Origin of the sequence: Streptomyces sp. NPDC048192 (genome assembly GCF_043202415.1) — a bacterium.
Taxonomy (GTDB): Bacteria; Actinomycetota; Actinomycetes; order Streptomycetales; family Streptomycetaceae; genus Streptomyces.
This window is the reverse complement of sequence record NZ_JBIDAL010000016.1, coordinates 169128-218058: the sequence shown is the minus strand read 5'-3', so window position 1 is coordinate 218058 and position 48931 is coordinate 169128. Positions and strand designations below refer to the sequence as shown.

At 67.9% G+C, this 48931-nt stretch carries 38 protein-coding genes and 1 pseudogene; 21 read left to right on the top strand and 18 right to left on the bottom strand.

The features are described from left to right. Window positions 1-213: 213 nt before the first annotated feature. On the top strand, window positions 214-963 hold the full coding sequence (locus tag ACGFZN_RS31100; RefSeq protein ID WP_393861772.1) for a transposase family protein: 750 nt from the start codon (window positions 214-216) through the stop codon (window positions 961-963). A gap of 14 nt (window positions 964-977) precedes the next feature. Here ACGFZN_RS31100 and ACGFZN_RS31095 read toward each other — a convergent pair whose 3' ends face one another. Further along, window positions 978-3362 (bottom strand): SpoIIE family protein phosphatase, encoded by a 2385-nt coding sequence (locus tag ACGFZN_RS31095; protein ID WP_393861771.1) that lies wholly within the window; start codon window positions 3360-3362, stop codon window positions 978-980. 621 nt (window positions 3363-3983) lie between these two features. Continuing rightward, on the bottom strand, window positions 3984-4763 hold the full coding sequence (locus ACGFZN_RS31090; RefSeq protein ID WP_393861770.1) for an MFS transporter: 780 nt from the start codon (window positions 4761-4763) through the stop codon (window positions 3984-3986). On the opposite strand from ACGFZN_RS31090, the gene ACGFZN_RS31085 reads away from it, so the two are divergent. Then, entirely contained in the window at window positions 4695-5231 is a 537-nt protein-coding gene (locus tag ACGFZN_RS31085; RefSeq protein WP_393861780.1) for a cytidylyltransferase domain-containing protein, read from the top strand. The genes ACGFZN_RS31090 and ACGFZN_RS31085 overlap by 69 nt on opposite strands. Before the next feature lie 317 nt (window positions 5232-5548). Here ACGFZN_RS31085 and ACGFZN_RS31080 read toward each other — a convergent pair whose 3' ends face one another. The 8 genes from ACGFZN_RS31080 to ACGFZN_RS31045 form a co-directional block, all read right to left on the bottom strand. Then, on the bottom strand, window positions 5549-6145 hold the full coding sequence (locus ACGFZN_RS31080; RefSeq protein WP_393861769.1) for a TetR/AcrR family transcriptional regulator: 597 nt from the start codon (window positions 6143-6145) through the stop codon (window positions 5549-5551). A gap of 18 nt (window positions 6146-6163) precedes the next feature. Continuing rightward, window positions 6164-8530 (bottom strand): ATP-dependent Clp protease ATP-binding subunit, encoded by a 2367-nt coding sequence (locus ACGFZN_RS31075; protein WP_393861768.1) that lies wholly within the window; start codon window positions 8528-8530, stop codon window positions 6164-6166. Window positions 8531-8552: 22 nt separating this feature from the next. Continuing rightward, on the bottom strand, window positions 8553-9965 hold the full coding sequence (locus ACGFZN_RS31070; protein WP_393861767.1) for a flavin monoamine oxidase family protein: 1413 nt from the start codon (window positions 9963-9965) through the stop codon (window positions 8553-8555). Between the two features lie 519 nt (window positions 9966-10484). Beyond that, on the bottom strand, window positions 10485-12032 hold the full coding sequence (locus tag ACGFZN_RS31065) for a long-chain fatty acid--CoA ligase (protein ID WP_362131727.1): 1548 nt from the start codon (window positions 12030-12032) through the stop codon (window positions 10485-10487). A 138-nt stretch (window positions 12033-12170) separates the two neighbouring features. Continuing rightward, window positions 12171-13424: a nitrate/nitrite transporter gene (locus tag ACGFZN_RS31060; protein ID WP_393861766.1), complete on the bottom strand. Its 1254-nt coding sequence runs from the start codon at window positions 13422-13424 to the stop codon at window positions 12171-12173. A gap of 421 nt (window positions 13425-13845) precedes the next feature. Then, complete coding sequence (locus ACGFZN_RS31055) at window positions 13846-14706, bottom strand: phytanoyl-CoA dioxygenase family protein (protein WP_362122360.1); 861 nt, start codon at window positions 14704-14706, stop codon at window positions 13846-13848. 367 nt (window positions 14707-15073) lie between these two features. Continuing rightward, window positions 15074-16690 carry a cation acetate symporter gene (locus tag ACGFZN_RS31050; RefSeq protein ID WP_362122361.1) on the bottom strand — a complete coding sequence of 539 codons (1617 nt, stop codon included), beginning with the start codon at window positions 16688-16690 and terminating at the stop codon, window positions 15074-15076. Between the two features lie 4 nt (window positions 16691-16694). Next, window positions 16695-17081: a hypothetical protein gene (locus ACGFZN_RS31045; protein ID WP_362122362.1), complete on the bottom strand. Its 387-nt coding sequence runs from the start codon at window positions 17079-17081 to the stop codon at window positions 16695-16697. Between the two features lie 617 nt (window positions 17082-17698). On the opposite strand from ACGFZN_RS31045, the gene ACGFZN_RS31040 reads away from it, so the two are divergent. The 19 genes from ACGFZN_RS31040 to ACGFZN_RS30950 all read left to right on the top strand — a co-directional run bounded on the left by ACGFZN_RS31040 (window position 17699) and on the right by ACGFZN_RS30950 (window position 41036). After that, window positions 17699-18940: a helix-turn-helix domain-containing protein gene (locus tag ACGFZN_RS31040; RefSeq protein ID WP_362122364.1), complete on the top strand. Its 1242-nt coding sequence runs from the start codon at window positions 17699-17701 to the stop codon at window positions 18938-18940. Window positions 18941-19172: 232 nt separating this feature from the next. Further along, window positions 19173-20732, top strand: coding sequence for an NAD(P)/FAD-dependent oxidoreductase (locus tag ACGFZN_RS31035; protein WP_362122366.1), 1560 nt, complete (start codon window positions 19173-19175; stop codon window positions 20730-20732). Beyond that, complete coding sequence (locus ACGFZN_RS31030; RefSeq protein WP_393861765.1) at window positions 20729-21805, top strand: alpha/beta hydrolase; 1077 nt, start codon at window positions 20729-20731, stop codon at window positions 21803-21805. Before ACGFZN_RS31035 ends, ACGFZN_RS31030 begins: the two co-directional genes overlap by 4 nt. 146 nt (window positions 21806-21951) lie before the next feature. After that, entirely contained in the window at window positions 21952-23112 is a 1161-nt protein-coding gene (locus ACGFZN_RS31025) for an NAD(P)/FAD-dependent oxidoreductase (protein WP_393861764.1), read from the top strand. A 185-nt stretch (window positions 23113-23297) separates the two neighbouring features. After that, window positions 23298-24749: an APC family permease gene (locus ACGFZN_RS31020; RefSeq protein ID WP_393861763.1), complete on the top strand. Its 1452-nt coding sequence runs from the start codon at window positions 23298-23300 to the stop codon at window positions 24747-24749. Window positions 24750-24761: 12 nt separating this feature from the next. Continuing rightward, window positions 24762-26252, top strand: coding sequence for an aldehyde dehydrogenase family protein (locus ACGFZN_RS31015; protein ID WP_362122374.1), 1491 nt, complete (start codon window positions 24762-24764; stop codon window positions 26250-26252). A 61-nt stretch (window positions 26253-26313) separates the two neighbouring features. After that, window positions 26314-27417: a Zn-dependent alcohol dehydrogenase gene (locus tag ACGFZN_RS31010; protein ID WP_362122376.1), complete on the top strand. Its 1104-nt coding sequence runs from the start codon at window positions 26314-26316 to the stop codon at window positions 27415-27417. A 129-nt stretch (window positions 27418-27546) separates the two neighbouring features. Continuing rightward, on the top strand, window positions 27547-29556 hold the full coding sequence (locus tag ACGFZN_RS31005; protein ID WP_362122378.1) for an FAD-dependent oxidoreductase: 2010 nt from the start codon (window positions 27547-27549) through the stop codon (window positions 29554-29556). A 69-nt stretch (window positions 29557-29625) separates the two neighbouring features. Further along, a complete protein-coding gene (locus ACGFZN_RS31000; RefSeq protein ID WP_362122380.1) occupies window positions 29626-31140 on the top strand; it encodes an AMP-binding protein in 1515 nt (504 codons plus the stop codon). A gap of 48 nt (window positions 31141-31188) precedes the next feature. Continuing rightward, window positions 31189-32376 (top strand): ABC transporter substrate-binding protein, encoded by a 1188-nt coding sequence (locus ACGFZN_RS30995; RefSeq protein WP_362122382.1) that lies wholly within the window; start codon window positions 31189-31191, stop codon window positions 32374-32376. Between the two features lie 18 nt (window positions 32377-32394). Next, window positions 32395-33249 carry a branched-chain amino acid ABC transporter permease gene (locus ACGFZN_RS30990; protein ID WP_393861762.1) on the top strand — a complete coding sequence of 285 codons (855 nt, stop codon included), beginning with the start codon at window positions 32395-32397 and terminating at the stop codon, window positions 33247-33249. 58 nt (window positions 33250-33307) lie between these two features. After that, window positions 33308-35053 carry an ATP-binding cassette domain-containing protein gene (locus ACGFZN_RS30985; protein ID WP_393861761.1) on the top strand — a complete coding sequence of 582 codons (1746 nt, stop codon included), beginning with the start codon at window positions 33308-33310 and terminating at the stop codon, window positions 35051-35053. Continuing rightward, window positions 35043-35780: an ABC transporter ATP-binding protein gene (locus ACGFZN_RS30980; protein ID WP_393861760.1), complete on the top strand. Its 738-nt coding sequence runs from the start codon at window positions 35043-35045 to the stop codon at window positions 35778-35780. The genes ACGFZN_RS30985 and ACGFZN_RS30980 overlap by 11 nt, the downstream gene beginning before the upstream one ends. After that, complete coding sequence (locus tag ACGFZN_RS30975) at window positions 35777-36664, top strand: amidohydrolase family protein (protein ID WP_393861759.1); 888 nt, start codon at window positions 35777-35779, stop codon at window positions 36662-36664. The genes ACGFZN_RS30980 and ACGFZN_RS30975 overlap by 4 nt, the downstream gene beginning before the upstream one ends. A 35-nt stretch (window positions 36665-36699) precedes the next feature. Further along, window positions 36700-37419, top strand: coding sequence for an enoyl-CoA hydratase/isomerase family protein (locus ACGFZN_RS30970; protein WP_393861758.1), 720 nt, complete (start codon window positions 36700-36702; stop codon window positions 37417-37419). Window positions 37420-37451: 32 nt separating this feature from the next. Beyond that, the gene (locus tag ACGFZN_RS30965) at window positions 37452-38252 is read left to right on the top strand and encodes an SDR family oxidoreductase (RefSeq protein WP_362122394.1); all 801 of its coding nucleotides are present in this window, start codon (window positions 37452-37454) and stop codon (window positions 38250-38252) included. 30 nt (window positions 38253-38282) lie between these two features. Further along, on the top strand, window positions 38283-38645 hold the full coding sequence (locus ACGFZN_RS30960) for a cupin domain-containing protein (RefSeq protein ID WP_362122396.1): 363 nt from the start codon (window positions 38283-38285) through the stop codon (window positions 38643-38645). Window positions 38646-38787: 142 nt separating this feature from the next. Further along, window positions 38788-40005, top strand: coding sequence for an acyl-CoA dehydrogenase family protein (locus ACGFZN_RS30955; RefSeq protein WP_393861757.1), 1218 nt, complete (start codon window positions 38788-38790; stop codon window positions 40003-40005). Next, entirely contained in the window at window positions 40002-41036 is a 1035-nt protein-coding gene (locus tag ACGFZN_RS30950; protein ID WP_393861756.1) for a phosphotransferase family protein, read from the top strand. The genes ACGFZN_RS30955 and ACGFZN_RS30950 overlap by 4 nt, the downstream gene beginning before the upstream one ends. Window positions 41037-41076: 40 nt before the next feature. Here ACGFZN_RS30950 and ACGFZN_RS30945 read toward each other — a convergent pair whose 3' ends face one another. The 8 genes and pseudogenes from ACGFZN_RS30945 to ACGFZN_RS30910 all read right to left on the bottom strand — a co-directional run bounded on the left by ACGFZN_RS30945 (window position 41077) and on the right by ACGFZN_RS30910 (window position 48334). Then, a complete protein-coding gene (locus tag ACGFZN_RS30945; protein WP_393861755.1) occupies window positions 41077-41901 on the bottom strand; it encodes a hypothetical protein in 825 nt (274 codons plus the stop codon). Window positions 41902-42072: 171 nt separating this feature from the next. Then, the gene (locus tag ACGFZN_RS30940; RefSeq protein ID WP_362122403.1) at window positions 42073-42516 is read right to left on the bottom strand and encodes a hypothetical protein; all 444 of its coding nucleotides are present in this window, start codon (window positions 42514-42516) and stop codon (window positions 42073-42075) included. Next, entirely contained in the window at window positions 42461-43072 is a 612-nt protein-coding gene (locus tag ACGFZN_RS30935; protein WP_393861754.1) for a 5'/3'-nucleotidase SurE, read from the bottom strand. Before ACGFZN_RS30935 ends, ACGFZN_RS30940 begins: the two co-directional genes overlap by 56 nt. 102 nt (window positions 43073-43174) lie before the next feature. Continuing rightward, window positions 43175-44074, bottom strand: a pseudogene (locus ACGFZN_RS30930) (SDR family NAD(P)-dependent oxidoreductase). A gap of 278 nt (window positions 44075-44352) precedes the next feature. Beyond that, window positions 44353-44781: a hypothetical protein gene (locus ACGFZN_RS30925; protein ID WP_393861753.1), complete on the bottom strand. Its 429-nt coding sequence runs from the start codon at window positions 44779-44781 to the stop codon at window positions 44353-44355. A 129-nt stretch (window positions 44782-44910) separates the two neighbouring features. Further along, window positions 44911-45210, bottom strand: coding sequence for an NAD(P)-binding domain-containing protein (locus ACGFZN_RS30920; protein ID WP_393861752.1), 300 nt, complete (start codon window positions 45208-45210; stop codon window positions 44911-44913). 563 nt (window positions 45211-45773) lie between these two features. Continuing rightward, window positions 45774-47225 (bottom strand): MFS transporter, encoded by a 1452-nt coding sequence (locus ACGFZN_RS30915; protein ID WP_362122408.1) that lies wholly within the window; start codon window positions 47223-47225, stop codon window positions 45774-45776. A gap of 221 nt (window positions 47226-47446) precedes the next feature. Beyond that, window positions 47447-48334 carry an NAD(P)-binding domain-containing protein gene (locus ACGFZN_RS30910; RefSeq protein WP_362122410.1) on the bottom strand — a complete coding sequence of 296 codons (888 nt, stop codon included), beginning with the start codon at window positions 48332-48334 and terminating at the stop codon, window positions 47447-47449. Window positions 48335-48931: the final 597 nt, after the last annotated feature.

Below are 48931 nucleotides of genomic sequence, written 5' to 3'. Positions count from 1 at the left end.
GTGGAATCACCACGCCAACGACGAGGGGCCCTGCCTCGTCACCACGCCCGCTGACCAGCCCATTTCACCCGCCAGCACAGGATGAAAGACGTTCACTGAGCCTTTTCAGAGTGGCCACCGGTCGGGTGACAGGGTGGCCTCCCGCAACGCACGAGGCTCCTGTGCCGTTGAGAGAGGTGTTCGACGTCTCAACTCATCAGCGCAGGAGCCTCGTTGGTTCCCTATCCTGCCTCACTCGACCTCCCGCACGCCCTGGTCGAGTGGGTAACCATGCTCATCGTCACCCGTGAGGGTGACCGCCGCTGCAAGCTCCCGCCTCACCAGCGTGCTCTCGTCGGCTTGGTCTACCTTCGTAGGCACGAGACGCTCGCGCAGATCGCCGCCGGTTTCGGTATATCCGTCGGCACTGCCCACGCCTACGTCACCGCCGTCGTCGGCCATCTGTCCCGCCGGGCGCCCGGGCTGCTGCGGGTCCTGCGGGAAACGGATCCCGATCACGTCCTGCTCGACGGAACGCTAGCCGAGTGCGACCGGGTCGGGGACAGCCGGGCCGACTTCTCCCAGAAGCACCGCCGCCACGGCGTGAACGTGCAGCTCGTTGCCGACCCTGCGGGCAAGCTGCTGTGGATCTCGCCCGCACCGCCCGGCCGCGCCCACGACCTGACCGCGGCCCGCACCCACCGCATCATCCGAATCTGCGAACGCCAGGGCGTGCCCGTCCTCGCCGACCGCGCATACATCGGGGCCGGCTCCTGGGTGACCACGCCGATCAGACGTCTTCCCCACCGGGACCTCACCGCGACCCAGCGGACGATCAACCGGGCCCTGTCAGCGGCGCGAGCGCCGGTCGAACGAAGCGTCGCGAGACTGAAATCCTGGCGCGTCTTCCGCAGAGCCCGCTGCAGCCCTAACCGCATGACGGTCATCGCCGCTGCCGTCCTCACCCTGGAGCGTCAACGCTGAAAAGGCTCAGTAAGTCAGAGCTGCACCGGAGTCGGCGACACCTCGGTCCAGATGGTCTTGCCTGTCCGCGTGTAGCGGGTTCCCCAGCGTTGGGTCAGTTGCGCGACCAGGAACAGGCCTCGTCCGCCCTCGTCTTCCATCGCGGCGCGCCGAAGGTGTGGCGACGTGTGACCGCCGTCGGAAACCTCGACGATGAGGCCGTGTTCCCGTTCCCGGATGAGCCGCAGAGATACCGGCGCGCCGCCGTAGCGAATGGCGTTGGTGACCAACTCGCTGACGACAAGCTCGACCACGAACGACGCGGCTTCGTCGACTCCCCATGTCACCAGCTGGTCGCAGACGAGTGACCGCGCCCTCGCCACCTCTCCGGCATCGGGCGCGATGTCCCAGGTCGCCACGAGGTTCTCGGCCAGGGCATGGACGCGGAGCAGGAGCAGGGCGGCGTCGTCCTCGGGCGCCGTGGGCAGGAGTGTCCCGAGGACGGTGTCGCCGGTCTCCTCCAGTCGCGCGTGCCGCAGCCCGGAGAGCGTGGCACAAAGCGAGCGGACTCCTGCGTCGACGTCCCTCTCCCGGCTCTGGACCAGTCCGTCGGTGAAGAGGGCGAGCATGGCTCCCTCGGGCAGCTCGATGTCCGCGCTCTCGAACGGCAGGCCGCCTAGTCCGAGAGGTGGTCCGGCCGGAAGGTCTACGAGCTCGGCGTGTCCATCGGGGGTGACGAGCACGGGCGGGAGGTGACCCGCCCGGGCCATGACGCAGTGCCGTGAGACGGGATCGTAGATCGCGTAGAGGCAGGTGACGCCCACTGCCTGGTCCTCGGGCTCGGCTGCCGCTGAAGGCGGGGTGTAGGTCCGTGCCACGCGGTCGTCGAGACGGGCGAGAAGTTCGTCGGGGGCGAGATCGAGCTCTGCCAGGGCCGCGACGGTGGTGCGCAGCCTCCCCATGGTGGCGGCCGCGCCCATGCCGTGTCCGACCACGTCTCCCACCACCAGCCCCACGCGCGCTCCGGAGAGCGGGATGACGTCGTACCAGTCCCCACCGACGCCGGCGGGCCCGACCGCGGGCAGATAGCGGTGAGCCACTTCCACGCCCGTGGGCTCGGGCAGGGACCGGGGCAGCAGATCGCGCTGGAGCATGAGCGCGGTCGCGTGCTCGCGGGTGTAGCGGCGGGCGTTGTCCACGCAGACCCCCGTGCGCGAGACGAGCTCCTCGGCCAGCAGGACCTCCTCGTGTTCGAAGACGCCTGTCGATCCGGAGCGCGCGAAGGTTGCCACACCCATGACAGAGCCACGGGCCTTGAGCGGAAGGGCGAGCGCACCCATGTCTGGGTCGGCAACGGGTGCTTTCTCGGCCAGGCACCGCAGACGGACGGAGTCCAGGGAGTCGCCCGCTGTGTCATCGGTGACGGCGCTGTACGGGCGCTGCGCCATTCGGCGCAGCGGGGAGCGGGTATCGCCGCGAGGGGGTTCCTGTCCGCTCAGGATCGGTTCGAAGATGTCGACCGCGACGGCATCGGCGAATTCGGGGACGACAAGCTCCGCCAGCTCAGCGGCCGTGCGCTGGATGTCCAGGGTCGTGCCGATGGCGCTGGCCCGGCTGAGCAGCGCGAGGCGCTGTCGCGTCACATAACGCTCAGTGATGTCGAGGCTCGCCTCACAGACCCCGATCGGCTGGGCTTCCTCGTCCTGGAGCCGAAAGTAGGAAGCCGACCAGACGCGCTCGTGATGAAGGTCGTCGGGGTTCCGATAGCGCAGATCAACCAGCGGTGCTCCGGTGCGGGCCACCTGTTCGACGATCTCCTCGATGCTCGGGGCCGGCCTTCCGTCCTGACCCAGCACCGCGCCTTCCGGAAGGAGATCCTTCACGAACCTTCCGACGACGTCGTGCAGCGCCACTCCGAACTGCTTCTCGACCGCAGCGTTGATCCAGCGCATCCGGGCATCCGTGTCGTAGACGGTCAGCAAGACAGGCGACTCCCGGTCGAGTCCGGCGAGCATGGACCGGCCCACAGCCTCCTGATGCACCAGCTCCGTGTCCATCGCGACAAGCATCCACCCGGCCCCGCCTTCTCCATGAGCGAGCGGAGTAAGGGACAGGGCTACGGACACCAAACGGCCATCACCACGGCGGACCCGCCGAACGCCGAGCGAGCCCGCCATGCCACTGCCACCGGCAGCCGACACACCGACGCCGGTCTCCGCATCGGCCAGGACTGAGTCGGCGAACCGACCAAGAACGTCATCGGGTGGCCGGCCGAACAACTCCTGGGCTTCCCGGCTCCATCCTGTGAACCGCATGTGAGCGTCCAGCACTGCGGTGGCACGGCCGCGTGTCAGCGCTTCTGAGGAAGTTCTGCCTGGCGGCCATACTCCCGAGTCCTGTGCTTTATGGAGGCCCGTCATCGCGGCTCCTGAGGGTGGTACGGGGTCTCCGTACGTTTAATGTACAGCCGGACCTCTGCGCCCGACGTGCCATGAGGAGCCGGCACAAGTCGTGGACACCCTCTGCCATACGCCCCGGCGTATCCCACGTGGCCTGGTGGAGCACCAGCGCCCCAAGTGAGTCACGATTCAACCGACGCCGACACGGCCGTGAGGGGCATCGCCAGGAACGGTGTCGACGACGCCAGCATTCGCTGCGGCGGTCCGCGCGCCGCAATCGGCGCTGCACTACTGCTTCCAGACCAGAGAGAATCCCTGCTCCGCCGTGTTCACGCATCTCGCAGACCGCCTGCGCGTCGACACCGAGTCTCGCGGGATGCTGCTTCCGTGCCAGATGCTGAGCGCCTTCCTGAAAACGAGAGCACGCTGACGGGCAAGAACCGATCAGCGTGCAGGGTGAGCCGCGATCGGGTCCGGGCGCAGGCGAGACGCGTGGCCCGGATCTGGGCTGGAGTGCGTCTCCGGGGCCGCCGTGGAGTCGGGTCGACGTGCGGCTGGCAGGTGTGCCCTGTCATGCGTGTCGGCGCTGGCAAGTCTCCCCCGGAAGGGCGGCGACTCCACTCACTCATGGCGGGGCAGGGTTCATGCGGCTTCTGCGGCCGGTACTTCTGATCGGACTGCCGCCTCCGGCGACTGCACCTGGGACTTCCCTTCGTCGAACCCGAACAGCGGGGCGACGACACAGAGAAGGAATGTGGAGATCGCGACCGCGAGGAATCCGGCGGTGAAGCTCCCCGTCATGTCTCGGATGGCGCCCACCGCATAGGGGTAGAGGACGCCGCCGACAAGGAGGGCGCAGCCGAGGACGAGACCGTTGACGGCACCGACGTGTTCACCGTCGACCGACTCGTTGGCGGCGGTGAGCGAGAGTGAGGCTCCCGCGTAGGCGGCCAGGCCGATCAGCGGGAGGGAGACCGCCGCCAGGGTGTAGTTTCCCATGGCGACCGAGAAGCAGAGCAGACCGACGAACGCCGCCGTCGTGAATCCGGCGAGGACGATGATGAGCTTGCGGCGGCCGGTGACCCTGTAGGACAACAGGCCGAAGGCGACAGCGGTGATGATGCCGGCAAGGCTGGCCGAGGACGAGAACAGCCCCGCGACGGCCTGCGGCCAGCCGGCCTTCATCAGAATGGTGGGCATCCAGCTCACGACGAGTGAGAAGAGCCCCCAGATTCCCGTGTAGAACGCCATTGCGGAGAGCACGGGCCGCGTGCGGACCGCGCGCAGAATCGCGCCGAACGCCTCGCACAGCTCGGGGACAAGCCCCTTCTCTGGCATGTCCACCAGCGCTGCCTGGAGGCCAAGTGCCTCGACGGCGTGGTGGTCGCCACCGATGACGAGCGCATCGAGAGGGCGTGCCACGAGCTGGGCGTCGAGTGCATGCGCACCGGAGAACACCTCACCGGCACGGACCGCGTCGCGGAGTGCGCTGAACACCTGCCGGCCGACGCGTACATCAACGTCCAGGGCGTCGAGCCGTTCGTCTCCCCTACTGCGATCGACGCGGTCTCGGAAGCCCTGGAGCGCCTAGCGCCCGGATCGCTCGCCGTGAACGCGTACACGGACTTGGACGACGTCGGCGTGGTGCTGGACCACAACGTCGTCAAGGTCGTCGTCGACGCGGAGGCGAACGCCCTGATGTTCTCCCGGGCAGGCGATCCCCTACCCACGAGGAGACCGGCCGAGATACCGACGACAGCTGGGGCTTTACGGCTTTACCGCTTCACGGGAACGGCCCTCAGTCTGTCCGACAGCTCCCCCAAGAGCCTCTGGAGCGAACCGAAGGCGTGGAGATGCTGCGGTTCGTCGAGCATGGTCACGGCGTGCTGATGCTTCCTGTCATCGACGAAGGCCTGGCCGTCGACACACCGGAAGACCTGGCGAGAGCCAGCTCGCTCCTTCGGTCTCAGACGACCCGCTGACCGGCGCCAACAGCCCCAAGGGCGGGGCCCTGAAACCCACCCGTCACACGTGCATCGAGTCACGGCTTGTCGGCCACGTGCGGAACAGTCGGCGCCCAGGCCGAACAAGGTCCGCGCTCCCGCCCCCGCCCCGGCACACCGGCGGCTCTTGGGTGAACGCGGACCGATGACCGTTGTGGTGCGGCACTCGCCGTCCCGTCGTCGTATTGCAGGCCGCGGCGCCGGTCATGCCGACCGGCGAAGCAAGGTTTCCACGAAGGTGGTCAGCATCACGCAGGCGCTCGCCGTGTCGCGCATCGTACGCTCGCGGTCACCATCCGTGAGCAGCTGCATCGACAGGCCGTCGGCCAGGGTGACGACCATGCGGGTCACGGACGCGATCTCCTCGTTCGATGCCGTCTCCTTGGCCGAGCACAGCACGTCCTGCCAGCCCGCGAGGAACATGTCGTACATGCGGACCGCGAGCTCTGGGTTGGTAGTCTGCGCCCACATGGTGATCGCGAACGTAGCCCGGGTCTGGTCGAGATGGTCGACGGCGTACTGCATGGTTCGGGTCAGCAAACGCTCGGCGGTCTGCGCGAGGCCTGCCTCCTCGCCGTTCACACCCTCGGAATCGACCCGCAGACTTTCTGACAGGTGCTCGAAGACCGCGAGGAGCAGATTTTCCTTGGTCTGGAAGCAGTAGTGCAGTGACGTCTGAGAAGCGTTGGCCTCTTCGGCGATCCGTCGCGTGGTTGCGCCAGCCGCCCCGTCTCGGGCGATGACCCGCACAGCCGCATCGATGAACTGCTCGCGACGAGCAGCGGCCGGAATGCGAGCCAAGCGCCCACTCCTGTTGATTCAGTCGGTTGATCCAGTCGGGACTGTAGCACTCGACGGCCGGCTGCCCGGCCCCGCCGCCCGGGCCTCGTCCTCCACGGCACCCCGCACCACCGCGAGCCGGAGCGACGACCCGTCGCGGTCAAACCGGATCGTGTCGCCCGGTCCCGCCCCGCCCCGCAGGATCTCGCGCGACACGGCGGAGACGAGCTGCTTCCGGATCGCTCGCAGCAGTGGACGCGCACCGTCGTTGCCGTCGCCCATTTCGCTGACCAACTCACGTGCCTGGCAGGTGAGTTCGAGCGAGATACCCTTGCCCGACAGGTGGGCTGCGACCACGCCGACATGCAGGTCGACAAGTCGCTCCAGCTCACGGCGGCCCAGCGTCGCGAACTCGACGACGTCGTCGAGCCGGGTCACGAAGTCGGCCCGGAACTGCTGCCGTACGGCGTCCGGACCGGCGAGGCCTGATGTCATCACCAGTACTACGTTGCGGAAGCTGACCAGCCGGCCCTGGCCGTCGGTGAGCGATCCGTGGTCGACCACCTGGCGCAGCAGTCCGTGGATGTCCGGGTGTGCCTGCTCGATGTCGTCCAGGAGGACGACCGCGTACGGGCGGCGCCGAACGGCCTCGGTCAGCTGGCCGCCCTCCTCGTAGCCGACGTAGCCCGGTGGCGCACCGATGAGGCGGGTGACGGACTGCTTTTCGGCGTACTCCGACATGTCGAGCTGGATCAGCGCGTCGTCGCTGTCGAACATGAACTCGGCCAGTGCATGGGCGAGATGGGTCTTTCCCACGCCGCCCGGTCCGCAGAACAGAAGCGCGGCAATCGGCCGGTTCGGATCCCCGAGGCCGGTGCGGGCGTTGTGTAGCGCAGCCGAGACACTGGCGATCGCCTCCCGCTGGCCCACGACGCGGGCACCGAGGCGCGCCTCCATGCGGAGGAGTTTCTCCAGTTCTTCCTCACGTAGCCGGGACACCGGGATGCCGGTCCACTGCGCGACCACGCGTGCGACATCCTCCTCGTCGACGATCGCGGACTCGCCTGCATCGGGCCACCGCGAGCCGGAGTCAAGTTCGATCCGGCGCTGCGAGGCGGCCTCGTCGATGAGGTCGATCGCCTTGTCGGGGAGGTACCGGTCCGCGATGTAGCGCTTGCTGAGTGTCACCGCGGCGGCGAGTGCAGCATCGGTGATCAGCACGTCGTGGTAGCCCTCGTAGCTGGGTCGCAGGCCCCGGAGCATCTCGACGGCGTTGTCGGTCGTGGGTTCCTCGACGTGCACCGGCTGGAAGCGGCGCTCCAGCGCGCCGTCCGACTCGACGTACTTGCGGTACTCGTCGCGCGTGGTGGCGCCGAGCGTGCGCAGCGAGCCGCGGGCCAGCATCGGTTTGAGGAGGTTGCCGGCGTCGACCGCGCCCTCCGCGGCGCCGGCTCCGATGATCGTGTGCAGTTCGTCGATGAACAGGATGATGCCGCCGTCCGCCGCGTCGACGTCCTTGAGCACGGCCTTGACCCGGTCCTCGAACTCCCCCCGGTACGACGCCCCGGCGATCAGGGCACCGACGTCCAGCGCGATCACCCGACGGTTTTGCAGCGCTCCCGGGACCTCGCCCGCAACGATGCGCTGGGCGAGCCCCTCGGCGATGGCGGTCTTGCCCACCCCCGGGTCACCGATCAGCACGGGGTTGTTCTTGCGCCGCCGGGACAGCACCTGTACGACCCGGGCGATCTCGGTGTCGCGGCCGACCACGGCATCGAGTGTGCCGCGGAAGGCGAGCTCGGTCAGGTCGCGGCCGAACCGGAGCACCTGGCTGGACACCCGGGCGGGCCGCCATTGGACGTCCAGGCAGGTGCGCTCGGGTTCGGCGTCGAGAACCTGCCACGGTCCGCGCACGCGTCGTACGGCGTCCAGTACCGCGGTCCGGTCGGCGCCCGTGGCGCGCATCAACTCACCGACCGGGTCGCGTCGGTCGGCCAGGGCGACGACGAGGTGCTCGACCGACACGAACGCGTCGCCCAGCTGACGTGCCTCGTGCTCGGCGGCCCGCAGTAGCGAGAGGAGCTCGGGCTGGGGTCGGGCGGTATCGGCGTCGGCCGGCGGCCGTTCCCCCGCGAAGTCGCCCAGGGGGCCTCCGAAGTCCTCCGGGTCCACGCGCAGCGGACCCCGAAGATCATCCGGGTCCACGCCCAGGTCCGCCAGCACCGGCCCGACGATGGTCGCCTGCTGGTCGAGGACCGCGGCCAGCACTTGGGCCGGGCCGGTGGCCGGACCATTCGGCCCCGGACCACTCGGCGTCGGACCACTCGGTCCCGGCGACCAGGCCCGGTCCAGCGCTTCCAGCGCGCGGCGGGTGTAGTCGGCCTTCAGCTCTTCGCGGGGGAACATCTGCGTCGTCCGCCTATTCGGCTCAGGCCTCGTGCCGCGTCGCAGCGGTGCCGCTGGATCCCTTGGCGCGGGCGCGCACCTTGACCTCGATGGCCTCCCGGGTGAGCCGGCGCTGCACGTCGACCGCCGCCTTCTTGCCCATCTCGACGGCGCCCTCCATCCACGCCATGAAGGTGCTGGCGATGTCCGAGGTCGCGAAGTGGACCCGACCCTCCGGGCGGGAGAGCTCGGAGTGCCACCGGCTGAGGCGCTGCGGCGGGTACGCCGCCATGCCACCGCGGCCGGACCACTGATCGTCCACCCAGTCGTGACACTCGTAGGCGACGAGCTCGGCGTCGGGGCACATCGTCTTCACGAAACGCTCGATACCGGCGAAGCTGGTGCCGAAGCGGTCGTCCCGGTCCGGGTGGTCGATGAAGAAACCGACGATGAGCTGGCCGTCCTCCCCCAGATCGTGCTCGCCGAAGATGACAGCCGCACCATTGGCCTGGGGGGCCTCCGCCAGCATGTAGGGGAATCGCGGCGCGTTCTTGACCTGCGCGTACACCTTGACGGGGTAGGCGACGCTGCGTTCGCTCGAGGTGGTGAACTTGGCCTCGCTCAGCGGCGGTTCGAAACGGATGGTGGACCAGCAGGCCAGCGGGGTCGCCACGACGACCGTAGCCGCCGTGAAGGTGTCGCCGGCCTCGGTCGTCACCCTCACTCCGTCCTCATTCTGCTCGACGCTCGCCACCGGGGTCTCCAGCCGGATGTCGGCCCCGGCGGAGTCGTCGGCCATCGCCTGGATGAGCGCACCGGTGCCCTCGACGATGTAGGCGTCCAGCACGCCCCAGGTACGGATCAGGCTGTGGTCCATCTGCGCGATGAACCCCAGCGGGGGAAGCGCGGAGATCTCCTCCGGATAGCGGCCGGTGAGGATGGTCCCGAAGAAGGTGAAGAAGCCACGGACGGAGTCACTGACCCCCAGGCTGTCGAGGTACTCGTTGAAGGGGATGTCCAGGTCCTCGACGTTCTGGCGGTCCAGCGGCACTCCCCGTTGGATCCGGTGCGCGTCCGTGAGCATCTTGAAGGCGGCCTTCTCGAAGTCGTAGACGTCCTCCAGCGGCACCGGCAGCGGGCCCGGATTGTACTGCCCGGCCAGCAGTGTCGGGTAGCACTCCGGCATCGAGCTGTGCGTCATGGTCAGCCCGTACCGCTCGATCTCGGACATCATGTTGACCTGGCGATCGGGCCACACCCACTGCCCGCCCAGCTCGACGATTCCCTCGTAGTCCCCCACACTCCGCTGCTCGGACCAGGTGCGACCACCCAGCCGGTCGCGCGCCTCCAGCAACAGCACGGAGTAGCCCTGATCCGACAGATCCCGGCACGCGCTCACCCCGGCGAACCCTCCGCCGATGACGATCGTGTCGTAGTCGAACGTCCCGTCCTTCATCTTCTGCTCCCTTGGTTCTGTTCCGATGACTGGATTAAGCGACTGAATCATTTGCTCCAGTCGTTCGCTCAAGATTGTGGTGCGGGTTGCAGCCTGTCAATCCCCGGCGACAGTGCCCCTTCGACAAGGAGTGGGGTGAGCGACCGAGCGGCGCGGCGCCCGCCGAGGCCTTGCGGCATAGGGCTGCTGCGAGGCCTCGACGCGGCATGACGGTGGACCGCTACGTGGCCCTCGGCGGTGCCGGTGCCGCGCGACTCGCGCTCGATGCGCCACGCCACCGCTCAAAAGACATGGCCGGTGATGCCTTGCCGTAGATGGGCGCGTGGCTGCAGCTCTTGTGGTGGCGGTCGCGTGGGCACCGGGCGGATGTCTTTCACCTGCCTGGTCCGTGAAAGCTTGTGAGCGGGCGGCGGCGTTCGATGCCGCGTGAGCCCTGGCGGCCTTCGGCCTCGTCACTCCGTCAGCGCGCTCGGAACGGCGGCCCTCCTCCGGCTGTCCGCTCGGCTGACCCGCCACGGGTCAGCCGAGTTCGCGCTTAAGGATCTTTCCGGTCGCTGTCATCGGGAGCGATTCGACGAACTCGACGATGCGGGGGTACTTGTAGGCGGCCATCTGCTGCCGCGCCCAGTCGACCAGCTTGGCCTCGCTGAGGTCGGCGTCGGTGTTGCGGATCACGAAAGCCTTGATCTCCTCGCCATGGCTGTGGTGAGGTACTCCGATCACCGCCGCGAGCGAGATGTCGGGGTGGGTCATCAGGACCTCCTCGACTTCACGGGGGTACACGTTGAAGCCGCCCCTGATGATCATGTCCTTGGTGCGGTCGACGATGTAGTAGAAGCCGTCCTCGTCCTTCCTGGCCAGATCACCGGAACGGAACCAGCCGTCCCGCATGGCCTCCACGGTGACCTCGGGGCGGTTGTAGTAGCCCTTCATGACGTTGTGGCCCTTTATCGCGATCTCGCCGACCGAGCCGACCTCGGTGACCTCGTTCCAGTCCCGGTCGACCAGCTTGCACTGCACCCCCCAGACCGGGATGCCGATCGAGCCCGGCCGCGGCTCGCGCTGCGGGTCGGAGAACGTCGTGACAGGCGAGGTCTCCGACAGGCCGTAGCCCTCCAGGATTTGGATTCCGAACCGCTTCTTGACCTGGCTGATGATCTCCAGCGGCAGGGCCGCGCCGCCGGACACTCCCGCCCGGAGGTTGCTGGCGATCCGGTCCACGTCGACGTCCTCGGTGAGCGCGCCGAGCAGGCCCCACCACATGGTGGGCACGCCGGCGAAGAAGGTGATGTCCTCCTTCTCCATGAGCGCGACCGCCTGTGCGGCGTCGAAGCGCGGCAACAGTACGAGCGTGGCGGCCATCGAGAAGCCCGCATTCATCTGCACGGTGGCACCGAAGGAGTGGAACAGTGGCAGAGTGAGCAGGTGCCTGTCAGCTGCGGGCCGGTTACCGAAGACCCCGTTGCAGGTGAGCGCGTTGAGCACGAGGTTGGCGTGGCTGAGCTCGGCGCCCTTGGCCTGGCCCGTCGTGCCACTCGTGTACAGGATGACCGCGGTGTCGTCGCTCGAGGTGGCGGCGCTGTCGAAGGTGGGTGCCTTTCCGGCCAGAGCCGCGCCCAGGGTTTCCGCGCCCTCGATCAGACTGGCCGCGGCCCGGTCGGCGGTGATCAGGAAGAAATGCTCGCAACCACTGGCCTGCCGGAAGCCGGCGAAGCCCTCGGCGCCGATCGGCAGTTCAGGAGTGCCCTGAAAGCAGAAATACGCCTTCGCCTCGGAGTCGGCGAGGTGGTACGCGATCTCACGGCCCTTGAGCAGCACATTGAGCGGCACCACGACCGCGCCGGCCTTCAGGATGCCGTAGTAGACGATCGGGAAGTACGGCAAGTTCGGGCAACTGAGGGCCACCTTGTCGCCGGGCCTGACGCCGCGCTCGACGAGCAGGTTCGCGACCTTGTTGGCGGCGCTGTCCACCTGGGCGTAGGTGAGCCGGGTGTTGCCCAGGACCAGTGCGTCACGGGTGGGGTGACAGCGGGCGCTGTCTTCGAGGAGCGAGGCGAGATTGAGCATGATTCCTACTTGCTGGGTGCGGGTGGCCGTGGAGTCGGGTCGACGTGCGGCTGGCAGGTGTGCCCTGTCATGCGTGTCGGCGCTGGCAAGTCTCCCCCGGAAGGGCGGCGACTCCGCTCACCCAGGGCGGGGCAGGGTTCATGCGGCTTCTGCGGCCGGTACTTCTGATCGGACTGCCGCCTCCGGCGACTGCACCTGGGACTTCCCTTCGTCGAACCCGAACAGCGGGGCGACGACACAGAGAAGGAATGTGGAGATCGCGACCGCGAGGAATCCGGCGGTGAAGCTCCCCGTCATGTCTCGGATGGCGCCCACCGCATAGGGGTAGAGGACGCCGCCGACAAGGAGGGCGCAGCCGAGGACGAGACCGTTGACGGCACCGACGTGTTCACCGTCGACCGACTCGTTGGCGGCGGTGAGCGAGAGTGAGGCTCCCGCGTAGGCGGCCAGGCCGATCAGCGGGAGGGAGACCGCCGCCAGGGTGTAGTTTCCCATGGCGACCGAGAAGCAGAGCAGACCGACGAACGCCGCCGTCGTGAATCCGGCGAGGACGATGATGAGCTTGCGGCGGCCGGTGACCCTGTAGGACAACAGGCCGAAGGCGACAGCGGTGATGATGCCGGCAAGGCTGGCCGAGGACGAGAACAGCCCCGCGACGGCCTGCGGCCAGCCGGCCTTCATCAGAATGGTGGGCATCCAGCTCACGACGAGTGAGAAGAGCCCCCAGGTTCCCGTGTAGAACGCCATTGCGGAGAGCACGGGCCGCGTGCGGACCGCGCGCAGAATCGCGCCGAACGCCTTCGTCCGAGTGCCTTCGGCGTCGTGTCCTTGCTCTTCTGCCGTTTCCGGTGCGGGTGCATTCCTCAGGAAGACGAGGGCCGTGAGGAAGAGGAGCGCCAGATAGCCGGCCTGCGCCAGCAGCGCGCCGCGCCAGTCCACGGATCCGAGCACCATGGCGAACACAACGAGTGCGAAGAGGACCCCGATGCCGTCACCCGCCAGCATCACGCCGGCCGCCCGGCCGGCCTGCCCCGACTCGAGGAACCAGCTGATGGCCAGCGTGTAGGGAGCCACGATCAGGAGGCCGACGGCCGCACCGCTGATGGCGCGTGCCACCAGCGCACCGGTGTAGCCGTCCACGTAGGCGAAGAGGATCTGGCCCGCGATGGCGAGGGCCAGCGCCGCGAGGATGACGCTCTTGGGCCCCACTTTGACGACAAGCGCTCCACCCAGAAGCACCGCGATGCCGCCCATGGCGGCGGTCACGGACATGAGCGAAGCGGCCTGCGTGTAGTCGAGGGATAGGTCCGCCGCGATCGCGGTCAGGCTGGGCGTCCAGCCGTAGTACGGCAGAGACATGCCCACGATGATCAGGAAGGAGACCGCAAGCATGCGCCACTTGCTGTTTGATGGTCTTGACTGCACGAATTGCTCCTATAACGCGATGCTCGCGATTCACCGGAAGGCCTGGCGGAGTAGGTCGCACGGCGTGCGGCCTGGCCTCCGGTCCGGGTTCTCGGGGGCGCCTTGGGGACACGAGGCAGCGGACCGTAGGGCGCCTACGGTGCCTTTTCAGACAGCACCGAGCTACGAGAAGAAACCCCGCGGTTACGTCGATGGCGGTGCGCAACGCACCATGACCTCGCGCAGGTCGGCCGGCCCCGCCCGCGCCGGAAGGCGGGGACAGCCGGGTTGCTCCAACGCGACACGACAGGTTGCACTCCGCAGGGCCTCTGATGCCAGAGATGTCCGTCGTCAGGCGGGCTCACCTACGTGTCGCCGTCGTCGATTCAGCGTCTCGGTAGAGCGGGCATCACAGCCCGAGGTGATCTGCGAGCTCGCTGTAGTCGACCTGCCACAGCCCCGGGGAGCCCTTCGGGTACTGCGAGCGGAAGCCGATCAGGCGCTGCACCCGCTGCGAGAGAGTCTTGGCCAGGTCGAGGTCGATCAGGAAGGGATGAGCTTCCTCGCCGACCAGGTAACCGGGATTGAGAGCGAAACCTACCGCCCGCCGGTACTCGTCGGACGTGACGTTGGCACCACCGCCGTGCACCGTCTTCCCGCTGAAGAAGAGCGCGTCGCCCGCACGCAGGAGAGCCGGAATCGTCTGCTCGGGAGTCCCGCGATCTTCGAAGTCCTCCCAGTGGTTGCTTCGCGGGATGACCCGGGTGGCCCCGTTCTCCTCGGAGAAGTCGGTCAGGGCGATCAGGAAGTTGATGGTCACTTCGGGGCCTGCAGGCCCCATACCGATGAACGGGAAGTAGTTCTCCAGGTCCCGGTGGAGAAACTGCGCCGCGTTGCCGGGCCCGATCTCGATGACCTGCGCGGTGGTCATCCAGTAGCTGCCCGACTCCTCCAGGTAGACGGCGTCGGCGAGGGCGTGCACCAGGTCGTGGTCGATGATCTCGCCCCGGAACGTCTCGCTGCGCGTGACCAGGTTCGTGAGCCGCTTGGTGTTCTTCCCGTGGAACTCGGCGACGAACTCGTCCTCGTGCTTGGAGCCGGCGGCCAGTTCTCGCAGCGGCTGCTCGATCTCGCGGTTGAACCGCTCGACCTGATCCGGGCTGAGGAGCCCTTCGATGATGACGCCACCGTCCTCGTGGAAGACGGCCAGGATCTCATCGACCGGTGCGGAGGCCGGGATCCGGCGCAGGGAAACCTCTGAGATGGTCATGCCATACCTTTTCGTTGTCGGGGCGCAGGACGACTGCATTCAGGGAGGACCGCTGGGCCTCTCTCACGGGCGCGACCTCAGTCGAAGGCAGTCCCTCGGTTGGCTGAAACCGGGCTTGCGCGTCCGTCGCCTGTGACCTGGATCTCCAGTGTGTGTCCTGCGGGCCGCGCCGTACCACATCAGTTCACCTCTAGTTCGAACAGATCGTGGTGCACACTGCACACGGGATGGGCCGCAGAGCATCTCTTCGCCCCGTTGTTATGGCTGAAAGCAGCGACGGAGCCGAGCTGAGGCACTCCGGCCATGCCCGCCCGACGTGCGTCGACGAGTCCTGGAGGCCCGGAGCTCGACGCCGCAGCCGACCTTCTCAGTCCGAATTCCTTCCCGTCAGGATCTTGTACTCAAAACACTCGAAGTCGATCTCAGCATTTTCTGGCGAGGTGATGCTGCCGTACCACCCGAGGATGAATGAGACCGGTACGGAAACCACGCCCGGATTGTTCAGCGGAAACCAATGGAAATCCACTTCCGGCAACAGTGCGTATTGGGTTCCGGAGACGACGGGGGAGAAGAAGGTGAGGACGGCGCAGAGCAGAAGTCCCCCGTATACGGACCACAGAAGCCCTCGTCGGCGGAACCCGGACCAGAAGAAGGAGTAGATCAGTGCGGGGAAGACGCATGATGCGGCGACGCCCAGCGAGAAGACGACCAGGAATTCGATCGGATATCGATGGGTCGCAGCGGCGAGTGACAGGCCTCCCGTGCACAGAAGCACCACTGCCAGACGCAGCGTCCGCACTTCTCCGACGTCGGTGTGCCGGCGCTTGCTTCGAGCGAACACATCGTGGGCGATGGAGACGGCGGCGGCGAAGGTCACGCTGGTCACGGTCGTGAGGGCCGCGAGAAAGGCGACGCAAGCCATGATGGTGATGAGCGTGACCTTCGCCGCCGAGCCGTCGTGCAGCAGGGCCGCAGCGAGCAGGATCGGGGACGACTGCCCATTGGCATCGACGGCGCGGATGTCCTTGCTGCCCACCACGGCCACCGCCGCGAAACCCGTCGTGGTCAGGAGGAGGAAGAACGCACCGTTCAGCCCCGCGGCGATGCCCATGGATCGGCGTGCGGTGCGCCCGGTCAGGGAGGTACTGACACGCAGGATGAGGTGAGGCGCCACGGCCGTACCGAGAATCATCACGATGTGGTCGCTGATCGTGCTGAGAGGTCCGAGGCTCCCTGGCTGCGTCCAGAGCCCTGGGCTCATGTATGCGTCCGGTGCCTGGCTGTTGGCCACCGCGGCGTCGAGCAGACTCCCGGGATTCCACCCGAATTTGCTGGCCGCCAGCAACGTGACCACAGCGAGTGTCACCAAGGTGAACGGTACCTTGACGACCTGCATAAAGCTGGTGCCTCTCAGATCCGCCACCCCGGCGAAGGCAGCGACGAGGCAGCCCATCACCACCGTGCAGAGGACCTGAGCCCCGTCGCTCGACATGCCGACCAGGAGAGCCGTGACGATGCCGGCCGCCCTCAGTTGCACAACAAGAAGGGGAATGGCGATGACCAGTGTCACCACGGCCCCGGCCATGCGCAGTCCCGGGCCTGAGACGCGCACGGAGAAGAGATCGCCGAGGGTGTACAGGCCGCTGTTGCGGATCTTCTGGGCAAGGAGCAGCAGTACGCCCAGCGCTACGACGTAGTCGACGGCGACGGTGAACGCGTCGTAGCCGAAAAGGGCAATGCCTCCCGGGATCGCCAACAGGTTGATGACGGTGATCTGCTCGCCCGCCATGGCGATCCCGTTGAAGAGCGGTGACAGCGACCGGTCCGCGGTGTAGAGCCTTTCCGGGTTGTCCTCCTGCGTGGCGAGCGCCAGAACCCACAGGAGGGAAATCCCGATGAAGACCAGAAAGGCAATGATCACAGGGGCCTGGGTGTCCGTACCGAGCGGTTCGACCGGGCCGGAGCTGAGGATGTGCCCGTTCACCGCTTCACCGCCAGGGCTCGTTGACGGGAGGAGTAAGGGGCGTCTCGACCTGAGGAAGGCATGAGCTCAGGGACTGCTCGACGAGGGGATCGCACGAACGCGTGGACCGGTCCTCGTACAGCCAGGCAGTGGCGACGAGGAGGGTGCATTGCAGGAAGCCCCACACCACGCCCAGCGTGAGCTGCCCGTACACAGGTACCGAGGGCACGTCCGTGAACGACGACAGCACGGTACCGGCCGCGAGAGGAACCGCGTTCAGGACAAGGAATGCGCCGTCGGCGCGGTGCACGGCCTCGCGGAGTGTGGAAAGGCGTTCTTGTTGCGGGGCATCGACCGAGAGGTGGGGCGTCGGTGGTCGGTCGGACGGAGCAGGAGCGTGGGAGAAGCGCACGGAAACCTCCGGAGGGTGAGGTGGGTGACTGGGGCGTGGAAGCGGGTGACCTGTCGCCGCACGGACGTTCCGGAGGGACGACGGATGACCGGGCTGACGGCGGGAGACGACGCGTGAAAGACGGCTGGGCGCGCCCTGCCGAGGTCCGAAAGGGGCAGACTGCTGTGCTCACCGCACCGTTGCCGCGGATCGGCGTGAGCGGTGTTCCTCACTCGGTGCGAAGGCGGCCGCTCGCGTCCGCCGCCACTCGAGGCGTGGTGTGATGCGCCGGGTGCCGGGCGAGTGAATGCGGGTGAAAGGGTCGGCACAGACCGCGAGCCCGAACTGGGCCTTGCAACGGCGTGCACTCCAGAGCGGCTGTGGCCGCAACACCATGCTGTGGTCAGGAGGATCACGGATCCTGTTACGGCCTGTCAAATGGCGGTGACGTATCCGGACGGCCGTTTCCTGAGGGTGAGCCGGGCGACCAGGAGCAGGCCGTGGCTAGCCTTCGTCGAGGATCAGGGCGCGGCGCAGGTGTGTGCACCCGCGGACAGCCGCAGGCAGCACCTGCGCGCTGGTTCGCCCCAGCCCGGCGCTTCTCCGCACCAGGCCGCCGGGACTACGCTGTGCATGCTATGGAAGAGTTGTGGCCAGCCCCGTCCGCACGAGTCTCCGAGCTGATCCGGGCAATCGCCGAGCAGAAGCTGCCCCTGTCAGAGGACTTTCTGGACAGGCTGTGGGCCGCGTCGCAGGCCGGTACACGTGAGCGGGAATTTGTGGACGATCCCGTGCTGGCGGAAGCCGACCGGCGCCTCAACAAGTCCAACATGACGCACTGGCTCGTGTCGAACCTGCACCATCCGGGCCGTCGAGTGCCGCCGTCCGGGGACCGGGAGATGTACATCTACGCCCGGGACCTTGTGCTGCGCGGCATGGACATCGACGACCTCGGGTCGTGGAGGGCAGCGCAGCGGGTCGGATGGCAGTGGTGGATCGACGCCTGCTTCGCCGCCACCACGGATCATGACGAGTTGCGTGAACTGGTCGAGGTGTCCGGCAACTCGATGACGACGTTCGTCGACGACTCGATCGCCGCAGTGGCGGCGTACGCGGACGACGTCCGGTCGGAGCTGGGGCGCGATGCCCACACCCCCCAGCGGTTCGCCACAGCGCAGCTCCTGCTGGAAGGCGCACCCATCAGCCGCGTACGAGCGGAGGAGCAGCTCGGCTACGCCTTGACGGGGCATCACGTCGCGGCCATCGTGTGGGCCGATTCCGAAGAGGACGCCCCCCACCTGGAGGCAGCGGCCGAGCACGTCATGCGGGCATGCGGTACCACTCGTCGTCTGACGCTGGTGGTGAGTACCGCCGCCCAATGGCTGTGGATGCCGGCCAGAGTCGTCCCGCCGGTGGCGAGGATCCAGAACATTCTCATGAAGACCCCGGGTATCAGGGTGGCGTTCGGACGACCGGCATCGGACGTCGAGGGATTCCGCACGAGTCATCTGGATGCCGTCGCGGCGCAGCGGCTCCTCGCGCGCCTGCGGTCTCCGCATGTCGTCGTGCGCTACGAGGATGTTCAACTTGTTGATCTGCTGACCGCCGATCTCGCCAAGGCGGAGCAGTTCGTGGCGACCACCCTGGGTGAGCTCGCGACGGCTGACCCGCTCATTCAACGTACGGTCCGCATGTACGTGAGCGAGGGATTCAATATCTCTAGCACGGCGGACCGGATGTTTGCCCACCGGAACACAGTCGACCGCCGGCTGGCCCGCGCAAGGGCCATGCTGCCGCGGCCTCTCGATCAGGATCCCACCGGCGTCGACGCAGCCCTGATGCTCGTTGAGCTCCGGCAGGACCAGCAGCGGAGCGACTGACCCGAGGGCCCTGCCCCCGACCTCACAGGCCCCGTACGCACCGGCCCGCGGGGCCGCTGCGCTGCTCGGCATCGCCGACTCAGAGTTCGCCGCCGTTCGACGCTCGGGCACCGGAAGTGTGCAATGTGCACCATGATCCGTCGGAACTTGCGCGTCCTGTGTGTATAGCGCCACACCAATCCTAGGCACCATGTGTCCAGCCGCTGAACCACAGATGTAAGGGAGTGGTGGCATGGATACCTCTACCGTTTCGGCAGAGTGTTTTGACGTCGTCGTCATCGGGGCGGGTGTTTCCGGAATCGGAGCCGCCTGCTACCTGACGAAGGAGTTCCCGAGCAAGAAGATCGCGGTGCTCGAAGGGCGCGACAACATCGGAGGCACGTGGGACCTCTTCCGGTACCCCGGCATCCGGTCGGATTCCGATCTGCACACTTATGGATACGAGTTCAAGCCGTGGCGCCACGAGTCCGCCATTGCCGACGGCCACCTGATTCGTGACTACCTGCGGGAGACCGTCGAGGAGTACGGCCTGGAAAGGCTCATCCGGCTCCGGCACGAGGTGGTGTCGGCGGACTGGTCGAGCGAGGAGGCTCTGTGGACCTTGAGGGTGCGGACCACTGACGGGCGCGGAGCGGTCACCGAGCTGGCCATGAAGACCCGCTGGGTGTACGGCGCCACCGGCTACTACCGCTACGACGAGGGGTACACGCCCCACTTCGAGGGCCGCGACGAGTTCACCGGTGACATCATTCATCCGCAGCACTGGCCGGAGAACTACGACTACTCCGGTAAGAAGGTGGTTGTCATCGGCAGTGGCGCCACGGCCATCACCCTCTTGCCAGCCATGACTGCGGGCCCCGGCGCGGCGGCACACGTCACAATGCTCCAGCGGACGCCGAGTTACATCATGGAGTTGCCGCGCGTCGACTCGCTGGCGCTGCAGCTGACGAAACTCTTCGGCCCCGAGCGCGGATACGCGCTGACGAGGCGCAAGAACATCTGGCGCGACCAGAGCTTCGTCTGGTTTGTGCAGAAGTTTCCGCGAGCCGGGCGTGCCTTGATCCGTCACTACACCAAGAAGGCTCTCCCGGAAGGCTTCGACGTCGACACCCACTTCAATCCGCCGTACGAGCCGTGGGACCAACGGCTGTGCGCCACCCCGGACGGCGATTTCTTCAGGGCGATCAGCGACGGGAAGGCATCCGTGGTCACGGACCGGGTCGCCCGCTTCACGAAGGAAGGAATTCTGCTGTCCTCGGGACGCGAGCTGAAGGCCGACGTCATCGTGACGGCGACGGGTCTCAATATGCGGTTCTTCGGGGGAGTCCAACAGAGCGTGGACGGAAAGCCCGTCGTCCTCTCGGACACCGTGACGTACCGCGGGATGCTGCTCTCCGGTGTTCCCAACTGGGTCGTGGCGCTCGGATACACGAAGTCGTCGTCGTGGACCCTGAAGGTGGGCCTCACCAGTCGCTACATCTGCGACCTGATTAAGTACATGGACGCCCACGGGCACGAGATCGCCGTCCCGGTTCCGGATCCGGGCATGCCCACGCGGCCGCTGCTCGACCTCACCGCCGGCTATGTCACGAGGGCGATGGACAAGCTCCCGCGCCAGGGCCCCGGACTGCCCTGGCGGATGCTGACCTCGTACAGCCAGGATGCCAAGCTCCTCAAGGGCGCCCTGTTCGACAGGCATCTGCGCTTCAGCACCAGGACCTCGGCGCCGGTGCGGTCCGAGGACGGGAAGCTGCAGACCACCGCTTCCCATCGGCGGGGAGGGACACGATGACCTCGCCTGCCAAGCTCACCCTGGCGGAGCGGATGCAGCGGGCGATGGGCATCCTCGCCTGTCGTCTTCCCCAGCCGATCCTTCGCCGGTTGGCGAACGTGCCCGTCAACACCGACGGCGAGGAGATGGCGCCCGAGATCGCCCTCCTGATGCAGATGACCGAAAAGGCCGACGACTACAGCGATCTCGACCCGGTGCGCGCTCGTGAGGTGATCGCAGCGGAGTGCCGGACGTTCGCCGACCGGATGCCGCCCTTCGCGATCCAGGAAGAACTCCGGCTGCCCGGCGGACTGCAGGCCACCCGATACCGGGCGGGATCCGCGTCGCGTGGTCTCCTCCTGTTCTTCCACGGGGGCGGGTTCGTTGTCCACAGCCGAGCCGACTACGACTCTCCGGCGAAGCTCCTGGCTCTCAAGGCCGGCGTCGACGTGCTCTCCGTCGAGTACCGGCTCGCTCCGGAGCATCCGTTCCCCGCCCCGCATGACGACGCGTTGACCGCGTGGGACTACGCGGTCGAGCACGCCGCGCAGTGGGGTCTCGATCCGCACCGCATCGTCGTCGCCGGCGACAGCGCCGGGGCCAACATCGCCGCTGTGCTGTGCCAGCAACTGCGCGGCCGCGAGGTCCAGCCTTTCCTGCAGGTTCTGATGTACCCGGTCGTGGATTCCGCCCTGACGGTCCAGCGTCCCTCACACCGCGAGTTCGCCGACTGCCCGGCCCTGACCGCCAAGCAGATCAAGTGGTTCAGCAACCACTATCTGCCGGCCGGGACCGATATGACGGACCCTCGGGTCAACCCGCTGCTCGGGAACCTGGACGGCTTGCCCCCTGCCGTGGTGTCGGTCGCCGGATTCGATGGGCTCCGGGACGAGGCGCTCGAATACGCCGCCGGGCTCCTCAAGAACGGGGTACCGGCCCGAGTTCTCCGCGAAGGCGGGCTCGTGCACGGCTACATCCAGTTCACGGCCCTCAGCCGGACCAGCCGTGCGGCCACCGAGCGCATCGCCGCGGCGATCGCGGAGGCGGTGTCCCCGGACGGGCTGGCCTCGACGTCGGGCACGTACCGCGTCTGAGCACCGCGCCCTGATGCGACGGGCGTGGGGTCGAGCCAGGGCCACCTGCGTGAATTCTGTATCAGCGAGAGCCCTCGCGGGGCGAACGGCAAGGAACATACGTTGATTTACCGTCATGCACTTATGGCAGTTCGCGAGGGCGCGTAATGCCGATCTCCCAGAAAGTCGTCATCGTCGGTGCAGGGGTCCTGGGCCTGAGCACCGCATGGCACCTCGTGGAACTCGCCTCGTCGCCGCTCGAGATCACGGTGCTGGACATGGCCCATCCGGGCGAGGGCACCTCGGGTCTATCCGTCGGAATGGTAGAGACTCAGTTCTCGACCGCCGACGCCATCGAGGTCAGGGCGTACGGCCGTCGGTTCTTCGATGCCTTCAGCGAGGAGACAGGTCTTTCTTTCACGCGCTCGGGATATCTCCGGCTGGCGCGGACCGAAGGTGACATGGCCGGCTTCCGTGCGTCGCGCGCGCTCCAGCAGGAGTTCGGGATCGTCGACGCCGAGATTCTGGACCGGGACCAGATCGCTTCCTCATGGCCGGACCTGGTGACGGGCGATGACCTTGTCGGCGGTCTCATCGGCCGCTCCGACGGATACATCGACGGATACGAGTTCTGCGCGACGATGACCGCGCAGCTACGAGCCGCAGGAGTGCGCGTGCTCTCGTCGTCGCCTCTTGTCGCAGCTGACCGGGCCGACTCGGGCGGCTGGACCCTGGTGACGACCACCCATCTTCTGGACGCGGACTGGGTCGTGAACGCGGCGGGGCCGTGGGCACCGGAGGTCGCCGCTTTGCTCGATGCCCCGGTAGCGGTGGCGAACCAGCTCTACGGCGTCGTCGTGGCCAACTTGAAGGAACCGCCCACCCGTTCGCTGCCCTTCGTCATGGACTACATCCCGGGATCGGGCGTGCCGGGGGTGTACTTCCGTCAGGAGGGCGCCACCCAGCTCATCGCCGGTCTGCACAGCGAGGACGGCAACCTCAAGGAAGCGACGCCCAGTCTGCGCCTCAAGCCGCTCGACGAGGACGACATGATGCTGGTCGTCGAACTCCTCTCGCAGCGTGTGAAGGGTGCCGACGAGGCGACGGTCGGCAGAACCTGGTCCGGCGTCTGCGCGATGACCCCGGACGGACTGCCCGTGGTCGGGCGTCACCCGGCGGCCGAGAACGTCATCAACGCTGTCGGCGCGGGCGCCTCCGGGATTCAGCTGGCGCCGGCCATCGGACGGCAGGCAGCGCAGGCGCTGCTCGGGCTTCCGTCGAGCCTGTCGGCGGACCACGAGTGGAACGCGAGCGCGCGCCTGCCGTGACCAGGCACTGACCCTCCTGCCCGCACATGTCCGACGGGCAAGCGCCCGTCACTACGCAGGCGGTGACCGCGGGGCGCACGGCTGAGCCGGCCCCGAACGTTCTGAGGAGACTCATGATGATTCCATCCAAGGACTCGCCCCATCCACCCGAAGGCGGGGGCGATTCGGCGCAGTTCACACGCTCGATGGGTGTTGTGGAGACGCTGTCCCTGGGCTTCACCTACTTGTCACCCCTGGGCGCCGTGGCCGCCTTGATGCCGCTGGGGCTGACCACGGCCGGGCCGCCGTCGATCTGGTGGCTGGTCATCGCCGCCGCCGGCCAGATGCTCGTGGCCCTCGTGTTCGGTGAGGTCGTCTCCCAGTATCCGATCACCGGAGGCATCTACCCGTGGGCGCGTCGGCTGTGGGGGCCGCGCTACGCCTGGCTGGCCGCCTGGATCTACCTGTGCGCGCTGATCGTCACCATCACGTCGCTGTCGTATTTCGCCGCCCCCTTCGTCGGCCGCCTCTTCGGCTTCACGCCGACCACCGTCCAGACCTTCCTGATCGCCGTCGGTCTGCTGCTGCTGGCGATGGTGTTCAACCTCAGCGGCACCCGGACCCTCGGCACGGTCGTCCGCATCGGCTTCTACGCGGAGATCGTGGGCGTGATCTTCTGCGGCCTCTACCTGCTGATCTTCCAGCGCCACAACTCCCCCAGCGTCTTCTTCGACACGATGGGCGCCGGCGGTGACGCGCCGTACTACCAGACCTTCCTGCTGGCCGCGCTCACCGGTCTGTACCTCTTCTACGGGTTCGAGGCCTGCGGGGACGTCGCTGAAGAGGTCAAGAACCCGGGCCGCGCCATCCCGAAGGCGATGATCCTGACCGTCGTGACAGGGCTGTTCTCGGCGGGTCTGGCGTTCATCGGCTTCATCCTGGCGGCCCCGAACCTGCCGGACATCGTCCGCGGCAAGGTCCCCGACCCCGTCTCGGCGATCCTGGAAGCCACGGTCGGACCGGTCGGCACCAAGATCTTCCTGGTGGTGGCGCTGACCGCGTTCATCTCGTGCACGCTGTCGCTGGAGGCCGCACTCAGCCGGCTGATCTTCGCCTTCGCCCGGGACGACATGCTGCCCGGCAGCAGGAAGCTGTCTACGTTGTCCGCACAGGGTGCCCCGCGTGCCGCCATGCTGGTCGGCTGCGCGGCTCCGACGTTGCTCTGTGTCTGGGTGCTCGTGGAACCCGACAGCCTGCCGCGCGTCACCTCCTTCGCGGTCTGCGGTATCTACATGTGCTTCCAGATGGTCGTGTTCGCCGCTCTGCGGATGAGGCTCAAGGGCTGGCGGCCCGGCGGCAGCTGGAGCCTCGGCCGCGCAGGAATCGCCGTCAATGTCGCCGCCCTTGTCTACGGCGTCTCCGCGATGCTCGTCCTGATCCGGCCCGGTGACGCGTCGCTGGCCTTCGTCGACCGCTGGAGTGTGCTGATCGGCCTCGGCGTGGTCCTGGTCAGCGGTGCGCTCTACATGGCCGTGGCGCGCCCCTGGCGACGCTCGACCGCCCCTTCCGGCGACGCGCTCGAAGCCGCCGAACGAGCCCGGGCCGCCCGGGACTCCGTACCGACCGCCCGTACCGAACCTGCATCCGTCGACAGCTAGGAGCCGGACATCGTGATCACCAAGGACACTCTGACCGAGGCCGCTGACCGTATCGCAAGGGTGCCGAGGGCCCACTTCATCGACGGCTCGTTCACCCTCGCCGCGCCCGACGCCGGCACCATCGCACTGATCAACCCGGCCAGTGAGGCCTCGCTGGGCACCATCCCCAGCGGCACTCCCGCCCACGTCGATGCGGCGGTGGCCGCGGCGCGACGGGCTCTGCCCGGCTGGGCCGGCCGTACGCCCGCGGACCGCGCGGAGGTTCTCCACGCGCTGGCCGACGTGGTCGATGCCAACATCGATCTGCTCGCCGGGATCGAAGCGATCAACGGCGGCAAGCCGCTGGCCGCCGCGAGCGACGAGATCCCGGTCGTCTCGGACTCACTGCGCTTCATGGCGGGCGCGGCCCGCACGGCGCAGGCCCCGGCGGCCGGCCAGTACGCCGAGGGGCACCTCTCGTACATCCGGCGTGAACCGGTCGGCGTCGTCGGTGCCATCACCCCGTGGAACTACCCGCTGATGATGGCCGCCTGGAAGATCGCCCCCGTCCTGGCGGCAGGCAACACGATGGTGCTGAAGCCTTCCCAGCTGACGCCTCTGACCACCCTCGTCCTGATGGAGCTGGCCGCCGACATCCTCCCTCACGGCGTGCTCAACGTCGTCCTGGGCACCGGATCGATCGTCGGCGATGCCATGAGCCACCACCCCGGCATCGACATGCTGGCGCTCACCGGAAGCGTCCGCTCCGGCCAGAGCGTCGCGGAGGCCGCGGCTGCCACGGTCAAGCGCGTACACCTGGAGCTGGGCGGCAAGGCCCCGGTCGTCGTCTTCAACGACGCCGACCTCGACGCCGCGGTGGAGACCCTGGCCGTGGCGGGCTACGTCAACGCCGGCCAGGAGTGCGGCGCGGCCACTCGGGTCATCTGTCACGAGGACGTCCACGACGAGTTCGTCGAGAAGCTCGTCCGCGCGGCGGAGGCCCTGACCATGGGTGACCCCGCCGAAGGGGATGCCGTCGAGCTCGGACCGGTGATCAGCGCCGCGCAGCGCGACCGTATCGCCGCCATGGTCGACCGGGCCCGGCGCGACGGCGCCAAGGTTCTCACCGGTGGCCAAGTCCCGGACCGCGCCGGGTTCTTCTACCCGCCGACCGTCATCACCGACGTTGCCGCAGGCTCCGAGATGGCCCGGGAAGAGGTGTTCGGCCCGGTCATCTCCGTGGAGACGTTCGCCACCGAGTCCGAGGCGATCGCGAAGGCCAACGACGTCGTGTACGGGCTCGCCGCTTCCGTGTGGACCGCCGACCCGGGCCGCATGCTCCGCGCTGTCGAGCAGCTCGGCTTCGGCACTGTCTGGGCGAACTCCCACCTCGCGGTGGCCACCGAGATGCCCTGGGTGGGTTTCGGCCACTCCGGATACGGCCGGGACAACGCCACCTACGCCCTCGACGACTACACCCGCACCAAGCACGTGGCGTTGGCCATGGGCGCTGCCCGCGACTGACCCGGTTCCGGCCGTTCACCGGCCGACCACCACTCACCTGATTCTCATGAAAGGACGTGCCATGAAGGTCACCGCCGCAGTGTTCGAATCCGTCGGAAAGCCGATGATGGTCGAGGAACTCGACCTCGACGACCCGAAGGAGGGCGAGGTACTCGTCAAGCTGGCCGCCAGCGGCCTCTGTCACAGCGATTACCACGTGGTCAAGGGTGAGTGGTCGTCCGAGGGACCGGTGGTGCTCGGCCACGAAGGCGCCGGGGTCGTCGAGAAGGTGGGCCCGGGCGTGACCAACGTGGTCGTCGGTGACCATGTCGTGCTGTCGTGGGTGCCGTACTGCGGTGTCTGCACATACTGCAACTCCGGTCGGCCGGCGCTGTGTCCGAAGGTCGTGGAGACCGCCTACCAGAACGTCATGTTCGACGGCACCTCGCGTCTGTCCCGCAATGGCGAGCCCGTGCCCAGCTACCTCGCGACGGGGGCGTTCGCCGACCACGTGGTCGTCCGGGAGTCCAGTGCCATCCCTGTCCGCAAGGACGCACCGCTGGACAAGGCGGCGCTGGTCGGCTGCGCCGTGGCCACCGGCGTCGGCGCCGTCATCAACACCGCGGGCGTCCAGCCGCGCGACACGGTGCTCGTCATCGGCTGCGGCGGCGTCGGCCTCTCGGTCATCATGGGCGCCACCCTGGTCTCGGCCGGTCAGATCATCGCCGTGGATGTCAACGAGGGTTCGCTGGAGCGCGCCCGGTCGCTGGGCGCCACGGCAGTGATCAACCCCCGGCAGACCGACCTCGCCGAGGCGGTCCGCCAACTCGTCGGTGAGGCCGGCGTCGACTGGGCCTTCGAGGCCATCGGCCTGAAGCCGACCATCGAGGCCGCCTACGAGCTCATCCGGCCGGGCGGCACCGCCGTGGTGGTGGGGCAGGCGGCCGAGGGCGTGACGATCGAGATCGACCCCATGGTCATGTCGGACCGCGAGAAGTCGCTGATCGGCAGCAACTACGGAAGCTGCCACCCCGCACTGGACTTCCCGCGCCTGGTGGACCTGTACATGCAGGGCAAGCTCGACCTGGACCAGCTGGTCGGCCGCACCGTGTCGATCCATGAGATCAACGAGTCCTTCGCCGCGATGGGCAAAGGCGAGGGCGGCCGGACCGTCATCACCTACTGACCCGCGCTACTTCACCGTTCCGAGGGTTCCGAGGCCGGCGAGGTGCGGCGCGACGTGTGAGACACACCACCGCGCGCAGCGCGCACCTTCGCCGGTCCGGTGACAGGTCCCCTCAACCATGGAGATCAAGTGAGCATCCGCGAAACCCGCGAGGGGGGCAGCCTCGCCGCGCTGCTACGACCCCTGACACTCGGCAAGCGAACGTTGCGCAACCGGGTCGTGGTGACCGCGCACGCGACGCACAACATCGACGCCGCATCCCTTCCGAACGACGATGACGTCGCCTATCACGCCGAGCGTGCCCGGGGCGGGGCCGCCATGGTCACCATGGGACTGGCCGCGGTCCACCCCAGCTCGCCCACGCCCTACGGGATCTACCACAACTTCGACGACCGGATCGTGCCGCGCTACGAGCGGCTCAGCGCCGCCGTCCACGAGCACGGCGGCCTCATCCTGACGCAGCTGGGGCACATGGGGACGCGCACGGACGGCGCCACCGGGCCGGCCTGGTCACCCTCGCAGGTCTCCCACCACTCGTGGGGGAGCATGCCGCACGCCATGAGCCGTGCCGAAGTGCGCACGATCGTCGAGGCGTTCGGGGCGGCGGCCAGGAGATCTGTGCGTGCCGGCATGGACGGCGTCGAGATCTCGGCCGGGCACGGCCTGCTGATCAACCAGTTCCTCTCCCCGCTGACCAACCGGCGCGAGGACGAGTACGGCGGTGACGACGACCGCAGATTCCGGTTCTGCAGGGAGATCCTGGAGACGGTGCGCGCGGCCATCGGGGACGCGATCCTCGTGGTCCGCGTCAACGGCGCCGACGAGGTGCCCGGTTCACTTGACCAGGAAGCCTGGCTGGACATCGACCAGCGCATCGCAGGGACGGGACTGGTCGACGCGATCAACGTCTCGGCCAACTTCGACGGCTCGGTGGTTCCCACCATGGCTGCCCCGCGCGGCTGTTATCTGCACTACGCGCGGAAGGTGCGGGAGCGGGTGGAGGTGCCGGTGTGCGCGGTCGGCAGGATCACCGATCCGTCGATGGCGGCGCAGGCCATCGAGGACGGCGACGCGGACTTCGTCGGGATGACGCGCGCGCACATCGCCGACCCCCACCTGGTCACCAAGGTGCGGGAGGGTCGGACCGACGAGATCCGGCCATGCATCGGGTGCGTACAGATGTGTCTCGGCGAGCTGGAGCGGCACCGCAACGTGAAGTGCGTCTACAACCCGGTGACGGGGCGGGAGCGCCTGGTGCGCGACCTGGAGACCACTCCGGCGCCGACGAGCCGCCGTGTGGTCGTGGTCGGCGGTGGCCCGGCCGGGCTCGAGACCGCACGCGTCAGCGCCTTGCGGGGGCATCGGGTGACCCTCTTCGACGAGCGTCCGGAGCTGGGCGGGGTCGTACGAGTCGCCGCGAAGACCGACGGACGTGACGGACTGGTCGACGCGGTGGACTGGCTGGGCAACGAGGTGCGCCGGCTCGGGGTCGACGTGCGGTTGCGCAGGACCGCCGAGGCCTCGGACGTCGTCGCCCTGGAGCCCGACGTCGTGGTCCTGGCCACGGGTGCGTCCGAGACGTTGCCGCAGTGGGCACCACGGGACCATCCGCGGCTCCTCGCCGCTGCGGATGTGGTCTCGGGCCGGCCGAAGCTCTCGGGCACGGTCGTGGTGGTCGACGAGTCCGATCGCACCTCGGGCATGTCCGCTGCACTTTCGGCCGCGGCCCGGGGGTGCGATGTCCAACTGCTGACCGCACGCCCCGGGCCCGGGGAACTGGTCGAACCGGAGGTCCGCCACGACTTCCTGACGCGCCTCGAAGCCGCCGGGGTCACCATCCGTTGCTCCACGCAGGTCCACGCCTACGACGTCGCCAAGGGCGTCCTCCACGGTGGAGTCGGCGGACTCGCCACCATGACGTACCGCGATGTGGACGCACATGGCCGGCCGACCGAGCGGGCACGCCAGGACATCACGATCGCCGCCGACTACGTCGTGCACACCTGGACCGAACCACGCGCCGAACTCTTCGAGGACCTGCCCGAGTCGCTCGAAGTGCGTGCGGTCGGCGACGTTCTCCACCCGCATCGCATCGAAGGAGCTGTGCATGCGGCATTTGATCTCGCAGTCGAGCTCTAGCTTCCGCCGTTCACGCGGGCAGAGCGCGATCCATCCGGTCATTGCCGGCACAGGTAAGTGAGGCACCCCTTGAAAAGCGCAACGCACAGGACAATCCACGCCGCCCTTGACCACGCGGTGGCGGCCTGGCCGGATGAGCCAGCACTCGTCTTTGACGGCACGACCCTCACCTTCTGGGAACTCAGGAACGCCGCGCTCAGCCGCCTGGGTGTGCTGCAGGAGGAGGGGCTCCCGGCAGGCGAACCGGTCCTGGTGATGCTCGGCAACTCCGAGCAGTCGGTCATCACCTGGCTCGCGCTCGCTCTGGGCGGCTTCGTGGAAGTCCCCGTGAACACGGCCTACATCGGCGAGACACTCGCCCACATCGTGCGCGACTCCGGCGCTCGTACCGTCATCACCGAGTCCCAGTACACGGACCGGCTCGCCGCGGCCGGCAGCGAGGTCCTGGCATCGATCCTGGTGGTCGATCATGACGCCTCGGCGGGCGCCACGGTGCGCCCGCTGCCGCCCACCGCCGGCCGTGGTGAAGTGGTCCGCCGGGACGAACTGGCCGACACGGCGGTGATGTACACGTCCGGGACAACGGGGCTGTCCAAGGGCGCGGTCATCGCCGAACGGCACGCCTACGAGTACGCGTCGGCGGTGGCCGACCTGCTGGACCTCACCCCCGGGGACGTCTACTACGCTCCGCTGCCGCTCTTCCACATCGCAGGCCGGTGGGGGGTCGTCTACAGCGCCTTGCAGCGGGGCGCCTGCACCGTTCTGGTCAGGCGCTTCAGCATCAACTCCTTCTGGAGCGATGTCCGGGCGCACAGTGTCACCGCGACGTTCCTGCTCGGTGCCATGGCCCAGTTCTTGCTCAACCAGCCCGCGCGGCCCGACGACGCGGCGAACCCGCTCGACCGTGTTCTGATGGTGCCGCTGATCGAGGGTGTCGACGAGTTCCGCTCGCGCTTCGACGTGCGCGTCACCACCTGCTTCGGGTCGACCGAGGCGAACGTCCCCATCGCTTCGTCCTGGGACGCGAGCCTGCGGACCGGCCTCGGCAGACTCCGTCCCGGATACCGGATCCGGCTCATCGACGACCAGGGGCACGACGTCCGGCCGGGCGCACCCGGCGAACTGCTCCTAGCCACCGACGAGGACGGCATGCTCCTGCGCCGCTACCACGGCAACGCGGAAGCCACACAGGCCGCTCTGCGGGACGGCTGGCTGCACACCGGGGACGTCCTCAGACAGGACGCCTGGGGGAACCTCCATTTCGTCGACCGGACCAAGGACGCGCTGCGCAAGCGTGGTGAGAACATCTCGTCCTTCGAGGTGGAGCGCGAAATCCGTTCCCATCCCGCGGTTCTGGAGTGCGCCGTGGTCGGTGTCGCCTCCGATTTCTCCGAGCAGGAGATCGCGGCATTCGTCCAGACCGCTCCCGGACACCGGGTCACGGCGGACGAGATCAGAGCGCACGTGGCCGAGCGCGCGCCAAAGTTCCTGGTGCCCGACCACGTGCACTTCGTCACCGAGTTCCCCGTCACACCCACCGGAAAGATCCAGAAGTTCGAACTGCGCAAGCAGATCAGCTCCTAGAACCCGGCTAAGGCCGCAGCCGGTACGAGAAGAAGGGAACACCAAGCGATGCGGAACACCGGGAAAAGGTGGAAGGCGGCAGCCGTCGGTCTGGCCGCGGCGCTGGCGCTGACCGCCTGCGGAAGCGGCAGCGGAAACGGAAACGGACGTGACGGCAGCCACGAACTCACGATAGGTCTCGTCAGCTCGTTCTCGGGATCGGCCGCCTCCTACGGCGAGGCCGAGCGGGCCTCTCTCCAGACCGCCGTCGCGTACGCGAACAAGAACCAGATCGCCAAGATCGACGGCAAGCCGGTCACGTTCAGGATCAAGGAGTACGACTCGGCGTACGACCCGACGAAGGCCGTTACCGTCACCCGTCAGGCACTCGACCTGGACGGCGTGCGTTATCTGGAGGTTCTCGGCGGCGGCATCGTGCCCGCCGTCCAGCCTCTGGTGAACAAGGAGAACGCGCTCCTCTTCGCAACGGCGGCAGGCGACGACTTCATCGGCAAGGACCAGTCGAAGACGTTCCGCCCCCTTTACGACACGCGCGAGGCTCTGAAGGCCATTCTCGAGCACCGCCGGTCCGAGGGCGGGCTCGCGGGCCGTCTCGTCCTCCTGTACCCCGACGACGACCTGGGCCAGAGCCTGAGTCCTGACGCCGCCAAGATCGGCGAAGACCTGGGCTTCACGGCGCACACCGAACTCGTCGGCCGCGATGTCACCGACTTCGCTCCCGTGATGTCGAAGATCGCCAAGACCACCGACATCATCGACTTCGGCCCGCTGCCGCCGAGCCAGCAGGCAGTCGCGATCAAGCAGGCACGCCAACTGGGGTACAAGGGCATCTTCGTCTTCTCCGACACCCTCATCCTTGACACCCTGCTCAAGACGGTCAGCGCGCGCGACATCGAGGGCTCCCTGTCCGCGCCGGCGCTGGAGGCCCAGGTCGCCCTGACGCCCGAAGGCAAGGCGTGGGCTGCCTCGGTGCGGAAGAAGACGGGGCAGATCGACGGGTGGACAGCCGTCGTCTACGACAACCTGCTGCTGCTCGCCGCAGCCGTCAACGACGCCCAGACCCTGGACCCCGCCAAGGTCGCGGACGCGCTCCCGAAGCAGAAGGTCCACGGCATCCTCGGCGAAGTCTCCTACGGCGGCGCCGACAAGTACGGCATCGACCGCGTCATGAAGCTGCCGTACGCCGTTTCCGAGGTCAGGTCCGGCAAGGCCGAGCTGGTCACTTCGGGCTCCTGAGGGAAAGGCGGACGAGGTATGGAAGTGGCACAGGTTCTCTTCAACGGCGTCTCGGCCGGCGCGGCGATCGCGCTTGTCGCCGTCGGTCTGACGCTGGTCTTCGGAATCCTTCGCGTCGTGAACTTCGCCCACGGGGTGCTGTTCATGCTCGGCGCCTACGCGACCTACCTGTTCACGGGAAGGCTGTCTGTTCCTTACCTCGTCGCCATCGTTCTTGCCGCACTCGTCATCGCGGCGGTGGCCATCGGACTCGACCTGCTGGTGTTCAAAAGGTTCCATGGCCTGAGTCTCGAAGGAGCGATCGCGGCGATCGCCCTGACGCTTCTCCTCCAGAACCTCGCCTTCCTGGTCTTTGGAGGCGCGTCCCGCGGCGTCCGCGGACCGTTGGACGACGTGACCGTCACGTTCGCCGGCCTGACGATGCAGGGCCAGCGGCTCTTCGTCATCGGTGCGGCCGTCGTCCTCGTCCTCGCGCTCGGCTTCCTCGTCTACCGGACCTCGTTCGGACGAGCGATGCGTGCCGTGCAGCAGTACCCGTCCGCCGCGCGACTCCACGGCATCGAGCCCAACCGGATCAGCACGCTCACCTTCGGCCTGGGTGGTGCACTCGCCGGAGCGGCGGGCGCCCTCGTCGCACCTGAACAGGTCCTTCTCCCCAGCATGGGGGAGGCGCCCCTGCTGCTCGGCTTCGTCGCGATCATCCTTGGCGGCATGGGCAGTGTCGGCGGTGCGCTGGTCGCCTCGCTGGTCATCGGCATCGTCCAGAGCGGCGTCTCCACCTACTGGACTCCGCAGGCGTCCGTCTGGATGAGCTTCGCGCTCGTCCTCGTCGTCCTGACCCTCCGGCCCAAGGGGTTGTTCGGCCATGAGTAACGCCCCCTCCTCCCTTTACGGTTCCAGATCCGCGTGGGCGCGGCCCTCGACGGTGGTCATGGCGGTGTTCAGCGTCGCAGCGGTGCTCTTCGGGCTCACCCAGTCCGGCTACTACCTCCACGTCGGCGTGATCACGTCGCTGTCGATCGTGCTCGCCGTGACCCTCCGCCCCCTGCTCGTCGCTGGTGAGGCGTCGTTCTGCCACGGAAGCTTCTATGCGCTCGGTGCGTACACCGTCGCCATCCTCTCCACCGAGCACGGCTGGAACGTGTGGCTGGCCCTGCCGGCAGCCGGACTCGTGGCCGCTCTCGGTTCCTTGATCATCGGGATTCCGAGTCTCAGGACCACCGGCTCCTACTTCTTCCTGATGACCTTCGGCTTCCTCATCGTCATCACCTCGTTGCTCCAGTACCTCAAGGGACTGACGGGGGGATTCAGCGGGATCGTCGGCATTCCTCAGCCGGAGGGTGTGAGCACCGTCGACGACTTCTACTTCGTCTCTCTCACGTTCGGCCTCTTGGTCGTCGTGGTGTTCACCGCTCTCGACCGCTCCCGTTGGGGGTTGGAGCTGCGGGCCATCGGTGATGCGGCGGACCTCGCGGCGGCGGCCGGTGTCGCCACGTTCCGGCGCAAGCTCTCGGCGTTCGTGCTCGGAGCGTTCGTCGCGGGCGTCGCAGGCGGGCTGTTCGCCTCCTACATGGCGTTCATCGCCCCCGCCACCTTCAGCATGTGGCTCTCGATCTACGTGCTCACCTACGTCATCCTCGGCGGGCGCCGGTACGTGGCCGGCGCGGTCGTGGGAACGCTGATCCTGGGCGCACTTCCCGTCGCCGTGCGCTGGTCCGATGCCTACGTCGGCATCGTCGTGGCCGCGGTGACGCTGTGCATCCTCATGGTGCTGCCGCGGGGTGTGGTGACCGCCGTCATCGAGCGGTTCGGTGCCGGATCCGCCGCCCGGCGAAACGACGTGAGCGATGAGCTGCCGGCGCCTGCTGATCTGCCCCCGCTCATCTCACGGCCGGCGACAAGCGGGCCTGTTCTGACGGTCACCGGTGTCAGCCAGGACTTCGGCGGGGTCAAGGCGCTCACGGACGTGGAATTCACCGTGCAGGCGGGCGAGATCCTCGGCATCATCGGGCCGAACGGCGCCGGAAAGACCACCTTGTTCAACGTGCTGAGCGGTTTCCGGCCGCCGACGTCGGGAGAGGTCGTCCTCTCCGGGCGCTCTCTCACCGGGGTGCCGCCGCACAAGCGCGTCGCCGAAGGGCTCACCCGCACCTTCCAGGGTGCTGCCGCGTTCGACTCGCTCTCGGTGATCGAGAACGTCGTCGTCGGAATCGGGAACGAGAGGAAGTCGGCGCTGTCGACCGCGTTCCGGCCGATCGCGGCGTCGACGGCGGACCTCACCCGGGCCCGTGCGCTCACCCACATCGTCGGCCTCGGCCAGTGGGACAACACGCCGGCCGGATCGCTCCCTTACGGAGCGCGCCGACGCCTGGGTGTCGCCATCGCTCTGGCAACCAACCCGAAAGTCCTGTGCCTCGACGAACCGCTGGCGGGTCTGTCCGATGCCGAAGTCGGGGACATGATCGCGGCGTTGGAGGCCGTCCGGGCCCGGCTCCCCATCACGGTCATTCTGATCGAGCACCGGATCAACGTGATGCTCGAGATCTGCGACCGATTCCTGGCGCTCGACTTCGGGCGTGTCATCGCCATAGGCGACCCGGCCGAGGTGGCGGCGAACCCAGCCGTCGTCGAGGCGTACGTCGGACAGGGAAAGGAGGCGGCCGGTCATGGCGAGTAACGCGATCAGCCTGCGCGGCGTCACGGTCTCCTACGGACAGGGTCCCGCCCTCGATGGCATCGACCTCGACATCGCCGCCGGTGCGACAACAGCCGTCCTCGGCGCGAACGGCGCGGGGAAGACGACCGCACTCAATGTCATCGCGGGCATTCTCAAGCCGACCGCGGGGCGGATCGTCGACTCCATCGGAGCGGAGGTCAAGGGCCGGACCGGCATCATCCGGCCCGGGGTGGCGATGAGCCCCGAGGGCCGGAAGCTCTTCGGGCAGATGACTGTCGAGGAGAACTTGCTCCTCGGCGCCTATGGCCTGCGTGATCCTCGGCCGAACAAGGACAAGATGGCCGAGATATTCGACATGTTTCCGCGGGTCGCGGAACGGCGCCGGCAAGCGGCCGGGACCCTCAGCGGGGGCGAGCAGCAGATGGTGGCGATCGGCCGCGCTCTGATGCGTGAGCCCGACCTCCTTCTGCTCGACGAGCCGACCCTCGGCCTCTCGCCGCGGATCGCGGGCATCGTCGCAGACATGATCGCCCGCATCGCCGCCGACGGTCTCACCGTCGTCCTGGTCGAACAGGACGCGGCCGTCGCACTGGCGCTGGCGAAACGGGCCTACGTCCTCGTCAACGGCCGTATCGGGATTTCCGGTGAGGCGCGTGACATGGATCCGAGGGAAATCCTCAACACCTATTTCGAAACGGATGCAAGATCAGGAGCTCAAACGACATGAACGCACGCTATATCGACTTTCGAATCCGGCCCGCGGACGAGGCGACGAGCGTCGACTTCGAGGGCACGGACAGCGAGGGTTACACCCGGGTCTACGGAAAAGAGTTCACGGGCGGTCGGTCCCTGACCCACCTGATCGCCGAAATGGAGAAGCACGACGTCATCGGCGTCATGCAGGCGGAGTGGGAGGCAGGCGACCCCGTCGCCGTCAACGAACAGGTCCACCGCGCCGTCACGGCGTACCCCGATCGTCTGGTGGCCGGCATCGCGACCACCGATCCCCGGCTTCCCAACGCGCTCGACATCCTGAAGCACGCTCACGACGATCTCGGTCTCCGTGGCTGGAACTTCCAGCCTGGCTTCCTCAAGGTCGCCGCGAACGACCCGATCGCGGCGCCGCTGCTGAAGTACTGCCAGGAGAACGGGCACCCCGTCACCGTGCACAGCGGCATCAACTTCAGTGAGACCGGGCCCATTTCGTTCGGTCACCCCTCGGCCCTGTGCGAGATCGCGTGCGCCTACCCGGGGCTCGTGATCGTCGCGAGCCACGGTGGCTGGCCGTGGGTCACGGAGACGCTGGCGGTGCTCTGGAAGCACCGCAATGTCTACGCCGACTTCGGAGCAGTGGCCCCCAAGCGGATGGTGGGACCGAAGGGCGGCTGGGAGCCGGTCGCTCACTGGATGAACACCATGGTCTCCGACCAGGTCCTCCTGGCCAGCGACTGGCCCATGATGCGCCACGAACGGCTCATCCCGGAGCTCGACTACCTCCAGCTGAGCGAGGAGTCGTACGACAAGTACACGCGCGGGAACGCCGCCCGCCTCATCGACTCGATCTGGGGGACCCGCCTCGTCGATCACCTCAAGACAGGAGCCACCTCATGACTGCACGTGACCTGATAGCGGAGAGCGCCGACGGCGTGCTGACCCTCACGCTGAACCGGCCGGAACGGCTCAACGCACTCAGCGACGACATGCTCGACGGGCTCGTCGAGCAGCTTCGGACGGTCGAGCAGTACACCGTCGCCGTCATCATCCGTGGCGCCGGACGTGCCTTCTGCAGCGGGCACGACCTCAAGCACGCCGCCGCTCAAGGGCGCCTCAACACCGTCAGCGCCCGAGCCGTGGCCCAGCGCATGCAGCGCGTGGCACACGCGATGCGTGAGTGCAGCGTACCGATCATCACGCAGGTGCACGGCTACGCGATCGGCGGCGGGGCCGAGATCGCGCTCAGCGGTGACATCGTGATCGTCGCCGAGGAGTGTGTCTTCCAGTTCACCGAGGCGTCGGTCGGGCGCGTCGTCACCAACGGTTTCACCAACCTGCTGCCCAAGACCGTCGGACCGGTGCGCGCGAAGTCCCTCCTGCTGATGGGACGGCCCCTGAGCGGAACAGAGGCCGCGTCATGGGGGCTGGTGACGGAGGCAGTTCCCGGAACCGGCCTGGAGATCGCTGTGAACAGTGCGATCCAGGTGCTCGGCGAACAGTCCAGGTGGGCGGTCGGCGCCGCCAAGAACCTGGTCAACCGAGGCTTGCAGGCGAGCTTCGAGGCCACGATCGATCTGGAGATCGGGGCGGCGATCGAAGCCGAGCTGGGTGCCGACGCCGAATCCGGCGCGCAGTCCTTCGCACGCACCTGACCACAACTCCCCCACGAGAAAGAGCGAGATCAATGCCAGTCAGCAACGCCCTGGAGCCCGACGAGATCGGCCCCGGAATGTTCGACCTCACCGGCCGACGGATCCTCGTGACCGGAGCCTCCAAGGGTCTCGGACGGCAACTCGCCGTCGGCTGCGCTTCGTTCGGCGCCACGGTCGCGTGTGTCGCGCGGAGCGAGAACAAGTTGAAGGAGACGAAGGCGCTGGTCGAAGCCGCAGGCGGCAACGCCTTCGTCTATTCCACGGATCTGTCCGACCCCGAGTCCATCACCGCGACCGTCGCTTCGGTCGCGCAGGACCTCGGCGGGATCGACGTCCTCGTCAACAACGCTGCCGACGACCACGACTCCCCGATCGAGGACACGTCCCGCGAGACCTGGCAGCGTGTCATCGACCTCAACAACCGGTCGGTGTTCCTTCTCTGTCAGGCCGCGGCGCCGCACCTGCAGAACTCCGGCGGCTACGGCAAGGTGATCAACATCGCCTCGATCCTCGCCAGCGTCGGCCTCCGGGACAACACCGCGTACATCATGTCCAAGCACGCGGTCGTTGGCCTGACGAAGGCTCTCGCCCTGGAGTGGGCGCGTAAGGGCGTCCAGGTGAACGCCCTGTGCCCAGGCTTCCTGGTCACGGACATGACCGCACACTCCGTGAACGACGAGGCGTCCAGCCGCTGGATCATCCAGCGCACCCCGATGGGGCGCTGGGGGCAGACCACCGACTTCGTGGGCGCGGCCGTGTTCCTCGCGTCCCGGGCCTCGGACTTCATGACCGGACAGTCGATGTACGTCGACGGCGGCTGGACCGCCCAGTAGGCCACCCGATCGCACAGTAAGGAGAACGAGATGAGTGAGGAACTGAAGCCCCAGCTCGCGCCGAGGGTCGAGAAGTACGTCATCGAGAACGGTCCCATGACCGTCGAGATGCGCACGCAGAAGACGGGTCTGTCCCAGCTCGGGGGCGGGATCGCCCGCTTCGACAAGGGTGGGGCGACCGCGCCCTGGAAGCTGCCGTACGAGGAGGTCATGTGCGTCCTCACTGGAACCCTGAGGCTCACGTTCGGTGACGAGGTACTCGAAGCCGGCCCCGGCGATGTCGTGACCATCCCGAGGGGTGTCGAGGTCATCTACGAGGGTGAAGCCGGGACGACCGGGTTCTACGCGCTCACTCCCGCCGACTGGTACCGCGAGTACCCGAACGGCCTCTGATCCGCGCATCAGGATGCGCTGAGACCGGTAAGGCCATCAGCCACCCGGGGACGGCACGGCGCTACGTCAGGCCGCGCCGCCCCCGGGATGGTCTCCCGGCACCACTTACTCGACACAACATTCGTAAGCCACTGAGGTGATCATGACTGTCGATCTCACGCCCGACCCCGGCGTGGCGGACCTCGCCCAGCGCACCGCCCGCTTCATCCGAGAGACCGTGCTGCCCCTGGAGGAACAACACAAGGGCGTCGCCCGCACGGAGGGCCTGCGGGTGGAGCTGCAGCGCGGGGCGAAGGCGGCGGGTGTCTTCGCGCCCCATGTCGCGGCTGGACTCGGCGGTCACGGACTGGACATGCGCGGCAGAGCCGCGGTGTTCGAAGAAGCGGGATACTCGCTTCTCGGCCCGCTGGCGCTGAACATCGCAGCCCCCGACGAGGGCAACATGCATCTGCTGGAGGCCGTCGCGACCCCCGAGCAGCGCGAGCGCTATCTGCGGCCGCTCGCCGCCGGGGAGATCCGGTCGTGCTTCGCGATGACCGAACCGGCACCCGGCGCCGGATCGGACCCGAACGCGCTGACGACACGCGCCGAGAGGGTACCCGGCGGCTGGCGCATCGACGGCCGCAAGTGGTTCATCACCGGTGCCGATGGCGCCGGTTTCGCGATCGTCATGGCACGGACGTCCGGCGAACCAGGCGACCGCGGCGGCGCGACCATGTTTCTCGTCGGCTGCGACAACCCGGGGATGAAGACCGTCCGGCACATCGAGACTCTCGACGAGAGCCTCTTCGGCGGTCACATCGAGCTGCTCTTCGACGGCTGCTTCGTGTCCGACGACGCTGTCCTGGGAGAGGTGGACGAGGGCTTCCGGTACGCGCAGGTCCGGCTGGGCCCCGCTCGGATGACCCACTGCATGCGGTGGCTGGGAATCGCCCGCCACGCCCAGGACATCGCGGTGGCTCGTGCCGCGGAGCGGGAGCTGTTCGGTTCGCGGCTGGCCGAACTCGGCATGGTCCAGCAGATGATCGCCGACAACGAGATCGACATCGCTGCCGCACGCGGTCTGATCCTGCAGGCGTGCTGGGAACTCGATCAGGGCCGCTCGGCCGCCCAGTCGACCTCGATCGCAAAGACATTCAGCGCCGAGGCCATCTGGCGCGTGGTCGACCGATCGCTGCAGATCTGCGGTTCGCTCGGGGTGTCCGGGGACGCGCTGCTCGGACGCTTCCTGCGGGAGGTGCGGCCGTTCCGCATCTACGACGGCCCCTCCGAGACGCACCGATGGGCGATCGCCCGCCGGGTCGTACGGCGGTACGACAGCGGCGCCGGCAGCCGGGGCGGCAAGGGCGGTGCGTCATGAGCGCCGCCGCCCGGAGCAGTGTGGACGGCCTCGACCTGGCCGCCCTGATCCCGTTCTTCCACGACCATGTCCCCGGCTTTCGCGGCGAACTCTCGGCTTCCTTGATCCAGGGCGGTCGATCCAACCTCACCTATCGGGTCACGGACGGCCAGGCCATCTGGGTCCTGCGCCGCCCGCCCCTGGGCGGCCTCACTCCCTCCGCACACGACATGGGGCGCGAGTACAAGGTCATTTCCGCGCTCGCCGGCAGCGGTGTTCCGGTGCCCCGTGCGGTCGCCTGCGGCGACGCGTCTGTCATGGGTGTGCCGTTCTCTCTGGTCGAGTACGTGGGGGGCAGGGTCATCCGCACTCCCGAGCAGCTTCACACCCTGACGGACCAGCAGATCACCGACTGTGCCTACGCCCTGGTGGACGTCCTCGCCGGCCTGCACGCCGTCGATCCCGTTGCCGTCGGGCTCACGGGCTTCGGCCGTCCCGAGGGTTATCTCTCCCGGCAGATCGAGCGCTGGTACGACCAGTGGACCCGGGTCCGCACCCGCGACCTCGCCGACATCGACACCTTGCACGCACGGCTCGCCGCCGCCTGCCCACCCGAGGCCGGAGCGTCCATCGTCCACGGCGACTTCCGCATCGACAACGCCATCCTCGCCCCGCACGACCCGTCGCACGTGCGCGCCCTGGTGGACTGGGAGATGGCCACACTCGGCGATCCGCTCGCCGACCTCGGTCTGCACCTTGTGTACACCGATCCCGCTTTCGCCCCTGTGCTGGCCGGTGCCGCGGCCTCGACCAGTGAGCGCCTGCCGACGAGGGCCGAACTCGCGGGCCGTTACGCGAAGGCGAGCGGGCGCGACCTGGACCGCCTGGACTTCTACCTGGCACTCGGCTACTTCAAGATCGCGGTCATCGCGGAGGGCATTCATGCCCGCCACCTCCAGGGGCTGACCCGAGGCGCCGGTTTCGACGCCGTCGGCGAGGCGCCCGGCCCTCTGGCCGCCGCCGGGCTGCGCGCACTCGCGCACGGCGCGTGAGCGAGAACACGATGCCCGCGTGGGTATTGGTGGAGCCGGGTCAGGCCAGTCCCGCGATGCGCGCCAGCGCTTCGTCCACCGACAGCCGTCGGAAGCTCTCCCTGCGTACGGCGCCGTCGGCGCGTGCGGCCTGGGCACGCGCGCGGGCAAGCTCGACCCTCTTCTGCTCTGGCACCTCGCCCGCGCGCGTTTTGACCCGCTCGACCCAGCGGTGGGTGTCCTCGGGGCGGTCGAAGCCGACCCTGATTCCAGCCAGCTCGTCGACGCCAAGTGCCAGCACCTGCTGCGCGCCGGCCAGAGGGTTGAGCGTGAAATCGGCGTTCTCTTCGGCCCGTGGGTCGAGCGAGCGGAGTACGACATCAGCGGCCGTCACGCAACCGCTGGGGTCGTACGCGAAGCAGGAGGCGATCCGGTCATGGGCGCTCTGCTGCTCCGCCCAGGTGCTGGGGCCTTCCTCGAGCCTGGCGACGTCGCCGACCGAGACGTCGGGCACGGCCAGCCGGGTGACGGCGTGCGTGTTCACCGCGGTCAGGATGTCGACCGGGTTCCGTGTCGGGATGACCACCTCCTTGCGGGGCGGCCAGAAGTCGAAGGCGCTGTGGTCGCCGAGGGGACCCCCGACGTGGAATGCGTAGATCTCGGGGTACGCGGGTGCCTTGCCCCGCCTTTCCGGTCGCACGTCGTAGAACGCCGCGATGGCGGCCTGGATCAGCAGGCTGGCACCGAGCGCGCCCAGCGGACGGTCGATGAGGATGCCGAACCGGTCGTCCGGTGTCCAGCTGGGGAAGAGCCCTGCCAGGTCCGTGTCCTCACCGCCGATGAGGTACTGGAAGCTCGAAGGCTTCAGCTGTGTGGCCGTGTGCATCGCGATTGTCCTTCCGTCGCAAGTCGAATTCGGTCTCGTCGTTGACGAGACCCCAGTCCAAGTCGGTCCCTCGTTTGGGTTGTTACGGGAGGGGGCGACCGAAGGCGCTCGCCCCCGAACACACTCGTGGGACGAGCGCTCGCGCCGCAGACAGGCGGGAACCTCCACCTGTCAGTTCATAGCCTTCACCAGCGTCGTGACGAAGGAGAGGTCCTGGCCGATACGCGTCGCCGAGAGATCGCCGTCGAGCGGGGTGATCGTCGCGTAGCCGTCCTTCAGTAGCTTGTAGTCGACATCGCTCCTGTCCGAGCCGGCGTTCTTGGCGGAGATCTCGTAGTTGCCGTAGTCCCGAAGCGTGTAGGTGGTCGGGAAGGGGTCCATGGTGTCCAGCTTCGCTGCCTTCACTCCCTCGAACTCGTCGAACGGGTAATTGACATTGAGGCCGAGGCCCTTGGGCAGGAGCCTCTGGCAGTCCGCGGATGACTCCTGCAGGGTGCGCAGGAGCGTGACCACGAAGGCCGCCGTGCCCTCGAAGTCCAGCGGATTCGTGTCGTTCCAGTCATAGTCCCAAGGGGCCTCGGAGCTGACAGCGATCGACGAGACCCCGCGGTCCATGGCGGTGGTTGCCGCACCGACAGTCGGAATGGTTGGTGACGCGCGAGGTGTTCTGTCCGTAGTTGGTACCCGACACGACGACATCCGGGTACCGGTCGGCGGGGAGCGTGTAGAGCGCGAACGCCACAGCGTCGGTGGGGGAACCGTCGACGGCGAGGATGTCGTCATCGGTTGCCACCGGGTGGGTCACCTCGAGCACCTCGCCGTACGCGATCCGGGAGCTCATGCCGGATTGGTTCTTCAGCGGGGCGACCATCGTCACCCGGTTGCCGGCGGCCTTGAGCGCTGTGTAGACGGCCTGGATTCCGGGTGCCGACCAACCGTCGTCGTTCGTCAGGAGCACATCGAGCGGTCCCCTGCAGCTCGGGCGCGCCTCTGCTGCGGTGGCATGGCTCTCCATGCCCGTCGCGACGGCAACGGATGGTCCGGCCACGCCCAGTGCGGCCAGGCTGAGCGCGAGGCAGGCGATCCTGCCTCGTCGACCCATCATGTGTTCTCCGATCTCGGGGCGAAGGCGTCCGCTGCTTGGATGGGTTTCTCTCGCGATGTCGCGCACGGCGCTGCCGAGGCACCGTGCGGCAGGGACGAGTTGCGTGCCTCGCTCGGCTTCGAGTGGCCGTGTCGCGAGCACAACGGCTGGTCGTCCCGCAACGGGGCCTTAGGCTGATCCGCTCGCAGCGGGGGCCTCGGTTCGCGCTCGGCCCGCTGCGGCATCGACGGGGAACAGCTTGTGCTCCATCCAGGCCGTGAGCCTGGGCACCGATTTGGGAGCAATGCGGGCTAGGTAATCGAGCATCCGGGCGTCCATTCCCACCAAGATGCGTGGTCTGCCGGAGGCAACGCCATTCAGGATGATCTTGGCTGCCTGGTCGGGCGGCATACGAAGCAACTTCTCGTTGAAGGTATTGAGGCGCTGGACGTGGCGCTCGGTGAGGCCGACGCCACTCGAACGAGCTCGTTCAAGAGCGCTGGTAGCGATGCCGGTCGACACCCCTCCTGGATGGACCACCGTGACACGGACGGGGAGACCAGCGGCGAGCAGGCCCGCGCGTACCGATTCGGTGAACCCGCGCACGGCGAACTTGCTTGTGGCGTAGGCGCTGTTCGCCGGTTGGGCGAGGAATCCGTCGATACTCGAGATGTTCACCAGGTGGCCGTCGCCGGACTCGATGAGGTGCAGGAGGAAGGCCTTCGTCCCGTTGATCACGCCTCACAGGTTGACGCCGAGAACAGCATCGTAGACGGCCAAGCTGACGTCGAAGCCGTCGACGGCGGGAGCAATGCCTGCGTTGTTGACGAGCAGATGCACGGTCTTGTAGTGGGCCACGACCTCCTTGCTGTAGGCGTCCATCGCCGTTCGGTCGGAAACGTCGACGCGTGCGGTATGCACCGGCACCCCGTGGGCCGCGGCGAGGTCGGCGGTCTCGGCCAGGCCGCGCTCGTCCACGTCGCAGATGGTCAGGCGCGCACCACGCTTGGCAAGGCCGACTGCTAGCGCGCGCCCGATGCCTGATCCCGCTCCGGTGATCACGGCGATTCGACCGTTGCACTGACGCATGAGGACTCTATTGATGAGGGGGTGCGGGTCGCGCCTCAGACGAGTCATCCACCCGAGGCCTCGACCAGGCCGGGCCTCGTCGCTCCAGTCGCGGACCACGGACTCGGCGCGAGAGAACCGGCGTTCCAGGCGGCGCGGACGTCTCGCGCCTCGTGGCGAACCGCAGCTCGTCGGGGGCGTATGCGGCGCCGGTCTCGGGCGGGCGGGCCGCCAAGGTCGTCGGTGGCGCTGAGGATCAGTGGATTTCCCATGGGCCGCGTAGCCCCCGGCGTAGAGGCTCAGCCGCCGGTGCGCGCCACCTTCGTGAGGGCGAAGAAGCCGAGTTCTCCGAGGCCGGCCCTCTCGGCCTCGTTCAGGTTCTCCCCGGCGGCCTCGAGCAGCCGGACCTTGAAGCCCGCGGCCCGTATGACGTCGAGCGCGGCGCGGCAGCCCACGGCGTATGCGTTCAGATGGGCGGTGTCGGTCTCGTGCTGGTCGCTCGCGATCGCGGTGACCGACTCCTTCGCCATGGCGGCGAAGGTCTGGCAGGCCATCTCGCTCAACGCGTTGAGGGTCTCCGGGGCGACGCCCTGGTCCAGGGCGTAGGTCGCCGCCTCGACGTAGGCGTTCAGCGCCGGCGAGAAGAACGCGCCGATGATGGTGGCATCGAGCACGCTGGCGGCCTTGACGTCGCCTGACACCCGTGCCGAGTAAGGGCCCGTCGCCATCAGGGTCTGCTCGTGCTCGACCCACGCCTTTGATGAGCCCGAGTAGAGGACCAGGCCCTCCTCGGTGCCGATCTGCTGCGGGTAGCAGAGAATCGCGCCGTCGAGGTACGGAACGCCGCGCTCGCCGGCCTAGGCCTGCAGCACCTCGGCCTCTGTCGGGCTGCCGGTGCCGATGTTGACCAGCGTGATGCCGGTCCAGTCGGTGACGCCCGCGAGCGCCTCACGCGTCGTGTCGTACGTCGAGGTGCAGGCGACCACCAGCTTCGAGGACCGCACGGTCTCGTCGATGTCCTGGATCGGGCTCACTCCGTCGGGCGCGAGGGCCTCGGCCTTGGCCGGGGAGCGGTTCCACGCGGCCGTCTTGCTGCTCTTCGCGGCGAAGTTGCGGGCCAGCGCGGCGCCCATCAGTCCGCAGCCGAGCACGGCCACGTCGTACGTCTTGGTTCCTGTGGTGTCAGACCAGTGCGTTTCCTCTCTGTCGAGGGAAGGTGCGACGGACGGTCGTCGGGAGGCGCGCGGCCGAGGCGGACTGGGAGCGAGCCACTCGAGCTCGCGGATGTCTCGTTGCGTGGGGCGGCTCGGACGTACCTCCGAGCCGCTGAGCGAGACCAGCCTCGACGTCGTATGTGTCCTGGAGATCCATGCGATGGCGGGGACCGAACACTCCGGCGTAGAAACGGATACGCGCACGGTCATGTCGTCGCGGTTCCCGGTCGGGCTCGCTGAAGGTGACCATTGGGGACGTTTCGAGGGATCGTGGCCTTCGAGGACCTGCACCTGGAGCCGCTCTTGTCCCGTGCGCGCCCTTGTCGCCGGGCTCGACGCCGCGGTCGGCCAGCAGTCCGGCGACTTGGTTCGTCTTGGCGTTCACCTCGGCTTAGGTGAGCCTGGTTCCGCCCAGCACCAGTGCGTCCCGGTCCGGGTAGCGGCGGTGCTGTCTTCGACGAGCGAAGCGAGATCGAGCACGATGTTCCGTGCGTCGGCGGGGCGGCTTACGCCGCCTGCGCCATCAGGGCTTTGAACGCGCCCGGGTGGCGGGCGGAGGACACGGATGTCGCGGCGAGAATGCCGACCATGTAGACGGCGGAGACGAGGTATCCCACGGTGTAGAGGTGGGGCTGCGGCACTCCGGGGACCTGGGGGATGTAGGCGAGGGACAGGACGATCGTGTTGACGGCGGCGCCGAAAGCGGCGCCGATCATCATCACCGTCGCCGGGATGCCGGCGGCCATCCCGGCCTGGTCCTCGGACACCACCAGCTGCGGAATTGCGAACGAGCCGCTGTAGCCGGCGCGGGTCCCGAGGCCGACGACGGCCGAGCCGACGAGGTACTGCCACGTGTGGTCGTGGGCGAACGCGAGCCACACGAGTCCGAGGCCGCACAGCGCCGCGCCCGCGGCCAGGATGACGCCGGGGCGTCCCTGCTGCACCATGCGTTCCGCCGCCTTGCCGCTGATGAACATGGTCAGCGCGAACGGCAGCATGAGCAGGCTCGTCCCGAGCGCGTCGGTGCCCAGGCCGTATCCGACCGCGGCCGGGGTCTGGGTGTAGTAGGTGACCAGCAGCACGAAGGCCGCGTCGACGGCGCCGAACAGGAAGGAGGCCACGCAGGCCGTCGTGGCGTACGGCCGCTTCAGCATCGCGAGGTCGAAGACCGGGGCGGTCGACCGGCGCTGCGCCAGAACCCAGGCGACTCCGGCGACGACTCCGATGCCAAGGAGCAGGTAGCACACGTTGCCCCAGATACTGACCTGAGCCATCGCGAGCAGCACCAGCGTCAACCAGGCGATCATCCACACCGTTCCCCACACGCCGATCCGCGCCGAGGAGGCGGGGCGCGAGCGCGGAACCACCACCACAAGTGCCGCCGTGGTCACCGCGAACGCCGCTGCCAGTATGTAGAAGAAGGTCGACAGCGACAGATACTTCACCGACATGCCGCCGCCCACCATGCCGGCCACGACTCCGGTTCCGGTGGCCATGATCAGGACGCTGACCGCGGTGGCTACCGAGGACCCGGAGAGATGGCGGCGCAGGAAGCCGACCGGGAGCATCTGCGCCGCGCTGCCGAAGCCGAGCATGGCCGACCCGACGATCAGCGCCGGGTACGAGTCGCCGATGGCGGGGATCAGCGCGCCCGCCGTGAGTAGGACGCCGGACCACAGGAGCATCGTGCGGTCGTCGACGACGTCCTGCAGGCGAGGTATGAGCACGAAGCCGGCGCCGCTGCCCAGCAACATCGCAGTGAGGACCCAGGTCGCCGCCGAGACGCCGACGGCGAAGTGGCTCTGCATCAGGGGCAGCAGAGGCCCCAGCATGAAGTTGACCGCGATGGTCACCGTGCACAGCAGCGCGGAGACGCCGATCAGCGGGCCTCGCCTGCCCGTAGCCTGGGCTGCAACGCCTGTTCCTGCGCTGAGCGCTGTGTCGTTCGTTCTTGCCATCGTGATTCACTCTCGTTCGGGATGGGGCGCCGTCGCCACCGGCTGAGCCCGGTCGCGCCGACGTGTGAGGGGGGTCTCAAGGTGCGCGGTAGGGCCTCAACGCGGCTAGGACAGGGCTGGCGCAACTTGCGGGTGGCCGCGGTGCACCGTGCACCACATCGCCGCTGCTGTGCGTAGCTGAACTGCTACTGGTTGTGTCCGGACGCGTGCCTGTCGACACGTCACTGCGCGTCTGGCCTGGTCAAGACCTGGCATTGCGCGGAAAACGCGAGTTCGGCGAGCCCGGCCCGCTCGGCGAGGTCGAGATTCTCGACGGCCGCCCCGATCAGCCGGCCAGGGTGTCCCGCGGCACGCAGGGCGGTCAGCGTGGCCCGGGCGGCCTCGCCGAAGGTCCTCACTGTCGCCTGATCGGTCTCGTGGGCGTCGCGCGCGATCGCAGTCGCCGTCTCCGGCGTCACTGCCTCGAGAAGGGCGATTGCCTGCGCTGCAGTCGAAGCCAACGCCCTCGGGGGCAATCCCTGATCGATCGCATAGGTCGCTGCCTCGACGTAGGCGCTCAGCGCAGCGATGAAGAACGCGCCGAGCATGCCCGCCCCCAGGACCCCGGCGCCGCGCACCTCGTCGGAAACGTGCTGTGACGCGCCGCCGAGGTTCACGAGGATGTCCTTGTGCTCCTCCCAGAGTGCGGCCGGCCCGGACACGACGACCATGCCGCGGGGAGAGCCGATGTCGCTGGGGTAGCAGGCGATGAACCCGTCGAGGTAGGCAGCGCCTCGCTCGCCGGCCCATCGCGCCATCTCCTCGGCTTCGTCGGGCGATCCGCTGACCAGATTGACCAACGTGGTGGTGTCCCAGCTGGTGACTGGCTGGAGAGCCGCTCGCGTGCTCTCGTAGCTGTTGGTGCAGGCGATGGCGATCCTCGATGCTTGCACCGCTTCGTCGAGGGAAACCGCGGGAGAGACCCCCGAGTCGGCAAGCGCGAGAGCCCGCTCCGGCGAGCGGTTCCACGCGGCCACCGAATGACCCCGCCCTGCGAGGGTTCTCGAGAGTGCGGCTCCCATCAGCCCACAGCCGATGACCACCACGTCGTACTTCTTCGCGCCGCCCATGAATCCATTCCTTTCGATGACTTGCCAAGTCGCTTGTCACTGCCGGCCGATGCGGGCGTACACCAACGCCCCGTACAACGCCACGAACATGCCGACGACGGCGTTACCGCCGGTGAAGTGCACGCCGATGTTCGTCGTTGCCATCACCAGAGTCACCACGACTCCGAAGGTGGCGAGTGTGGGCGCCACGAGCCGGCGCCAGACGGCCGTCTCGTCCGGCTGGAGGTGGTCGAGCTAGACGCTGCCCTTTTGCGATGAACACGCACAAACCGCCTGGATTCTCGAGGTGTCGCGACATCTTGATGAATCCGACTGAAACAGCAGCTACACGACGCCGATGCGCCCGCGGAGGCGGTGGGATTCGGCGGGTCCTGGTTGCACGGAGGTGATATGCGGTGTTTGGTCGCCGGTGCTGGTCATCGCGCTCCTCGGTCGCACATCGGCCGGCGGGGGACCGAACTCGTCCTGTTCCGCGTCGACAGTGGCCGCTGGGACCGCGTCTTTCCAGGGCGCGTCAGTGCGGGATCGAGGCGGGCTCGGTGCACTCTGCACCTTGCGCGGCAGCCGCATGGCGCGAGGCAATGTGCCCCAGAGTCC

Excerpts from the sequence above, each read along its gene's own strand:
- ACGFZN_RS30940 (WP_362122403.1), bottom strand. The coding sequence starts at position 42,516 with ATGGACCGCGGGGTCTCGTCGATCGCTGTCAGCTCCGAGGCCCCTTGG.
- ACGFZN_RS31095 (WP_393861771.1), bottom strand. The coding sequence starts at position 3,362 with ATGACGGGCCTCCATAAAGCACAGGACTCGGGAGTATGGCCGCCAGGC.
- ACGFZN_RS30915 (WP_362122408.1), bottom strand. The coding sequence starts at position 47,225 with ATGGCAAGAACGAACGACACAGCGCTCAGCGCAGGAACAGGCGTTGCA.
- ACGFZN_RS31060 (WP_393861766.1), bottom strand. The coding sequence starts at position 13,424 with ATGCTTGCGGTCTCCTTCCTGATCATCGTGGGCATGTCTCTGCCGTAC.
- ACGFZN_RS30925 (WP_393861753.1), bottom strand. The coding sequence starts at position 44,781 with ATGGCGACGGGCCCTTACTCGGCACGGGTGTCAGGCGACGTCAAGGCC.
- ACGFZN_RS31070 (WP_393861767.1), bottom strand. The coding sequence starts at position 9,965 with ATGAAGGACGGGACGTTCGACTACGACACGATCGTCATCGGCGGAGGG.
- ACGFZN_RS30945 (WP_393861755.1), bottom strand. The coding sequence starts at position 41,901 with ATGCACACGGCCACACAGCTGAAGCCTTCGAGCTTCCAGTACCTCATC.
- ACGFZN_RS30980 (WP_393861760.1), top strand. The coding sequence starts at position 35,043 with ATGGCGAGTAACGCGATCAGCCTGCGCGGCGTCACGGTCTCCTACGGA.
- ACGFZN_RS31065 (WP_362131727.1), bottom strand. The coding sequence starts at position 12,032 with ATGCTCAATCTCGCCTCGCTCCTCGAAGACAGCGCCCGCTGTCACCCC.
- ACGFZN_RS31075 (WP_393861768.1), bottom strand. The coding sequence starts at position 8,530 with ATGTTCCCCCGCGAAGAGCTGAAGGCCGACTACACCCGCCGCGCGCTG.
- ACGFZN_RS31025 (WP_393861764.1), top strand. The coding sequence starts at position 21,952 with ATGCCGATCTCCCAGAAAGTCGTCATCGTCGGTGCAGGGGTCCTGGGC.
- ACGFZN_RS30995 (WP_362122382.1), top strand. The coding sequence starts at position 31,189 with ATGCGGAACACCGGGAAAAGGTGGAAGGCGGCAGCCGTCGGTCTGGCC.
- ACGFZN_RS31040 (WP_362122364.1), top strand. The coding sequence starts at position 17,699 with ATGGAAGAGTTGTGGCCAGCCCCGTCCGCACGAGTCTCCGAGCTGATC.
- ACGFZN_RS30960 (WP_362122396.1), top strand. The coding sequence starts at position 38,283 with ATGAGTGAGGAACTGAAGCCCCAGCTCGCGCCGAGGGTCGAGAAGTAC.
- ACGFZN_RS31035 (WP_362122366.1), top strand. The coding sequence starts at position 19,173 with ATGGATACCTCTACCGTTTCGGCAGAGTGTTTTGACGTCGTCGTCATC.
- ACGFZN_RS30985 (WP_393861761.1), top strand. The coding sequence starts at position 33,308 with ATGGCGGTGTTCAGCGTCGCAGCGGTGCTCTTCGGGCTCACCCAGTCC.
- ACGFZN_RS30990 (WP_393861762.1), top strand. The coding sequence starts at position 32,395 with ATGGAAGTGGCACAGGTTCTCTTCAACGGCGTCTCGGCCGGCGCGGCG.
- ACGFZN_RS31020 (WP_393861763.1), top strand. The coding sequence starts at position 23,298 with ATGGGTGTTGTGGAGACGCTGTCCCTGGGCTTCACCTACTTGTCACCC.
- ACGFZN_RS30955 (WP_393861757.1), top strand. The coding sequence starts at position 38,788 with ATGACTGTCGATCTCACGCCCGACCCCGGCGTGGCGGACCTCGCCCAG.
- ACGFZN_RS31055 (WP_362122360.1), bottom strand. The coding sequence starts at position 14,706 with ATGACCATCTCAGAGGTTTCCCTGCGCCGGATCCCGGCCTCCGCACCG.
- ACGFZN_RS31010 (WP_362122376.1), top strand. The coding sequence starts at position 26,314 with ATGAAGGTCACCGCCGCAGTGTTCGAATCCGTCGGAAAGCCGATGATG.
- ACGFZN_RS30975 (WP_393861759.1), top strand. The coding sequence starts at position 35,777 with ATGAACGCACGCTATATCGACTTTCGAATCCGGCCCGCGGACGAGGCG.
- ACGFZN_RS30950 (WP_393861756.1), top strand. The coding sequence starts at position 40,002 with ATGAGCGCCGCCGCCCGGAGCAGTGTGGACGGCCTCGACCTGGCCGCC.
- ACGFZN_RS30965 (WP_362122394.1), top strand. The coding sequence starts at position 37,452 with ATGCCAGTCAGCAACGCCCTGGAGCCCGACGAGATCGGCCCCGGAATG.
- ACGFZN_RS31030 (WP_393861765.1), top strand. The coding sequence starts at position 20,729 with ATGACCTCGCCTGCCAAGCTCACCCTGGCGGAGCGGATGCAGCGGGCG.
- ACGFZN_RS30910 (WP_362122410.1), bottom strand. The coding sequence starts at position 48,334 with ATGGGCGGCGCGAAGAAGTACGACGTGGTGGTCATCGGCTGTGGGCTG.